The organism is uncultured Bradyrhizobium sp. (assembly GCF_936928535.1).
Classification (GTDB): Bacteria; Pseudomonadota; Alphaproteobacteria; order Rhizobiales; family Xanthobacteraceae; genus Bradyrhizobium.
In genome coordinates, this window is sequence record NZ_CAKZHY010000060.1 from 1 (window position 1) to 55,457 (window position 55,457).

Sequence of the window (55,457 nt, forward strand, 5' to 3'; positions counted from 1 at the left end):
TCTCCGAACAAGTGTAAGCTATGTGTCCGGGCTAAACAGCAGCGAAGCAATCCAGTATCCCTCCGCGGTGACAGTCTGGATTGCTTCGCTGCGCTCGCAATGACGGGATAGAGCTCACCAAACAAAAACGCGGCAGGTTGGCCCGCCGCGTTCGCATTCGATAGCGAATGAGGACGAAGGATTACTCCTCCTCTTCCTCGTGCTTCTTGCCGCCGAGGGTCTTGAGCTTGGCGAAGACGGCGTCGACGTTGAGGTCGTCGCTCGACTTCTCCGACGGCTCGTGCTCGTCCTTCTTGGTGGTCTCGGACGCCGGCAGCAGGGTGGCGCCGCCATAGTTTGCGTCGATCGGCTTTTCCTTGGCCGCACGCGCCACTTCGAAGTCGAGCTCGATCTGCGAGCAGAGGCCGAGGGTCACAGGGTCGATCGGGGTCAGCTGCGAGGTGTTCCAGTGGGTGCGGTCGCGGACGCTGGCGATTGTGCTCTTGGTGGTGCCGACCAGGCGCATGACCTGGGCGTCCTTGAGCTCGGGATGGCTGCGCAGCAGCCAGAGGATGGCGCTGGGGCGCTCGTGGCGGCGCGACACCGGGGTGTAGCGCGGGCCCTTGCGCTTGGGCTGGGGCGGCAGCACGACCTTGCTCTCCTGGAGACGGAGCCGGTAGTCTTGGTTCTTCTCGCCCTTCTCGATCTCCTCGCGGGTCAGCTGGCCGTTGGAAATCGGATCCATGCCCTTGATGCCCTGGGCGGCGTCGCCGTCGGCGATCGCGCGCACCTCGAGGGGATGCATCTTGGTGAAATCGGCGACCTGGTCGAAGGTCAGCGCGGTGTTGTCGAGCAGCCAGACGGCGGTCGCCTTGGGCATCAGAGGTGCGTTGCTCATGGCAAATCTCCTTTGTGCTTCGCCCACCCCCTCAGGAGGCGAAACCGGTGGTCATCAGCGATGACAGGGAATTGGCGCTATATAAGCCCGACAGGGGTAGCCACGCAATGGTTCTGCTATAGATAGTGCCTTGACAGCGCTCGAAAGGGGGCCCAATTCCCTCTCAAGTCGCACTAACGTCCTAGCAGACCGTTTTAGGCCCTTTTCCATCCCATCGACCGTCCCCCGCCAGAAGGCGAAAGGGTGATTCGGTCCCGAGATCGCTCAATGTCAGCCAAACCAGACCTCAAGATCGTGCTTTGTTCTCCCCGCGGCTTCTGTGCCGGGGTGGTCCGGGCGATCGACACCGTGGAACGGGCGCTCGATAAGTACGGCGCGCCCGTCTATGTTCGCCATGAGATTGTGCACAATAAATATGTCGTCGACGGGTTGAAGAAGAAGGGTGCCATCTTCGTCGAGGAGCTGGCGGAGATTCCTGAGAACGCCACCGCCCCGGTGGTGTTTTCGGCCCATGGCGTGCCGAAGTCGGTTCCGGCCGACGCCCAGTCCCGCAATCTGTTTTCGCTGGATGCGACCTGCCCGCTGGTGACCAAGGTGCACCGCGAGGCCGCCATCCACTTCAAGCGCGGCCGCGAGATTTTCCTGATCGGCCATTCGCATCATCCCGAAGTGGTCGGCACGCTCGGCCAGCTTCCGGTCGGCGCCGTCACCCTGATAGAGACCGCCGAGGACGCCAAGACCATCAATCCGAAGGACCCGAACAATCTGGCCTTCGTGACCCAGACCACGCTGTCGATCGACGATACCGCGGAGATCGTGGCGCTGCTCAAGGAACGCTTCCCGAACATCAACGGGCCGCACAAGGAAGACATCTGCTACGCCACCACCAACCGCCAGCTCGCGGTGAAGAAGGTGGCGCCGGTGGTCGATGCCTTGATCGTGGTCGGCGCGCCGAACTCGTCGAACTCGCAGCGTCTGCGCGAGGTCGCCGAGCGCGAGGGCTGCAAGATCGCCGTGCTGGCGCAGCGCGCCGCCGACATCGACTGGACCAAGTTCGGCAACATCACGAGCCTCGGCATCACCGCGGGTGCGTCCGCGCCGGAAGTGATCGTCGAGGAGATCATGGACGCGTTCGCCGAGCGCTACACGCTGCATGTCGAGACGGTCTCGGCCGCGGAAGAGAACGAGTTCTTCCCGCTGCCGCGCCAGGTGCGCCCTGAAGCTGCCGCCGAGTAGATCTTTATGGCGGTCTACACCGACGTTGCCGCCGACGAGCTTGCGGATTTCCTGAGGCAATACGATCTCGGCGAGTTGCTCTCCTACAAGGGCATCGCCGAGGGCGTCGAGAACACCAACTTCCTGCTGCATACGACCAAGGGGTCGTTCATCCTCACGCTCTATGAGAAGCGCGTGGCGAAGAACGATCTGCCGTTCTTCCTCGCGCTGATGACGCATCTGGCCGAACACGGTGTGAACTGCCCGTTGCCGGTGAAGGCAAGGGATGGCGAGGCGTTGCACGATCTGCAGGGACGCCCGGCCGCGATCATCACCTTTCTCGAAGGCGTCTGGCCGCGCAAGCCGAACGCCGTGCATTGCGCCGGCGTCGGCGAGGGGCTGGCGAAGATGCATCTGGCTGGCGCCAATTTTGCGATCAAGCGTGCCAACGCGTTGTCAGTGTCCGGCTGGCGGCCGCTGTTCGAGGCTGCGGCTGCTCGCGCTGACGAGGTGCAACCGGGGCTGCGTGCGTTTCTCGAAGCCGAGCTCGACTACCTCTCGGGCGGGGTCTGGCCGAATGATCTGCCTGATGGCGTGATCCACGCCGATCTCTTCAACGACAACGTCTTCTTCCTCGGCGACAAGCTGTCGGGCATCATCGACTTCACCTTCGCCTGCAACGACATGCTGGCCTATGACGTCGCGATCTGCCTGAACGCCTGGTGCTTCGAGCCAGATCATTCCTTCAACGTCACCAAGGCGCGCGCCTTCCTCAACGCTTACGGGCGGGTGCGAAAGCTTTCCGAGGCCGAAGAGGCCGCGCTGCCGCTGCTCGCGCGCGGCGCCGCGATCCGCTTCCTGCTGACGCGGCTCGTCGACTGGCTCAATGTGCCACCGGGCGCGCTGGTGAAGCCGAAGGATCCCCTCGAATATGTCCGCAAGCTGCGCTTCCACCAGAGCGTTTCCAGCGTGCGGGATTATGGGCTGATGCCGTCAGGACTGGTCGCGTGAGCGAGCTCCCCAATGTCACGATCTTCACCGATGGCGCGTGCTCGGGAAATCCCGGGCCCGGCGGCTGGGGCGCGATCCTGAAGTTCGGTGACAAGGAAAAAGAGCTGAACGGCGGCGAGCGCCACACCACCAACAACCAGATGGAATTGATGGCGGCGATCTCGGCGCTCGAAGCGCTGAAGAAGCCGTGCACCGTCGATCTCTACACCGACAGCCAATATGTCCGGCAGGGCATCACTGGTTGGATTCACGGCTGGAAGCGCAACGGTTGGCGCACCGCCGACAAGAAGCCGGTCAAGAATGTCGAGCTATGGCAGCGCCTCGATGCAGCGCTGAAAGCGCACGAGGTGCGCTGGCACTGGGTCAAGGGCCACGCCGGCCATCCCGAGAACGAGCGCGCGGACCAATTGGCGCGCGATGGAATCGTGAAGGCGCGGTTGCAGCAGCGGGTGGCGGAGTAGGGGAGACGTCGTCTCAGACGTTGCTACACTCTCCGCTGTCATCGCCCGCGAAGGCGGGCGATCCAGTACGCCGCGGCCGTTGTGATGAATCTCACTGTCTCTGGAATACTGGATGCCCCGCCTTCGCGGGGCATGACAGTGTCATTTGTGGCCGGAACGGTGCCGCCTTACAGCGACAGCCTTACAGCTGCCCCAGCAGCGTATCGCCGCCCGAGACCTCGACCTTGCCGGGCATCGCTTCGAGGTTCAGCCTCTTGACCACGCCGTCCTCGACCAGCATCGAGTAGCGCTTGGAGCGGATGCCGAGGCCGTTGCCGGAGGCGTCCAGCTCCATGCCGATCGCCTTGGCGAAGTCGGCATTGCCGTCGGCGAGGAAGATCGCCTCGTCGCGCTGGTCGGTGTCGCGCTTCCAGGCGTTCATGACGAACGCGTCGTTGACCGAGACGATCGCGATGGTGTCGACGCCCTTGTCCTTCATGGCATAGGCGTTGAGGAAGATGCTCGGCAGATGCATCTTGTGGCAGGTGCCGGTGTAGGCGCCGGGCACCGCGAATAGCGCCACCTTCTTGCCCTTGAAGATATCGTCGGTGGTCTTCACCTGCGGGCCCTCCGCCGTCATCACGCGGAATTTCGTCTCGGGCAGCTTGTCGCCTACTTGGATCGCCATCGTCAGTCTCCCTGAAAATCGGTACCGCTTTTTAGACCGTGCGGCCGGACTGCACAATATTGCCGGCGGAAGAAGCCGAGGGGCCGGCGGCCCTTCACCGCGATGTCATCAGCCTGAAAAACCGCCGCCGTCGAGGAACGTCTGTTCGTCAGCCGTGGTCTGGCGGCCAAGAACGCGGTTGCGATGGGGGAAGCGGCCGAACCGGCGGATGATCTCGGCGTGCTCGGCAGCCGATTCCTGGGCCTCCGTGTTGTCGGTCCCGTGAAACAGCGCGATGCAATGCTCCTGGTCGGGAAGATGCTCGGAATGCATCAGCGGCATATAGAGGAATTCGAGCAGGGCAGGATCGACCCTGCCGCCGGCGCCGCGATCGATGGCGCGCCTGGCAACACCGAGCGCCAGCGCGTCGCTGGAAAAGGCCGCTTGCGTGCCGCGAAACATGTTGCGGGGAAACTGGTCGAGCACGATGAGGAGCGCCAGCGCGCCGCCATCGCTGTCTTCCCACGACGCGAACTCGCCGGCGACGGCTTTCTGCCAGAGCGCGAGAAAACGGTGCCGGATCTCCGCGTCGAAAGCGTCGTCGCGCTTGTACCAGCGCTCGCGGCCGGCCTCGCGCCAGAAGGCGAGAATGCCCGATGGCGCGATGTCGTCGATATCAGCCATGGACAGCAGAGGCGGCGTTACGCCGCCTGGGCCTTCTTCTCGTCGCGCAGCTCGCGGCGCAGGATCTTGCCGACATTGGTCTTCGGCAGATCGGTGCGGAATTCGATCTGCTTGGGCACCTTGTAGCCGGTGAGCTGCTCGCGGCAGAACTTGATGACATCCTCGGCCGTGATGTTCGGGTCCTTCTTGACCACGAAGGCCTTCACCGCTTCACCGGAATTGCTGTCGGGCACGCCGATCACGGCGCATTCCAGCACGCCCGGATGGCTCGCGATCACTTCCTCGATCTCGTTCGGGTAGACGTTGAAGCCGGAGACCAGGATCATGTCCTTCTTGCGGTCCACGATCTTGGTAAAGCCCTTCTCGTCCATCACGCCGATGTCGCCGGTGCGGAAATAGCCGTCTGATGTCATCACCTTGGCGGTCTCTTCCGGCCTGTTCCAATAGCCCGACATCACCTGCGGGCCCTTGGCGCAGATCTCGCCGGCCTGGCCGAGCGGCACTTCGTTGCCGTCGTCGTCGCGGATCGAGATCCAGGTCGATGGCACGGGAATGCCGATCGTACCGGTGAACTCCGTCGCCGTCGCGGGATTGCAGGTCAGCGTCGGCGAGGTCTCCGACAGGCCATAGCCTTCGGCGATGAAGCAGCCGGTCACGGCCTTCCACTGATCGGCCACGGGGCGTTGCACCGCCATGCCGCCGCCGTTTGAGATCTTCAGCTTGGAGAAGTCGAGCTTCTTGAAATCGGGATGGTGCATCAGGCCGTTGTAGAGCGTGTTGACGGCCGGGAAACTGTTGACCTGGTATTTCGCCAGCTCCTTGACGAAGCCGGCGATGTCGCGCGGGTTGGGGATCAACAGATTGCAGCCACCGGCGCGCACCGCGAGCAGGTAGCAGGCCGTCAACGCGAAGATGTGATAGAGCGGCAGCGCGCAGACGATCATGAGCTGCTCGACATGAGGCGGCGCGTTGAGCGCCGGCTGCAGCCAGGCGTCGTTCTGCAGCACGTTGGCAACGATGTTGCGGTGGAGCAGCGTCGCGCCCTTGGAGACGCCGGTGGTGCCGCCGGTATATTGCAGGAAGGCGACGTCGCCGGGCGACAGCTTTGGCTTGTTGAAGTTCTGGCCGCGGCCGGCGGCAAGCGCGTCGTTGAACGACACCGAACCGGGCAGCGCGAACGCCGGCACCATCTTCTTGACGCGGCGGACCACCAGATTGACGATCACGCCCTTGAAGCCGAGCAGGTCGCCCATGCTGGCGACGATGACATGCTTGACCGGCGTCTTCGCGATCACCTGCTGGACCGTGTGGGCAAAGTTCTCCAGCACGATGACGGCTTCGGCGCCGGAATCCTTGAGCTGATGCTCGAGCTCGCGCGGCGTGTAGAGCGGATTGACGTTGACCACGGCAAATCCGGCGCGCAGCACGGCCGCGGTGGCCACGGGGTATTGCAGCACGTTCGGCATCATGATCGCGACGCGGGCGCCGCGCTGCAGGCCACGGCCCTGCAAATAGGCAGCGAGCGCCAGCGACATCTGATCGAGATCGCGATAGGTGATCGCCTTGTCCATGCAGATGAACGCCTTGCGGTCGGCGAACTTCGCAAAGCTCTCCTCCAGCAGGTCGACCAGCGATGCGTATTGCGTCGGCTCGATATCAGCGGGCACGCCGGGCGGATATTGCTTGAGCCAGATGCGCTCCATGGAAACTCCCCTCTCTTAACGTCAGAGCCCGTTGTGTCCCGGGCTGCCTCATTGCCGGCAGTATCGAGCCTGCCGGAACGGCTGGCAAGCGGTCGAGGCTTAGGGCAAAGGCCGGGGAGTGGCTACTGGAATCGTCGCAAGTCGCTGCCGCAGATGCGAAGTGCGGCCGGCGGCCTGACGGGCCTCGCGCGTTAACCTAGCTGTTGTTGGGCGCGGGCTTCGCCGCAGGCTTTGTCGCGGCCTTGGGTTTTGCAGGTTTGGCCGCCTGATCGCCGCTCGCCGCCGGCTTGTCGGCTGCAGACTTGGCCGCGGCATGCTTGCTCGCGGCCGGCTTTGCCGTACCCTTCGTATCGCTCTTTGCGTCACCCTTCGCCGTGGCGTCGGGCTTGGCGGCTGTTGGCTTTGCCGCTGCCGTTTTGGCCTCGCTGCCGGCGTCGGGTTTCCTGGCAATTCGCGACTTCTTGCCACGTGCCTTCGGCGTGACCTGCTGGTCGGCGTCGGCCGCGACAGCCGCGACGAGGGCAGCGCCGCTGCGGGTCGGGCCGGTATAGACCACAACGGGTTCTGCGGCTTCCGGGGCCGAGGCCATCAGCTCGGATGCCTTCATCAGCGGCGGCTGCAGGCCGGCGGTGAAGAACGTGACCTTGGCTTCGCCACCGGTCAAGGAGCCTGATCCGCTGCCATTGGTCGCGATCAACGCATCGTCGTCGTCGCTGGCCGGATGCTTGCGATGACCGCCGCACATCTCATCGCGCAGATTCGGCGGCGAGGCGTCGACCGGCACGAGGTTTTCGACCGTGCCGAGCGAGGGGCGCAGCCACGACAGATTGTCCTGGCTGAAACCGCGCTCGAGCAGCTGCGCCGCTTTCACCGCGCGCGCAGTGCCGGAGCTGGCGCCGAGCACCACCGCGATCAGACGGCGGCCGTTGCGCGTTGCCGAAGCCACGAGGTTGTAGCCGGAGGCGCAGATGAAGCCGGTCTTGAAACCGTCGGCGCCGGGATAGCGACCGATCAGCTTGTTGAAGTTCGGCGTGATCCGCTTGCCGAAACGGATCGCGGGGATGTGCACGAAGTACTCATATTCGGGCAGGTCGCGCAGGAACGAACGGGCGAGAATGCCGAGGTCGCGCGCCGAGGTGACGTGTCCATCGGCGGGCAGGCCGTTGGGATTGACGTAGTTCGTCTGCGTCATGCCGAGCTTCTTCGCGGTGTCGTTCATCATCACCGCGAAGCCGTCGATGGAACCGCCGATGCCTTCGGCCAGCACCACGGCCATGTCGTTCGCCGACTTCACCATCATCATCTTCAGCGCATTGTCGACGGTGAGCTGTGTTCCCGGCCGCAGGCCCATCTTCGAGGGCGATTGCGAGGCGGCCGTCGGCGACACCGTCAGCAGCGTGTCGAGCGTGATCTTGCCATCCTTCACCGCCTTCAATGTCACATAGGCGGTCATGATCTTGGTGACGGAGGCCGGATACCAGGGGATGGTGGCGTTATCAGCCTGCAGCACCTTGCCGGTATCGGCTTCGATCAGCAGCAGCGCTTCGCCATTCGCGATGCGCGGTACAATAAGCGCACCGACGGCGAGGGTCGCCGCAAACAGGTTGAACAGGGATTTGCGAAGCAGCGGGCGAAAGGCGTGCACTATCCGATTCCGGTCCTTGGAGAGCCGCAGGTTCCACGCGGTTCTCGTGATCTGATGTTCGGTTTTGAAATCCAGCGCCGCCGCTCGCGGCAGCGCAAACCTATACTGGCTCGTGCGTCGAGAATAGGGGCTTCAATGCGGTAATCCGCAATGAAATAGGCTGAATTTCGACGGCGTTACGGGGACTTGACGGTAGCCGAAGCAGCCTGCGTGGCACTCACGCCGCTTCGCACGCCAGCCTGTGCTTGTTCCTGCACCATGAACTGGGCCTTGGCGAGCTCGGCAAAATGGCCGCCTTTGGCGACGAGTTCATCGAAAGTTCCGCTTTCGATCACCCGCCCGTTCTCGAACACCAGGATCCGAGTGGCATTTCGGATGGTGGAGAGGCGATGGGCAATCACAAAGGTGGTGCGGCCCTTCATCACTTCATCGAGAGCAGCGTTCACCTTGGCCTCGGTGACGGCATCGAGCGCGGAGGTCGCCTCGTCCAGGATCAGGATCGGCGGGTCCTTCAGCAGTGCACGCGCGATCGAGAGCCGCTGTCGCTCGCCGCCCGACAGCATGCGGCCGCGCTCGCCGGCATTGGTCGCAAAGCCGCCGCTGCGCTCGATGAAGTCGATCGCCTGCGCGCGCTCGGCGGCCTTGCGCATCTCGGCCTCGGTGGCATCCGGCTTGCCGACGCGCAAATTCTCCTCGATCGAGCGGTTGAACAGCAGCGCTTCCTGGAACACGACGCCGATGTTCCGCCGCAGCGATGTCAGGGTCACGCCGCGCACGTCCATGCCGTCGATCCTGATGAAGCCGGATTGCGGATCGAAGGCACGGTGCAGCAGCGCGATCGCGGTCGATTTGCCGGCGCCGGTCGGGCCGACCAGCGCGATAGTCTGGCCGGGCAGCGCTGTGAAGGAGACGTCCTCGATCGCTGGCCGCTTGCCGTCATAGGAGAAGGTAACGTCGTTGAACTCGACGAGGCCCGAGAGCCGGCCGGCATCGATCGCATCCGGCCGGTCATGCACCGCGGGCACGGCATCGAGCACATTGAAGAATTCGCGCAGGCGCGGCGCTTCCATGAACACGTTGTTGATGAAGCTCACCACCTGCTCCAGCTTCTGGATCAGCAGCGTGGCGAAGCTCACGAACATCACGATCTCGCCGACTGAAGTCTGGCCCTGGTCATGCAGCGCGATACCGAGCGTGAAGATCGCGAGCACGGTGATGGTGGTGGAGGCGCGCGTGATCACGGTGACGAGCGCCCACCAGGACAGAACAGGCATTTGCGCCGCGAGCAGCTCGTCGGCAACCGAGCGCAAGCCCTTCACCTCGGATTCGACCCGCACGAAGCTCTGCACCAGCGCGACATTGCCGAGTGCGTCGGAGGCGCGCGCGGAGAGCTCGCTGTAATGCTCCTCGACCGCCATCTGCATGCCGAAGGTCCTGCGCACGACGAAGGTCGTCAGCGCGGTGAAGACGATGCAGAGCACGAACAGGAGGATTGCGAGCCGCCAGTTCAGATAGAGCGACAGCGGCAGCAGCACCACGACGGAGAGGATCGCGGCGAAATGCTCGCGGAAGAAGCCGAGCCAGAGCCGCCACAGCGCGTCCGTGCCGTTGAGCATCACCTTCATCAGCCGTCCCGAATGGGTACCGGAGTGGAAGGTGAGCGGCAGCTGCAGGATGTGCTCGAAATAGCTGGTCAGCACCGCCTGGCGCTGACGATGGGAGAGCCGGTCGGCCTGCAAGGCCACGAGCGCGCTGCAGGCAATGGTGAACAGGCCGAACGCGACCCAGGCCATCAGGAATGGCCAGGCCGAGCTCGAGCCTGCGACGGTCTTGCCGGAGAGCACGTCGACGATCCGTCCGAACAGCACCGGCTCGGCGAATTGCGAGCCGGCCAGCAGCAGATTCGCGAAGGCCAGCAACCAGCCCAGCCGCGCCTCCTTGCCGAGCAGCTCGAGAACGCGGGTGTAGAGACGGAAAATGGACATGAAGCAGGCGCTGACCCAGGCAGGCGGGATGACTTTGAGATGACATTCTAAGCAGGGATCGCCAGCGAGATACAGCGGAAGCTTGTGCTATCCGCTCGATCCCTCGTCGCCGGCGTTGAGAAGCAGCGCGCGGGGTTTGGCTGCATCCCCCAACCTGAACGGGAGATGAGCGAAGGATGCGTCACGATCACGCAAGGCCGTTCAGCTTGTGTTGGGGTTGGGGAACCTAACTTAGGTGAAAGGTGTTTGAGAGGCATGAGCCTGTCTCGAGGCACCAGTGCAGGTCCCAAGGAGGGTCCAAATCATGTTTAACCGATTTTCGAGGTTCGCCGGCCGCAAAGCCGTTCTCGCCACTGCCGCGGTGCTGGCGCTGACCAGTGTCGCCCCGACCGCATCGTTCGCCGGCGGCCGCCACTGGCATGGCGGCGGCGGCGCGGCCTTCGCCGGTGCGGCGATTGCCGGCGCCATCGGCACCGGGCTCGCGATCGCGGCGACCCGAGACGCCTACGCCTATGATGCGGGTCCGGGCTACTACTATGACAGCGGCCCGGCCTACTACAGTGGTCCCGGCTATGGTCCCTATTATTACGGCTCGGACTACCAGGAGCGCTACGGCGGCTACAACAAGGTCTGCGCCCACGGCTATTCCGGCTACGGTTGCGAGTAACCATTCGCCATAAGCCAACGATCAACAGGCCGTCGCACTTGTCGCGTCGGCCTGTTTTTCGCTTTTATTGCCGGGCGTTAACGCGCTCTCCATGGGTTTAGAGTAGTTTTGATTACATGAGTGATTCGCTTGAGCGGCTATATTTGGCTGTGCTCGCGGCCAGAGACCTTGATCCGGCAACATCGCGTACCGCGCGGCTGTTTCAGCGCGGCCCCTCCAAAATGGCGAAGAAGTTGGCCGAAGAGGCGATCGAGGTCGTGATCGATGCGGTCAACGGCGATGCCGAGGCCGTGGTCCGGGAAAGCGCCGATCTGCTCTACAATCTCACCGTGCTCTGGGCGTCCGCAGGTGTCCGCCCCGAAGACGTCTGGCGTGAGATGTCGCGGCGTGAGGACATGCTCGGCATCGCCGAAAAGCTGCCGAAGTCGCCGATGAAGCTGCCCAAAGTCGCCTCACCGCGCATGTCCGCCCGGCGTCCGATTGTCGCGCTCGAGGGTCGGGCGACGCGGAAACGGCACTAAATCGTCAAAAACTCGCGATGGACAAATCCGTCCCATGGTGCTTCATCGCGGCGCCATGCTGAAACGTATCTACGACTGGTGCATCGACGCCGCCCACAAGCCTTACGCGCTCTGGATCATGGGTGCCGTGGCTTTTGCCGAAAGCTCCTTCTTTCCCGTTCCGCCGGACGTGATGCTGATCCCGATGTCACTGGCGCGCCCGCAGCGCGCCTGGGTCTATGCGGCGATCTGCACCGCGACTTCGGTTCTGGGCGGACTGCTCGGCTATGCCATCGGCGCGCTGCTGTTCGACTCGGTCGGCCATTGGCTGATCCAGGTCTATGGCCTCGGCGACAAGGTCGACGCCTTCCGCGCCTCCTATGCCGAGTGGGGCGCGGTGATCATCCTGCTCAAGGGCCTGACGCCGATCCCCTACAAGCTCGTCACCATCACGTCGGGCTTTGCCGGCTACAATCTCGTGCTTTTTGTCTTGTGCTCGATCGTCGCACGCGGTGGACGCTTCTTCATCGTCGCGATCCTGCTCAACCGCTATGGTGACTGGATCCGCGAGCGGATCGAGCGGCATCTCGGCCTGTGGGTCGCGCTTGGCGCCGCCGTGCTGGTGCTGGGCTTTGTGGTCGCGATCAAGCTGATCTGAACTTTGCCACCGCGCCGGCTTCGGCTACGGTTGGCCTCATGATGGTTCGATCCGGCAATCCGGCCGTGTGGCTCGGGACGCTGACGTCAGCGGTGCTGCTCCTGCTTGGTGCCGGCGGGACCGGCTGGGCGCAATCGGCGCCGCCCTCGCTCGGCTTGCAGGAGCAGGGACCTCAGGCCGCGCCGGCTCCGGCAACGCCCGCGTCTCCGCCGCCGGCGGGTGAGGAAAACCCCGGGCTGATCAACGAAATGGGCAAGCTGTTCGACAAGCTGCCCAGGGTCCTGCCGCCGATCAAAAGCCCCAGCGAAACCTTGAACGATTTGTCGCGGCTGGCGACGCCGTCGACCATGGTGTCCGGACGCACGACCTGTCCGCTCTCGTCGAACGGTGCGCCCGACTGCAAGCTCGCCGCCATCAAGCTCTGTCAGAGCAAGGGCTACAAGGAAGGCAAGAGCCTCAACACCGACTCCGCCGAGAAGTGTTCGGCCAAGGTTCTCATCCCGGGCAGGCAACGCAAGCCCGACGATTGCCGCACCGATACCGTCGTCACCAGCGCGCTGTGCCAGAACTAGGGACGCCGCGCGAGCAGCAAGGAGCGCCCATGAGCCGCACCGAACAGGACTTCCTCGGACAGCGTGAGATCGCCGACGACATCTACTACGGCGTCCAGACCATCAGGGGGAAGGAGAACTTCCACATCACCGGCATTCCGATGAACCAGGAGCCTTACTTCGTGAAGGCGCTCGGTTATGTGAAGAAGGCCGCGGCGATGGCCAACCGCGATCTCGGCGCGATCGACGCCAAGGTCGCCGATGCCATCATCCTCGGCTGCGATCGCGTCATCGCCGGCGACATGATGGACCAGTTCGTCACCGACTTCATCCAGGGCGGCGCCGGCACCTCGACCAACATGAACGCCAACGAGGTGATCGCCAACCTCGCCCTGGAATCGCTCGGCTTCCACAAGGGCGACTACCAGCACGTCAGCCCGAACGACCACGTCAATTACGGCCAGTCGACCAACGACACCTATCCGACCGCGTTTCGCCTCGCGCTGATCCTGCGCCTCGAAAGCTACATGACGGCGCTGCGCCAGCTGCAGGAGGCGTTCTTCGCCAAGGGCCGCGAGTTCGACCGCGTGCTGAAGATGGGGCGTACGCATCTGCAGGACGCGGTGCCGATGTCGCTCGGGGCCGAATTCCGCGGATGGGGCACCACGATCGGGGAGGAGGTCGATCGCATCTCGGAGGCGCGCGCGCTGCTGCGCGAGATCAATCTCGGCGCCACCGCGATCGGCACGTCGGTCACGGCCGCGGTCGGCTATCCCAAGCTCGCGGTCCGGCATTTGAGCGCGCTGACCGGCGTCGACTTCATCCTCGCCGGCGATCTCGTCGAGGCGACCTCGGACACCGGCGCTTACGTGCAGCTCTCCGGCGTGCTGAAGCGCACCGCGAGCAAGCTGACAAAGATATGCAACGACATCCGCCTGCTCGCCTCGGGCCCACGCGCCGGCTTCAACGAGATCAACCTGCCGCAATTGCAGCCGGGCTCCTCGATCATGCCGGGCAAGGTCAATCCCGTGATCCCCGAGGTCGTCAACCAGACGAGCTTCCTCGTCATCGGCCTCGACACCACGGTGACGCTCGCGGCCTCTGCCGGCCAGCTCCAGCTCAACGTGATGGAGCCGGTGATCTCGTTCGCGCTGTTCTTCTCGATCCGCACCATGGAGCGCGCGGTCAACTCCTTGCGCGAAAACTGCGTCGTCGGCATCACGGCAAATGAGGAGCACACCCGCAACATGGTGCTGAATTCGCTCGGCATCGTCACCGTGCTGAAGCCGTTGCTCGGCTACAAGCAATGCGCCGAGATCGCGCGCGAGGGCTACAAGAGCGGCAAGTCGCTGCACCAGATCGTGGTGAGCGAACGCAAGCTGCTGACGCAGGAGAAATGGGACGAGATGTTCTCGTTCGAGCGGCTGATCAATCCGGATTTGGTGGGGTAGCTCGCCGTCATTCCGGGGCGCGCGAAAGCGCGAACCCGGAATCCATCGGGCCGCAGCGCGAATAGCGAAATGGATTCCGGGCTCGCGCCAAGTGGCGCGCCCCGAATGACAGCAGCCGGAATTCCGCGCGTTGGAATTGCGGTAGCGCCGTCCGCCACGGCGTCACAACGCAATACTTGACAGTGGAAAGATTGCCTTGTTGGTATGGTCCCAACCTCTCATGCGCCTGTCAGCAAAGGATCGTTCCGCAATGTCCATGCCTGCTCTGTTCAAGGGACGCCTGTCGATCCCCGTGATCGGTTCGCCGCTCTTCATCATTTCGGTGCCCGACCTCGTGATCGCACAGTGCAAGGCGGGCGTGGTGGGCTCGTTTCCCGCGCTGAATGCGCGGCCGCCGGAGCTGCTCGACGAATGGCTGGCGCGGATCACCGAAGAGCTCGCAGCCTATGACCGCGCCCACCCCGACAAGCCGTCGGCGCCGTTCGCGGTCAACCAGATCGTGCACAAGTCGAACAACCGGCTCGACCACGACATGCAGCTCTGCGCCAAGTACAAGGTGCCGATGATCATCTCTTCGCTCGGCGCGCGCGAGGAGCTCAACCAGGCGGTTCATGGCTGGGGCGGCATCGTCTTCCACGACGTGATCAACCAGAAGTTCGCCCACAAGGCGATCGAGAAGGGCGCCGACGGCCTGATCCTGGTCGCGGCCGGTGCCGGCGGCCATGCCGGCACGATCTCGCCGCTCGCCTTCGTTGCGGAAACGCGCAAATGGTTCGACGGTCCGATCGCGCTGTCGGGCGCCATCGGCAACGGCAAGGCGATCCGCGCCGCGCGCATTCTCGGCGCCGACTTCGCCTATATCGGCTCGGCCTTCATCGCGACCAAGGAAGCCAACGCGGTCGAGAAGTACAAGGAGATGATCGCGGGTTCGACGGCTGACGACATCGTCTATTCCAATCTCTTCACCGGCGTGCACGGCAATTATCTGAAGCCCTCGATCCTCGCCGCCGGCATGGATCCGGAAAACCTCCCGACATCGGATCCGTCCAAGATGAACTTCGGTACCGACGCCTCCGGCGAGCGCGCTAAGCCGAAGGCCTGGAAGGAGATCTGGGGCTCGGGCCAGGGTATCGGCAGCGTCGAGGGCATCGTGCCCGCCGCCGAGATGATCGCGCGGTTCAAGAAGGAATACGACGAGGCGATCGATCCGCCGTTGTGATGGTGCTCGCAAAATGAGTGCCATCTACCGCGTCGACGGCAACAGTGTCGTCACCAGCCCCAGTGCCGCCGGCCCCTGGGACCGGCGCATGCAGCACGGCTCGGCGCCGTCGGCGCTGGTGACGTGGGCGGCGGAGCGGATTCCGACGCCGGTGCCGATGAACATCGCGCGCGTCACCATCGATCTGATGCGCCCGGTGCCGGTCGCGCCGCTCACCATCGAGACCGAGGTGCTGCGCGAAGGCCGCAAGATCCAGCTTTGCGAGGTCAAGCTCTTCTCCGACGACGTGCAGGTCGTCGGCGCCATCGTGCTCAAGATCAAGCAGCAGGCGCAGCCGCTGCCCGACGACGTGCAGGATCTGCCTGTGACACTGCCGTCGCCCGAGGATTCGCTGGTCGAGGACGGCCACGGCGCCACCAGTCCGTTCGCGGGCATGGTCTCGATGCGCGCTGCGCGTGGCCGCTTCGGCCAGGCCGGCGCCGGCGCGATCTGGTTTCGCCTCGACCATCCGCTGGTCGAGGGCGAAGCGGTCTCGCAGGCGATGCGCGCCGTGGTCGCTGCCGATTTCTCCAACGGCACCGCATCGACGCTCGACTTCCGCGCCTGGACCTACATCAATGCCGACCTCACGGTGAACCTGGCGCGCCAGCCGGTCGGCGACTGGATCCTGCTCGACGGTGAGTCCTGGATCGGCCCCGACGGCGCGGGCCTTGCGATGTCGCGGCTCGCTGACCGGCAGGGCTATTTCGGCCGTGCGATCCAGAGCCTGGTAATCGAGAAGCGATCAGAGTGACGGCAAGCGCAGGGCTTGCTGCGTGGGCCGATTGAACGGCAGCTTCCGCCGCCGCGGAAGGGATGCAAGATCGTGTCGACCAAAGCATCCTGCCAGTTCAGAATCCGTAGAAGATCTTGATCTCCCACAGCACCACGATGATAGCCGTGATCAACGTGACCGCGGCGACTGCACTTTCCAGGGAAGCGACTCTCATGTCCCACTCCGCTTCCCAGCCCCATCAGCGGTCTAGTTGATTCCCGGATTCGCCGGCAATCGCTCGGCCGGCCCGGGCACGCACTCTGCCGGGCATTGTGGTGCCGAGGCCACAACAACACCGTAAAACCCCGGGTGAAAACACGCAAAACTCCCGGTGTTTCGCGCGATGCGTGTAGTCCGAACCATTGCCGCAATCGGGACAATTACCCCACCATCCGGTCCCGCCCGCTCCAGAAGCCTGCGCGCAGCACCTTCTTGTCGACCTTGCCGACGCCGGTCATCGGCAGCTGCTTGACGAACTGGATCTGCTTGGGCGCATGGGCCGAGCCCTTTCGCGTCCGCACCAGGTTGATCAGCTCGTCCGGATCGGGCCTTGTGCCCTCACGCGGCACGACGATGGCGGTGACGGCCTCGCCCCATTTCTCGTCGGGCACGCCGACGACCGCGACCATGGCGACGTCGGCGTGTTGCGACAGCACGTCTTCGATCTCGCGCGGAAAGATGTTGAAGCCGCCGGTGACGATCATGTCCTTCTTGCGGTCGAGGATGAACATGTAGCCGCGCTCGTCCTGGCGCGCGATGTCGCCGGTATGGACCCAGCCGTTCTTCAACGTCTCGGCGGTGATGTCAGGCCGCTTCCAGTATTCCGCCATCACATGCGGTGCGCGCACGCAGATCTCGCCGGCCTCGCCTGATTTCACCTCCTGGTCGTTGTCGTCGAGAATCCTGACCTCGCAGGCCGCGATCGGGAAGCCGCAGGATAGAAACAGCTCCGGCGTCTTGGGATCGTGGTCGCTCTTGCGCAGCACCGAGACCGGATAGCATTCGGTCTGGCCGTAGAGCTGCGAGAACACCGGGCCGATGCGCTCGATGCCCTCGACCAGCCGGCTCGGCGACATCGCCGACGCGCCATAAAGCACGAGCTCGAGCGAGGAGAGGTCGGTCTTGCCGAGCGCGGGATGATCGAGCAGCACATAGATCATGGTCGGCACGAACAGCGTGAAGTTGATGCGCTCGCGCGTGATCGTTGCCAGCACGGCTTCAGGGTCGAACCCCTTCAGCATGTGCACCGTGCCGCCGCGCATCAGCGTCGGCAGCACCTTGGTGCCGGCGACGTGACTGATCGGCGCCACCGTGAGATAGCGCGCGGCGTCGGGGATCTCGAAATCGGCGAGGATCGCGGCGGCGGCGCCGGCGTTTTCGCGGTGGTAGCGCAGCGCGCCCTTCGACTTGCCGGTCGTGCCGCCGGTGTAGTTCAGCGTGGAGAGATCGTCGAGACCAGCGAGGCACCGCGCGCTGGCGTGCCCCGCGCTCTCGATCGCCGCCAGCAGATCGACGCCGTAATCGGCCGGCCCCATCGTGAAGACCGCCTTGAGCCGTGTTGCCTTCGCTGCAAGCTCGCCGCCGCGATCGCGGAACGCAGCGACATCGACCACCAGCACCTCGGCGTCGGAATCCTCGAGCTGAAACAGCTGATCCGTCTCCGATCCCAGGGGATGCAGCCAGGTGACGCAGCACCGCGACAATTGCGCGGCGACGCCGGCGCACCAGGTGTCGGCGCGGTTCGCGGTGAGGAAGGCGACGCGCGCCCCCGGTTGCAAGCCGAGCCGCATGAACACGCCTTGAATGCGTCCGATCAGATCGAGCGTGCCCTGATAGCTCAGTGATCCGCCGGGCCACGCGAAAGCGGTGCGACCAGGATAGCGCGCCAGCGCCCGTAGCGTCTGCGCACAAGTCGGGGACGATGCGTGGAGCGGATCGGACATATGTTTCCTCGTTGCTTTGTCATCGGCTTCTCGCGTGCCAATGTTGCCGACGAGGCTAGCACAGAGCATGCGGGATGGAACGACAAAGCCCGCGCGCGGAGCCAAGAGTGATGGGAGGCATGCGTGACGTCAGATCGACTGCAACAATTTCGCGATCGTCTCAGCCTGCCCCTGATCGCAGCTCCCATGTTCCTGGTGTCGGGCGTCGAGCTCATGGTTGCAGCCTGCCGGAGCGGCGTGATCGGCAGCTTCCCCACCGTGAATTGCCGCGGCCCGGAACAGCTCGATGGATGGCTCACCGAGATCGCAACGCGGCTGCGCGATCATGAAGATCAAACCGGCCGCAAGGCCGCGCCGCTTTGTCCGAACCTGATCGTGCATCACTCCAATGCGCGGCTGGAGCAGGATCTCGCCGTGCTGCTCAGGCACAAGCCGGAGATCGTCATCACCTCGGTCGGCTCGCCGGCACAAGTGCTGAAGCCGCTGCATGATGCCGGCAGCCTGGTTTTGGCGGACGTCGCCTCGATCCGCCACGCCGAGCGCGCGGCAGCAGCAGGCGCCGATGGGCTGGTGCTGCTGACGGCGGGGGCGGGCGGACAAACCGGCTGGCTCAATCCGTTCGCCTTCGTCCGCGCGGTGCGTGCGTTCTACGACGGCATCATTGTGCTCGCCGGCGGCATCAGCGATGGCCGCGCGCTGCATGCGGCCGAAGTGCTCGGCTGCGATCTCGGCTACATGGGCACGAAATTCATCGCGACGCGCGAGAGCATGGCGGACGAGCGCCACAAGCAGATGCTGGTCGAGAGCAGCGCCGACGACATCCTGCTCACCACCGCGTTCACGGGCTTGCAGACCAGCATGCTGAAGCCGTCAATCGTCGCCGCCGGGCTCGACCCCAATGATCTGCCGGCGCGCGGCGCGATCGACATCGGCAAGGACATCGATGTCGGTGCGCGGGAGAACCGCCCCGAACGCTGGCGCGATATCTGGAGCGGCGGGCACTCGACGTCGGGCGTCACCGGCGTGATGGCGGTCGATGACCTCATTGCTCGGACGGTCGCGGAGTACCGCGAGGCGGGTGGCAGTAGCGTTTTGCAGCCCCAGCACGGTTAATCCCGCATGGCTCCTCAAGCCCGCATTTAACGGCAGATTAACCATCGCCCGCCAACAATCCCTCACGGCCGCCAATCAGGACGAGAGGGACAGGCAATGGATTTCGATTATCTCAACAGCAAGACAGCGGCCTCACTGGACGAGATCCGCGTCCGCGTCGCCCATGCGCTGGCTCGTCACCCGCTCTGCCGCAATGTCCGCTTCGACATCGTCAAGGTCCCACGCACCCGTCGGGGCGGAAACTGGACGGTGACGCTGCAATCGGTCGAACCGCGGGCGGTATGGGAAGCCTCCGAGATCGTCGCCGACATTCAGGACGCCTACGATCTGGCCTTAGCGGCCTGATTTCGCAGCGCTTTTTGGCTTCGACGCCGCAAGCATGATGATTGTCGCCTGAAAGGCACACTCAAGCCTTAATTCGTGCCCTTTTGCCCGGCATCTCTAACAACATCGTGAAGCGGTCCTTCCGGAGAGACGTTTGTCCAGAGCCATCACCATCACCGTGCTGACCTGTATCCTCGTCCTCGGTGCCGCCACCACCGCCATTCTCGGCCGCGACAGCGTGCCCAGTGCCAGTGCCGAGATGATCACCCAGGCCCTGCCCAAGCCGCTCGCCGCCAACCGCGCCGCCAAGGCCGACCGGCTGGTTCCGACCCTGGCGCTGGCCTCGGCCGCAATCGATCCGGTTCAGGTTCCCGCCGACAGGCTGTCGCAGGCGCCTGTGCTCACCGAGCCGCTCCGCCAGGCATTTGCCGCCGCCACGCCGTCCGATTTCCCGATGCCGAAGCCGAGCGTGAACGAGGCGCCTGCGCCTGCGGAGACGACCGCCGCGATCGAGCCTCCGCCGAAGCCGAAGCCGGTTGCGAAGCCACAGCCGCAAAAGACCTATTCTCTGCTCTCGGACGTGCAGATCGCCGGCATCCGGGATCGGCTGAAACTGTCGTCGTCGCAGGAATATTACTGGCCCTCGGTCGAGAGCGCGTTGCGCAACGTCGTCAAGAAGATCTCGGCGAACAAGCTCTCCAATCCCAACGGGCCGAACGTGCAGATCGATCCGAATTGCGATGAGGTCCAGCAGCTGAAGTCGGCCGCGATGCCGCTGCTGTTCCAGCTGCGTGACGATCAGAAGGAAGAAGTGCGCAAGCTCGCCCGCATCATCGGGCTCGAGCAGGTCGCGCGACAGATCTGATCGTTCCCTTCAGGGAACAGCTTCCGATCAGGAACATCCGGCAATCCCAATGCGTTGCTCGCTCCAAACAGGGAGTGAGCCAATGCGCGCCGCGACAGCTTATTTCGTTGGTGCCGGATCGATCGTTGCCGCCATTGCTATTGGTCTCGGCGGCGGCATTGTTGCCGGCAACATCATGAATCCAATCGCGCCCAAGCATGGGCCTGACACCAGCAAGGTGGCGCAGCGCGCGGAAAGCAACACTGCGTCGGAGCGCGTGCAATATCTCACGGGCTCGCAGGCGTTCGGAGCGATCGTCGCGTCGCCGGCTCAGGCGCAGGGCGAAGCCAAGCCGGACGCGAAGCCCGATGCGGCGATCGCTGAGGCCAAAGTAGAACCGCCGGCGCCGCCGCCCGCGCAGACCGCTTCCGTCGAACCGCCCAAGCCGGCGCCGTCGCCTCTGCCAGCGACGAAGCCCATCGAGCAGCAGGCTTCGACAGAGCCGGCATCCTCCCCCGAGAATGCCTATGCCAAGGCCAGGGATTCCGACATCAAGCGCGCCACATCCGAGCGTCGTCGGGCGGAACGGCACGAACGCTGGGCCGAGCGTCATCGCTATGAACAACGCGATGCGCGCGGCGCGCGCGACCAGACCAATTGGGATGATGTCGCGCGGAGCGTCCGCGAGGATTCCGACGCGCGCGATTTTGCCGGTCGGCCGCGCGGTGGCGTCCCGCAGATCCGGCTGTTCGGCGACGATGACGATTAGCACTTGATGCCGCGCACGCGAATGTGAGCGGCATGCGATGCGTTCCTTCGGCAGGCCGCCTGCGCCAGGCGGACAGGAAGAAGTGTCAGCCGCCGTGCGACTCCACCACCTTGCGGCAGGTGTCTGAAAGCTTCGTCTTGTTCTCGCGCAGGCAGGCATTCATCTCCGGCGGCTTGCCGATGTGCTCGGCGCAGAACTTGCTGGCATCGCCGCGGCAGGCCATCTGCTCCTGCGGCGTGGGGCCGGATTGCGCCATGGTCGGCAGGACCGTGGCGGCGAGCAGCAGCGCGGCAAGAATTGAAGTCTTCATAAAGCACCTCTTTGCAATTGTAGTAGTCCCGCTGGGGATCTAGCGCGGCGGACCATCTCGCGGAGATCCATGGCCGGTCCATGCCATGTTCATGGCATCGGCTCCGCAGGCTTACCTGCCGCACCCCCATCTTCATGGCATGTCTTGGCGGGCGGTCTTTTGCCATTGAAGCTGCACGTCGGCCGCGAGATCAGGTGATTGCACCAGGGCGCCGAACGGGAAGCAGGAGAGCAAGATGTCGAAAAGAGTGGGAGCGCTGAGCGCCGGGCTGACGATGATGTTGCTGGTGGGTGCGGCGATGATCTCGCTGGGCACGACCCCGGCGCAAGCAGTTGTCTTTTGCAAGACGGTCGGCGTGCCCAAGGGCTGCGTGGTGCGGCCCGATGCGGCCGTGGTGGTTGCACCGGCAGCGCCGGTCGCCGCGGCGGTCGTGGCGACGCCCGGCGTGGGCGCGCCCGGGGTCGGTGTCCGTGCCGGCACCCCGATGAATCGTGGCGGCCCCGTCAATCGCGTTGGCGTACGCTGAGCAACGTCTCTTTCGGGCGACGAAGCTGTGCGGACGAACCCCCCGTGCTCCGCAGGCCATGATCCCGCCCGTTCCCTCTCTCCGAGCGTCCCATGCGCAAGGAGAGAGGGCTTTTCAGCCGCCGGCCGCATCATTGTCGGGAAAGGTCTGCGGCAATTGCAGACGTACAATTGTGCCCGATCCATCCGAGCTCAGGTCGAGCACCGCGCCGCAACGCCTGGCGCGGCTTCTCATGTTGTACACGCCGCGCGCGGTCTGGCTCGCGCCCGCAGCTGCGCCGTCCTCACCAAGCGCAAAGCCGCGACCATCGTCCGCGACGCTGATCACGCCGTATGGCCCATGGCTGTCGTTGCGCGTCTCGACCGTGACGGTGATCTGGCGTGCGGCCGCGTGCTTGACCGCGTTGGTCACGGCCTCGTCCAGGATGCGCACGATCTGGATGACATGCCAGGGCCGCAGTTCGGGGTGCAGCGGCAGGCCCAGCGGCGTTGCCACGCGCCAATGAAGCACGATCTCATGCGGCCGCAATTGCATTGCCGCGCGCTCGCGCCATGAGCCGAGCGCGAGCATGAGATCGCCGCCGATGTCATCCATGGAATCAATGACCAGGCGCAGATCCTTCAGCGCGGCGCGCGCTGCGTCGGTGATGGTCGCGCCCTCGTGCCCGCGCTCGGAGAGCGCGACGATGCTGATGAGCTGGCCGCCGAGACCGTCGTGCAAGTCGCGCATCAGCCGGGTGCGCTCGTTGGCCAGCGCTGCCGCCCGGGCGCGCGCTTCCTCGCGGGCAAAGCTTGCTTTCAGTCGTTCCTCGGCCTCGCGCACGCGCGCGACGAGCTGGCCGGCAAAGCTGTCGACCTGGTTCAGCGCACGGGCGAAGCGCCAGGTCAGCCCGGCGCCGATCGCGATCAGCAGCGCCGAATAGGACAGCCGCGAAACGAAGGTGCGTTCGTTCGGCATGATCTCGAACACCGACAGCATGTCATGAGCCCAGCAGGTCAGCACGATGGTCGCCGCAGAGCCGAGCGCGAAGCTGACGACGTCCTGTCGTCGGAACACGGCGTAGCCTGCAATGCCCGCCATCAGAAGCAGACAGAATCCGACCGTGGGGATGCCCAGAAGCATGAAGAGAATGCGCGGCAGTGGCGGACCCGCGATGAGACCGCCTGCGATCACGATGAGGCCGGGCACGAACAGCAGCACGCCATAGCGCGGCCAGCGCCAGCCGAGGAACAGTACGGCTGACGCGACGATCAGTGCGCTCTCAATCGGCGCGGAGGAAAGCAGCACTCCGGTCAGTCTGGACGAGGCGGCCGGCGGCACCGGCGGCGTGAGGAAGGCCTGCACGACACCGAGCACCATCGCCACGGCGAGCACGCCATAGACAGGTTCGTGTCGCCGCATCAGCCACATGATGGCGAGGATGACGGCGAGGATCGACTGCCAGGCGGAAAATACCACGGGCAGCGTGACGAACAGCAGCGTGCGGGTCTCGTAGGCCGGGCGCAAGGCGGCGTCGGGGCCGACATAGACGGTGTCGAGGAAGCCGCGCAGCGGACCCCACACGAACAGCCGCACGGAAATGTCGTTGCTGCCCTCGCGCAGCAGCGAGGCCGGGATCATCGCGATCTCGGGCGTGTTGCGGTCGGGCCGGTTGGCCGTGGGATCGCGCCGGGAGTCCAGGATCGTGACGCCGTTGATCGCGACCTCCACGCCGTTGCTGAAGCGCGGCAGGAAGACCGACCAGGTCGTGTTGGTGGCATCGGCCTTGAACACGAATTGGCCTGAATAGAGCGGTGGATCGGCGAGCGAATAACGTGAGGCGGTGAATTGAGGCAGCGTCACGGGGCGCGTCGTGCCGGCTTCGCGCAGTGAGAACTCGCTCACGGCAAAATTATCGGGGTCACGCGGCTCCAGCAGATCCAGCCCGAGAATGACAGCGATCACGATCAGGATCTGGAGCAGCAGATACGGCACGATGCGCGCCAGCCGCAGCCTGTGCCTGACAATCACAGCCTTCGCAGCTACCTCGCTCACAGCTTGATCAGGCCCTGCTGCACCGCCTCGAAGACCGCTTCGCTGCGCGTGTGCACTTCGAGCTTGCGATAGATGTTCTTGATGTGGCCGGGCACGGTCTGCCGGGATAGGCCGAGGTGGCTCGCGATCTCGGCATAGCTGAATCCCTTGGCGATGCCCCAGAGGATGTCGATCTCGCGCGGCGTCAGCTTCGCGGTGTTGAGCGCTGGCCCCGGCGGTGGTTCGGCCGAATTCTGTGTTCGCCGCACGATGAAGCGCGCGATCGAGGCCGAGATCGGCGAATGTCCGGCGACCAGATCGCGCACGGTGGTGGCGATGTCGGTCGGGAAGGCGTCCTTGAGCAGATAGCCGGTGGCGCCGACGGTGATCGCGGAGATCACGCTTTCCTCGTCGCCCAGCGCCGAGATCACCATGATCTCGGTGTTGGGAAAGCGCCGCCTGACTTCGCGGATCAGCTCGACGCCATGGCCGTCGGGCAGCCGGAGATCGGTCAGCAGCACGCGCGGCGCGCCACCTTCGAGCGCGCTGCGGGCCTCGCCGAGCGTGCCGGCCGTGCGCACCTCGTAACCAGCCTTCGCCAGCGCATCCTGAAGGCGCCAGCAGGTTGGTGCGTCGTCTTCGACGAGGAGGATGGTGATGGCCTCACCGGTCTCGCCCTGGTCCGTCATGATCATGGTCCCGCACCGCGTGTCCCCCGCGGCGTGAGCGGCCAGTCTAGCCGCGGCAACACGCGCGCGACACCCATAATCATGGGGGCGAGGGCAATGGCGCCGACCTTTTCCGCGCGCGCGGCGTTACTTGCTCGCCAGTGGCGAGGCCGTCTTCGCCGCGGGCAGGGGGGCGGGCATGCGCTGCACCGAGATTTTCGCCGTGCCCGTGTTGTTGTGATAAAATAGATCTGATGGGCCCTGGATCACCATGAGCCACGACGGCACCATCGATTGCGGCAAGAGCTGCGGAAAGATCTGCACCGCATCGTTGACGTAGAAGAACAGCTCGCCGGAGTCAGGGGCGACGAACTCGGCGACGATGTGGTCGGTCAGCTCTTCCTTCCGCCAGACCTGCTCTGCATCCGCGAGCATGTCCTGCGGAATCGGCTCGAAGCTACCGAGCGTTTTCAGCCCGTCCTTGAACCGGTCGATGTCATCGAGGCTAACAGGATATTGACCCTGTCCTTCAACATCGTCTTCCGCAGGGAGCGTGGGCTTGATCCGCCGCGGCAATGCGTCAGCCGGGATCACGTTGATCGCCTGCAAGGGAAGCTCATTCACGCCTTTCGTCCCGATGCGAACCACGGGCTGGAACCAGTTTGCGGCGTACAGACGCAGTTCCGGCAAGCCCATGTAATGACGCAGCCCGTGGGTCCGGAAGCCGTTCGCTCCGCTCAGGGTGGTGCGGTCGAACCAGGGCTCTTTGACATCGATGAAGACGCGATATTTGCGGCCTTTCTCGACGGCGAGCCCGCTCCACCAGCAGAACGTCCTGGTATCGAACAGTGCGGCTGCATCGGTCGGGTCGTCACGCACCGGCGTGCCGATCTCAGGTGATCCGGCGGCATCGTTCCCTGTGGTGCAGACCTCCCCGAGCGCGACGCGTCCGGTGAACAGGCTGTTCGACGCGATCAGCGCGGCCGAGCCGAAGATCGCGAGCAGGAAGATCGCCGGCACGAGGCCCTTGGTGATGACGAGGCCTGCCGGTCCGGCATTGGTCCGCATCCAATGGGCGAACTTCAACAGCGGGCCCGGCTCGTCGATGTGGCTCAGGCTCGCCTTGCGGCGCGGCGTATTCCAGGCGAGGCGCGCGCGTTCCTGGATGGTGTCACGCAGCGTCGAATTCTTGTTCCAGATCCACCAGGTCAGGGCCAGAACGATCGAGGTCAGGAAGGGATAATAGGTCGCAATGTGGAGCCATGGTTCCGCATAGGAAGGCAGCACGTTCCTGATGAGATCGGCAAACGGGGCCACTACGGCGCCCAACACCCAGTCGATGTTGGAGATGATGGAGATCCCTTGTCGGCCCACCGGACCCTTGGACCATTGCACCAGCTCATACGCGATCAAGGGCCAGGCTACGATGATGCCGACCATGAACAGCAGTGCGAAATAGGCGACGCGGCGCCACCATACTGTATCGCGCGCGAGCGAGGCCATCTCGGCGTCGGGCATGCTCATCGCGGTGAACGCCTCGGCTTCCTTCTGCCGTCGCGATCCCCTGGCCTTGGTCAGATAGGCGCCCTTCATCGCCTCGCGCGTCCCCTCGTCGGTGAGGTCGAGCTTGGTGCCATCAGGCATCAGCACCCTTGCGTCGGCGGGCAGCATGATCGGCGCATAGTCGTCGCAGCCGTGCAGCATGCGCTCGACCACGGCGAAATGCACCACAGGCGTGCCGCCATTGGCCTTGCCGGCCAGCACCGGACGCGGGCCGTAGCGATACAGCACCGCCGCGCCACTGCGGGAATCATGCATCGGCCCGATTGCCGATTGATAGTCCTTGAAGTGCTCGACGGTGCCTTTCTGGAAGCGGAGCCTGTTGCCGAGCTGGTCGGCCATCCAGACCAGCGGCACGAAGGATAGTGTGCAGTCCGGATAGCCGCCGCCGATGTCGGAGTGAACGCCGACGAACCATACTTCGTTGACGGTCTGGTCGGCCGCGAGATTGCTCTGGTCGATCCGCAGCGGATGGAAGGTGGTGCGCTCGTCGTCGAGCGCAAGCGCGTGACAGATGTGCTTTGCCTTGTGAGAGGGACGGTGGTTGCGGAACGAAATCGGCCAGATCGCCCAGTCGATCGCAACGCGCAATTCCTCGATCGGGACGCCGAAGGCTTCGACCGTGTCGAACAGTCCGAGGAACTCGATATTGACGTTCTTGCGCCCGTTCATCGCCGCGCGGACGGCGGTGTAGGAGCGGTGTCCGAAGATCCAATGATAGAAGTAGAGCACGATGTCCCGGATCAGGCGTGTGATCCAGATCGTCGGCAGGCTTCGCTTCCACGGCACGGTCTCGCGGCGGTATTCGCGCCACGCGGACATGGTATTGCGCTCCATCTCGGCATGCGAGACCGGCTCATCCCCGATCACGGCGGGCACCAGACCCTGGCTTGCGATCAGCGCCGCCAGCGTGCGCGCGGTGAAGGCACCGCGGCTGAAGCCGAAGATGTAGATCTCGTCGCCCGGACGCCAGTTCCAGCACAGGAAGCGATAGAGTTTGCGAACGTTGGCCGGCACGCCGATGCCGGTGGCGCCATCGAGCGCGGCGAGTGGGGCCCAGCCGGCGGTGCCGACGCCCTTGATATAGTAGGCGATCTGGTCGGGCTGGGTGTGGTCGAGCGCCTCGTAGAGACGCCAGACGCTGGATTCCTGGGTCGTGAAGGCGTTGCCGGTGCCGTCGGCGAACAGCACCAGCTTGCGCGGCACCCGCGCGCCGGGTGCGGTCGCATTCGGATCGGCATGCGGATGGTCCGGTGCTACAGGACTGCCGTGCAGCGTTCCGTCATGGTGGGTCATGGGCCCCTCCGAAATTCTGTCGGGGATGCTTCAAGCCCGGCTGGGGTGGCATCCCCTGAAGGCGATCGATAGATGCACTATGAAAGAATGGATGTATTCTGCCTGCGAGCGCGCTGAGGTAGCAACAAGAATGATGGCGTCTTACTGGGGTCGTCTATGAAATAGGCCACAGTCGGCGAAAGAAATGGCCTGGGGCGTTTCTCCCATTCGCGAAGCGCCCGGCTTAACCACGCGCCGGGCAGGTGAGCGCGCGCTTACAGCGTCTCCACTTTCGGCGGCGGATAGCGCCGTGCCAGCATGGACAGCGGCAGGCGCCGCTCGTCCGCCGGTAACTCCAGCCAGGCCAGCACCTGCGGCCGTTTCCAGTCGCCGATGCCAAAATCCATGTCGACCCATTTCTGCGGCTCCGGCCCTTCAAGCCCGCGGACCCAGACGAAATAGCGTGGCAGGTCGCCGGCATCCGTTTCGGCCGGGGATCTGGCCGTGGGTCTGGTGGTGGGTCTCCTGGCCATCATTTGCTCGCTGCATCGACACCTATCCGCCTCAGGATATAGCTATTGCCACGGCGAAGTCGAACGCGTGGCCTCGATTGGGGCCTGTTGAGCCGAGAATGCATGAGCGAAACTGTGACGGAAGGTTGGGGTGACGCCCGCGCGGTGATGGCGCGGCTCGTCGGCTCATGGTCGCTCGACCGGGTCATCGCGGACCAGGGCAGCATGCGGGGAATTGCGACCTTCACGCCCTTGGACGAGACGGGCCTGGCCTATCGCGAACAGGGCCGCTTGAGGCTCCTTGACGGCACCGCGCTCGAGGCCGAGCGCGAATACGTATTCCGCGAGAGCGACCGCGGATTCGAGGTCTTCTTCAAGGAGACCCCGCTGCGGCTCTTCCACGCGATCTCACTGTCCGCATCCGACGACGGCGCCATGCGCGGTCGCGCCGGCCATCTCTGCAATCTCGACCATTACGGCTCGACCTACACATTCCGCGGCGATGGCAGCTTTGTCATTCGTCACGTCGTGTCAGGTCCGCGCAAGGACTACACGATGGTCACGACCTACACGCGCCCAGCGTGAGTCTGCTTCGCGGTTGTCGCGACATGGCGATCCGCGTCCGACCGGTTCCGAATGCCCTTGCCGTCTTTTCGGATTAGCGCTCGCGCCATCGTTCACGTGGTGCGTAGCTCGGAGAACCCGGTTGGATGCGCCGTTAGCGCACCGCAATTGCTATTCCGGCCAGTATTGCAGGAAGCGACCAGGTCCAATCTCCCATCAGCGAGACGGCTCCTGCAGCAACGACGCATCCCACGACAAAGCTGAGCAGGCGATGCAGGGAGTGATTGAGCGGCGTCGCATCGCGCGGCAGCAGGCGGTTGCGTGCAGCGAGGAGGTCCATCGCGGACAAGACTGCATTGGTCAAATTGCCGGTCATCACTGCAGTCGATATCGCGCCGGGCAGCGCCAGTCGAAGGAGCGCGTATTGGCAAGCCATAGCCGACACAGCCATCATCGCGGCAGCGATGGCGTTCAGTCCCGAGGGATCGGCCGACGGCTTGGTGACGATGCTGAAGATCAACAGCATGAGAAGCAGCAGGAATTGAACCTGAAGCAACAGCCGCGCCAGATGCGAGCCGTGCCGACCGGAAGCCTGGGAGATCAGCCAAACGATCGCCAAGGCAATCATGAAAACGGGGATCGCCGACAACTGCGCCCAGTGAAACGTGCCGCCATCAATGGCAACCACGGTGGCCAGCACGATGTTGCCGGTCACGTGCGCCGTGAAGATGTGACCCAGGGTAAAGAAGCCGGTGAAGTCGACCATTCCGGCGATGATGCCGAGCAATGGCGGTAGCCGCGCCTCCAGGCGCGACAGGTCCACCGCTTCGTTGACCGAAGCGAGCGCCCTCGGAGATACAGGACTGCCTTGAGCAGGCAGAGACATCTCCAGCGGCTCCGGTTGCAAGCTCTGATCGGTCCCGGGCATCAGCCTGACGATAGATCTCGTTCAGGCGCCGGCGCTTTGCCCGCCGTCGACATGCAGGATTTCGCCGGTGACGAAGCCCGCACCCTCGAGGAAGAGCACGGCCTCGACGATCTCGTGGACCTCGGCCATCCGTCCAATCGGGTGCAGCTTGCCGAGATCGTCATACATTTCAGGCTTGTGCATCGACGTCTTGGTCGCTCCTGGCGCTACCGCGTTGACGCGGATTCCCCGGCTTGCGAGTTCGACGGCAAGCGACTTCGTCGCGGCGTTCAGGCCACCCTTGGTCAGAGCTGCCAACGCCGACGGCGCCTGGCTGCTGACGTTCTCGTCAAGGCTGCTCGTGATCTGCACGATGTGCCCGGAGCCGCGCTTCAGCATCTCCGCGGTCGCGCGCCGCGTAATATGGAAAAAGCCGTTGAGATTAATCGCCAGCATCCTGGCATAGTCATCGTCCGTATAGTCGATGAACGGCTTTCCGATGAAGATGCCGGCGTTGTTGACCAGCGTGTCGACGCGACCAAATCGGTCGAGCGCTTGCCGGACAATTTTCTCTGCGGTTCTCGGGTCGCCGATGTCGCCGGCGACGGCAAGAATGTCCGGATCGGATGACGGTTCAATCGAGCGGGCGTTCGCGATCACGCGGTAGTTTCTGCCGCGATACGCTTTCACCAAGGCTTCGCCGATGCCTCGCGAAGCGCCGGTGATGATCGCAACTTTACGTTCTTCGTTCATGTGAACCTCCATTTTCGCTCGTCGAGCGGGTCAGCTGGTTGTTTCCGTTATTGCGCGGTCCATCCGCCGTCGACCGCGATCGCGGTGCCCGTGACCTGGTCTGCCGCAGGCGAACACAGGAAGGTCACGGTGCCTCCAAGCTGCTCCGGAGAGACGAATTGGGAAGACGGCTGCTTCTCACCCAGCAGCGCCTTGGCAGCGTCCTGTTGGCTGATGTTCTTCTGCGCGGCCAAATCGCTGATTTGCTTTTCGACCAGAGGTGTCCGCACCCAGCCGGGACAGATCGCGTTGCAGGTCACGCCGCTGCCGGCTGTCTCCAGGCCGACCACCTTTGTCAGGCCGATCAAGCCGTGCTTGGCCGCGACGTAGGCGGCCTTGTGTGTCGACCCGACGAGGCCGTGGGTCGAAGCAATGTTGACGATCCGGCCCCAGCGCTGCTTCTTCATCTGCGGCACCGCGGCGGCGATGCCGTGGAATGCAGCCGACAGATTGATGTCCAGGATCGCGTGCCACTTCGCGGCTGGAAATTCGTCCACTGGTGCCGTGAACTGGATGCCGGCATTGTTCACGAGGATGTCGAGGCGCCCGAACGTCTCGACCGTGGTCGCGATCAGTCGGCGCACGGAATCGCCCTTCGACATGTCGGCGCCGTCGTACCCGACACGCACGTCGTGCTCGCGTTCGAGCCCGCTGCGGATGGCTTCGATCTCGCCGGGATCGCCGAAGCCGTTCAACACGATGTTGGCGCGGAGCCGGGCTAGTTCCCTGGCGATGCCGAGCCCGATGCCGCTGGTCGAGCCGGTGACGATAGCGACTTTATTCTTCAACATGGGAGTTCCTTTCGTGCTTGGTGGTGATGTCGTTGGATGAGTGAAATCAATGCCCGCCGCCGGCTTCAAGATGCCCGGGCTTCGTGAGCATGAGCGCTGCGAGCAGCGCGACGATCTGCGAAACGCCGAGCAGATAGAAGGTGTCGCTGAAGCCGAGAATGAAGGCCTGCTTCTGGATGATCTTGCCGATCGCGACATAGGCATGGTGGATCGCATCGACACGGTCGATCACGCCATGGCTCATGAAATACTGGGTGAGCCGATCGAGCCGGGTGCGGGTCGCCTGCTCGAACATCGTCACCTGCTGCGAGAGCACGTTGGAATGATACTGCTCGCGTTTGGTCAGCAACGTCTGGAGCGCGGCAATACCGATCGCGCCGCCGAGGTTGCGCATCATGTTGAACAACGCCGACGCGGACCCGGCATTCTCCGCCTCGATGCCGGCCGTCGCGACCGCCGAGAGCGGCGCAAAGACGAGGGCCTGACCGAGCGCGCGGATCACGTTCGGCCAAAAAAGCTGATCGGCCGCATAGTCGTTGGTCATGTAGATGTTGAAGAAATTGGAGCCGCCAAACAGCACGAAGCCGACGCCGATCACGAGGCGTGGATCGAGCCGCTGCATCAGGCGGGGCACCAGCGGGATCAGCACGAGCTGCGGCAGGCCGGTCCACGCCAGCACCATGCCGATCTGCTCGGAATTGTAGCCCTGGATGCGGGACAGGTAGACCGGCAGGACATAGACGGAGCCATACAGCGATACGCCCAGCAGGAAGTTCGCCAGGACGCCGAAGCCGAAATTGCGCCGGAACAGGATGCGCAGGTTCAGCAGTGGCTTCGTCACGGTCAGCTCGATCGCGAGAAACAGCGTCAAGGCGACGGCGGCGATCACGCTCAGGCGGACGATGAAGGGCGAGCCGAACCAGTCGTCCTTGTTACCCTCTTCCAGCACGGTCTGGAGCGCGGCGAGCCCGATTGCCATGGTGGCGATGCCGGCCCAGTCGCCTTCGCGAAGCAGCGAGAGCTTCATGGGTTCCGCCTCCAGCGAAACGTAGAGCATGGTGATCATGATCGAGCCCGGCACGATGTTGACGTAGAAGACGTATTCCCAGCCGAGATTCTCGGTGAGATAGCCTCCGATGGTCGGACCGATCGCCGGCGCGAATGTCGCGGATATCGCAAACATCGCGAGCCCGATCGGTTGCCTGGCCTTCGGCAACAGCGTGATGATCAGCGTGAACGCCATGGGGATCAGCACGCCGCCGGTAAATCCCTGAACCGCGCGCAGGGCGATCATCTGCGGCAGGTTCTGCGCCAGCGCGCAGGCGGCGGAGAACACCAGGAACAGGAAGGCATTGGTGAGCAGATAGAGGCGGACCGAGAATACCCGGGCGAGCCAGCCGCTGAGCGGGATCACGACGATTTCGGCGATCAGATACGAGGTCGAGATCCAGCCGCCATCGTCGATGCCCGCGCCGATGCCGCCCTGAATGTTGGCAAGGGACGCGTTAACGATCTGGATGTTGAGCACCGCCATGAAGGCGCCCAACGTGGCTCCGCTGACGGCGAGCCAGGTCTTTGCCGAGACGGTGGGAGTCGCCGCTGGTGACTGACTTTCGCCGCCGGTCCCGGTGCCATCAGTGGTTTGCAGTGTCGTCATGGCGATCTGCTCAGGTGCGAGGGAGGACGGTTCTGTCAGCCGCGGGGCTTGCCGCCACGCGAGGCGAGCCGCTTCTCGGCGTCACGCTCGGCGACAACAGCCGACTTGGTATTGACAGTGGGCTCGGCCGACATTCCGGGGCGCAGCAGGCCGTTCAGGCTCTGGTCGTCGAGCACGATCTTCACCGGCACGCGCTGCACGATCTTGGTGAAGTTGCCGGTCGCATTGTCGGGCGGCAGCAGGGCGAACTCCAGGCCGCTCGCCGGCGACAGGCTGTCGACATGGCCCTTCAGCGTCGTCGAATGGAAGCTATCGACGCGCAGCTCGACCGGCTGTCCGTTGCGCACGTGAGTGAGCTGCGTCTCCTTGAAATTGGCGACCACATAGACCGCATTGAGCGGGACCACTGCCATGAGCTGGGTGCCCGCCTGGACATATTGGCCGACCCGCAAGGTGCGCGCGCCAACGGTGCCGTCAACAGGCGCGGTGATCCGCGTGTAGGAGAGGTTCAGCGCCGCCTGCTGCTCCAGCGCGCGAGCGTGATCGAGCTGCGCGAGAGCCTGAGCGCGCTGGGTCGAGAGCACCTCGATCCGCTTATTGGCGGCGATCAACCCCGCCTTGCCTTGCTGCAATTGCGCGGTCTGCGAGCGCAACGCCGCATCGGTCTGTTGCGCACGTTGAATCGTGCCCGCACCCGACTTCATGAGATCGTCGTAGCGAGCGCGCTCCTGCTGGGCGAATTTCAGATTGGCCTCGGTGGCGTCGACCTCGGCCGCCTGCTGTTGAATCAGCGGCTCCTGCAGTTCGATCTGCGCGTTCAGATTTTTGACCGCGGCCTCGGATGCTGCGACATCCGCCTGGGCCTGTTTCAACGCGGTCTTGAAGTCGCGGTCGTCGATCCGCGCCAGCACCTGGCCCGACTGCACCGGCTCGTTGTCGGCGACGAGAACCTCGGCGATGTAGCCGGAGACTTTGGGCGCGACGATCGTGGAGTCCGCCTTCACATAGGCATCGTCGGTCGTCTCCAGGTAGCGGCCGGCCGTGACATAGTAGTGGCCGTAAGTCGTAGCCCCTGCGGCGGCGAGCGCAGCGGTGAACGCGAGCGCTGCGCGCCGGATCGCCTGTCGCGATGGCACATGACGGGCTTTGGTCTTCGGTTCGGAGGCGTAAGAAAGGGTCGACATGGCTCTCTCCGGCTGCGGGGGGCGGTGAATCTCAATCACGACGATGGACGTCGTGGGTGACGATGCCGAGCTCGGGAGACGGCGGGTCCAGGCGGCGCGGATCGGCCAGCGTGCGGCGGATGTCGTCGAGCCCGCTCTGCCAATGCGCGCGCATCGCGCTCAGCCCGAACTCGTAATCCCTGGAATGGCCTTCATGGATCTTGGTCTGATAGATCAGGTGAACGATGTTGTAGGCGCGCTCGCGCGCCATCTCGGCGATGTCGCGGATCTCCGGATCGCGCCTTGCGGTTTCCGGCAGCTTCTCGATCGTCCGCTGCAAGGCCCGGCGCATCTTCTGCATGCGCAGCACCTGGTCGGTCACGGTGCGGGTGCGGCTCGAATATTGGATGTCCTTCTGCCGGCTCGAAACCTCCATCATGTCGTAGGGAACGCGGCCCCTGGCCGACCAGAGATCGATCTGGAACGTCAGCGTGTCACGAGGCTCGCCCGACAGGACGCGGGAGAGAGGCGTGTTCGACACGACGCCGCCGTCCCAATAATGCTCGCCTTCGATTTCGACCGCGGGGAAGCCCGGCGGCAGCGCGCCCGACGCCATGAAATGCTTCGGTCCGAGTCGGCGTTCGGCGGTGTCGAAATAGACCAGATTTCCGGTGCGGACGTTGACCGCGCCGACGCTGACACGCACCTCGCCCGAGTTGAGCCGGTCGAAATCGACGAACCGCTCCAGCGTCTGGTGCAGAGGTGCCGTGTCGTAAAAGCTGGTCGCGGCGTTACCCGAGAACGGCGACCAGAGCGGTGAGGGGAAGCGTGGCTTGAAGAAGCCTGGCTGGCCCTGAACCAATGCTCTCGCTGCCGCCAACGCGTTGCGGATCGAGGTGATGTCGAAGGCAAAGGGCATGGCATTGGCCAGTCCTTCGCCTGCGGGCCATTCGATCGAAAACGCACAGATGGTTTCCCAGAACTCGCGAAGCCGCTGCACGCGCTCGCCTTCGGGCGAGCCGGCGATGATGGCGGCGTTGAGAGCCCCGATCGAAATGCCGGCCAACCAGTTTGGCCGGATCCCGGCCTCGTGCAGGCCTTGGTAGACTCCGGCCTGATAGGCGCCGAGAGCTCCACCGCCCTGGAGCACCAGAGCAACCACGTCATAGGGCAGCGGCCTGGATTGTGGCGCCACAGGCATGTTCAGCTCACGCGTGACCTTAAGCATTTCGAATCTCCCGACGTTGCGGCTGATGTGTCAGCCGGCGCTTGCCTCAATGAGGATTTCGGATCTGGACCTGGGTTGCCGTGCCGTCGCTTCGGGCGACAAATAGTCATGGACCACGGTACCGAGACCGAGCGTCAGGTCGGCCACGAGATGTTTGGCCGACAGCACTTGCAGGACCGGAAGCTCGGCGACCGGTGCCAGGGCATGCGAATACAGGTCCAGCGCCGCCGGCCCGGTCCAGGCGCCTTTCACGGTGATGTCCTCGAGATGGTAACGGACCAACTCGCAGATGCGCGCCAAGCCATCGACATGCGGGATGATCTTCAGCAGGAAATTGGGCGCGGTGAGCTTCCTGGCCTCGGTCTCGATGTCGAGCGCGCGGTGTTTGTAACCCATGGTGCCGGTTGCGATACGAATCGAGCCGTAGTTCAAGGTGCCGACCAGCGTATCGATCTCGACCGCGAGCTTCGGCTGCGCCAGCTTCTTTGGAAATCCCCACAGCTCCCGCCCGCCGGCGATGGGCGGGTGATCATTGAGGAACATCTGATGGGTAAAGCTGCCGAGCTGCCCCTGATAGGACACCGGGATGACCTGGCCGCTTTCGGTGTAGTCGCCGAACCCTGTTGAGTCGGGCATGCGGATGAATTCGTAGTTCACCACAGGTTCGGTCAGCTCGAGCGGCGCCGGGACGATCCGGCGCAGCGCCTCGGGATCCGTCCGGTACTGGATGATGAAATATTCGCGGTTGACGAAGCGGTAGGGGCCCGGGGGAAAGGCCGGGTTGGTCAGCGGCATGGCGAACGCCGTCGTGCGCACGGTCTCGTGTTTCATCGGGAGCGGCTCCAGTTTGGTCGTTGACGAGGGCGCCGCGCTTCCGCGTCGGAAGCGCGGCCGTATCTCTTGAGGGCCTCAGACCTCGGTCACGTGCTCCGGATCGGCGGACGCGAGCGCGGCGGCACGCTCGGCCCGCGGCGGGTAGATCCACACGGTGTTGATCTCCTGCTTGGTCTTCTTGGCGACGTCGCCGACCATCTCGACTTTCCGTTCCCAGCCGCGCGTGAAGACCGCGCCGGCCTCGCCAAGGTCGAGGCACGTGACGTAGGTCTTCTGGTGGTATGGCTTGGTCGGGACGCCGAGGAGCTCGGCGGCGGCATTGTTGCCGGCGAAGGCACCCATTCGTGTGGCGTGCTGGCAGGACATCAGCGCAAAGTTTCCGGCATCGTCGCACGCTGCCTTCGCAGCATCGCCGGTTGCAAAGACGCCGGGCACCGATGCCACGCGCAGATCCTGATCCACCAGCAGACGGCCAAGGTTGTCGCGCTCGGCCGGGATCTGCTGGGTCAATGGCGCTGCGCGAATGCCCGCCGCCCAGACTACGGTCTCCGCTTCGATGCGCTCACCACTCGAAAGTGTGACGCCGGTATCGTCGAGCGAGTTGACGCCAGTACCGACCCGGGTCTCGACGCCGAGCTTGCGGAGTGCATCCTCGATGATCGGGCGTGGGCCAACGCCCATGTCGGGAGCAACCGCGGCATTGCGCTCGACGATGATCACGCGTGGCTTCGCATCCTTGCCGAGGATGGTACGAAGCCGCTTGGGCAGCTCGGTGGCGGCTTCGATGCCGGTGAAACCGCCGCCGGCTACGACGATCGTGTCGCGTCCGTTTCTGGCCGGCCTGTCGGCCAGGCTGTGCAGATGCCTGTCGAGGGCAACCGCATCATCGAGCGAGTCGACACTGAAGCCATGCTCGGCAAGGCCCGGAATGTTCGGCCGGGAGAGCCGGCTGCCGGTGGCGACGACCAGTCGGTCATAGGAGAGCGTCTTTCGTGTCCCTCCTGCGGTCGAGACCTGCACCATGCGCGATTTGGTATCGATCGTTTCCGCGCTGCCCTGCACGTAGCTGACGTCGATGGACTCGAGCACCTCAAGCAAAGGCGCGGTCAGCGTTTCCGGCTTCGCTTCGTAGAGCCGCGGGCGAACCACCAGTGTGGGCTCCGGTGCAACCAGCGCGATCTCGAGTTCGTCGGGCGAAGCGCCCTGGATGTCGCGCAGGCGGGCAGCTGAAAGTGCGGCGTACATGCCGGCAAAGCCGGCGCCGATGATGACTAGTCGCATGTGACGTTCTCCTGTGGTTGATCTTCGGGCATAGGCGCGCCGCCGCCGCTCTGCTCGCGGTTTCGTGGGCTGGTCGACGCGTAGACGTGAAATGAAAGTCGTGGAGTCTCAGGGGGAAGGGCAGCTCGACGTCGAGCCGGCCGAGCGCCGGCGAAAGAAGGCCGGCTCGATCGCATTCGGGCCGCCCCATCCGGCGTAGGAAAGGTGCGTGTCATCGTTGCTGATGATGGACATCGCCGGATGCAGCGACTGCGGTGGGATTTCCACTTCCTCGCCGGTTGCAGATGTGAAGCGGACCGCCAGGGAGAGCCCGTACATGATTGTCGTTGCAGCGAGCCTGCGCCGCGGAGGGAATGTGAGGAAGCTGACGAAGGTCTTCGAGGTCATCGTTTGTCTCCGTCTGTTGGGAGCGTTGGGGACCTTGACTGTCTAACGGACCGAAGCTTCAGCTGCGCCAGCGCGATTGCGGTGCCTGTAGAGCAATTGCTGCTACCGCATGCGCCGTCGCCAATCGCTCGGAGTTTCTCCGGTCAGTTTCTTGAACGCCGCGGCGAACGCAGTTTGCGAAGCGTAGCCGAGCTGTGTGGCGATCGCCGCGATCGGGGCGTCGCTATCGCGCAGCATATTCATGGCTTGATCGAGCCGCTGTTGGCGCAGCCAGGCGTGTGGTGAAAGCCCGGTGCTTTCCTTGAACGCACGACAGAAGTGGAAGCGCGAGAGCCCGGCATCCGCCGCAAGCACCGCGAGCGACACGTCGGTGTCGATATCCGAGCGCAAGCGCTCGATCGCGCGGCGCAATGCATGGGGCGACAGTCCTCCCGTGATCAGCTCGAACGTGGATGACGCGCCGGTGTGCTCGGCCAGGATGCGTGTTGCCAGGAGGTCGCTGAGTTGCTGCCTGAACAAATTGTCCAGGGCGGCATTGCCCTCCAGCACATCAGCCGCACTCATCAACAACCCTGAGACGACGGGATCCGGATGTCCTGTCCGTTCCAGGAGATCGCCGGGAGCGGGCATGTTGGCTTCACGGGCGATGCGTTCCAGCGCGATCTGCGGAAGATAGAGTTGGATCACATCGACAAAGCCGGGAATATCCCAGCGGGCGCTCGAACCGGCCGGAATGATCGTCACGACGCCCGAACGCGCCGTCCCGATCGCGACCGATTTCCCGGAGCGCCGCTCCAGGCGTTGAACGCCTGTCGGGTAAGTCATGATGACGTGGTCGGTCATGGGTTCGACCACGTCATGCAGAGCGCCATGCTTCCAGTGTGCGATGGCGCCATTGGAAGGGTCGGACGCCATTTGAAGCGGTGCGGTCTTGAGGACGCGCGCCATCTCCACATCGGCGCGGCGCAGCTCGACGCCCGGAGAGCCATCGTGGCCGGCACCGGGTGCGACGAGCAGAGCCTCCAATGGATCCCGCGGGACTGGTCTGGTCATGGAACTGTCCTCGCCTTCCGAGGCATTTCATCAACGGCAGGAATGTCGTCGCTAATGCACGCGTCGTCGCCAATCGCTGGGGGTCTCTCCGGTGAAGCGCCTGAACGCCGCCGCAAAGGCCGTCTGCGAGGAATAGCCAAGCTCCATCGCGACCGACACGACCGATGCATCGGTGTTCCGGAGCATGTTCATGGCTTGCTCAAGTCGGTGTTGCCGCAACCAGGCAAGGGGAGAAAGCCCGGTGCTCTCCTTGAACGAGCGGCAGAAGTGGAAGCGCGACAGCCCGGCTTCGGAAGCGAGGACATCGAGCGAAATGTCCGCTTCGCTGTCCGAGCGCAAGCGTTCGATGGCACGGAGCAGGACCTTCGGCGAAAGCCCGCCGATCGCCGGCTGGAATGTCGTTGGTGAACTGGTATGCGCGGCGAGGAGTCGCGTCGCCAGCAGGTCGGTCAATTGATGCCTGAACAGTGCATCGAGCGTCCGATTGCCCTCCATCACGCTGGCTGCGCTCAGGAGCAATCGGGATGTAATGGGGTCGGGATGCGCCGTCCGTTCCATGAGGTCGGTTGACGTGCCCGCGGAGGCTTCGTCGGCAACCCGCTTCAGCGTCGTGTGGGGAAGGTAGAGCTGAACGACGTCGACAGGTTTCGGAATGTCCCAGCGGGAGCTCGATCCTTCGGGAATGATGATCAGTACCCCGGGGCGAAACGTCCCGCTCGCAACCGATGTTCCGGTCCGCCGCTCCATGTGCTGCGTCACGCCGTTGTACGCCATGATGACGTGGTGGCTCATGGGTTCGACGACGTCGTGCAACGGTTCGTGCTTCCAGTGGGCGATCCCGGCGCCCGAGGCGTCGAGGGCCATGCGAAACGGCGTGGTGTGGAGCACGCGCGCCATCTCTGCATCGGCGGCGCGGCGGTCGGAGGCGGACAACTCATTGCCTGATGTCGCGGGCGCACCTGGCAGAGCCTCTTGGGGATCGATGGTTGGAATGCTCATGATGTGTGCTCGTGTTGGGGAGGTCCTGCGCTCACCTCTCATCGGCAGGGTGTGGTCCGATAGACAGAGCGGTTACCTCGGCCTTGGTCGTGACGATGATGGAAAGCCGCTTGTGGCGGTATCGTGCTGTGGGTCTGGTCTCGCTGGTTTGGCGGCTAGATTCACCTGTACCTTGGGATAGGGCCGCCGGCGCCTGGGTGATCGTCCGCAACGCAGTCGAAACTCGCCGGACCACGCCATGCCCCGGTTATGGCGCTGCCGGCCCTGGATCGGGGCCGGTCATCCCCGGCACCGGGACCGTGAAGTGGAAATGGGCCCCGCCATTCGGCCGGTTTGTGCCTGCGATGCGGCCGCCATGTGCGGTGATGATCGACTGGCAGATGGTCAGCCCGATGCCGAGCCCTGCGTCCTTGGTGCTGAAGAAGCTGTCGAAGACACGCGCCAGATCCGCGGCGGGAACGCCCGGCCCGTTGTCGATGACGGAGAGGGCAACCGCCCCGTCGCTATCGATCGACGTCTCGATATCGATCCGGCGTGTCGGCCCGCGCGACTGCGCAATCGCCTGGACGCTGTTGACCAGCAGGTTGATGATCACTTGCTGCAACTGAATCCGGTCGCCCAGGACCTTGGGAAGGTCGGCGCCGAAATTCGCGGCCAGGACGATCGACTTTGAATCGATGTCATGGCGGATGAACAAGAGCGCCTCCTCGGCGACCTCGTTCAGGTCGATCAGGCGCTTCTCCGGTTCGTGCTTCGCCGCCATGCCGCGGAGCCGATGGATGATGTCGCTGGCACGACGTGCGTTCGACACGATTCGCGAGGTGAGCTGCGTGACCTTTTCCGTGTTTTGATCGGGGCGTGCCAGCCATCTGAGGCTGGTCTCGCCGTTGGTCACGATCGCCGCAAGCGGCTGGTTGATCTCGTGCGCAATCGACGTCGCGAGCTCTCCGAGCGTTGCAATGCGTCCGGCATGCGAGAAGTCGGCTTGCAGTTTTCGCAGTTGCTGTTCGGCGCTCAAGCGCTCGCTGATGTCCTGCATGGTGATGAAGGTGTTGTCCAGGTGCTCGGGAGGCACCGGATAGGTCACCGTGAACAAGACGTCGATGATCGAGCCGTCGAAGGCACGGATCCTGGTCTCCTCGATCAGGTTACGCCGGCCTTCGAAATGCGCGACCATGACACGTTCCGCAAGGCCGGGCGCGGCGGCAAAGATGTATCTGACAGGCTTGATCAGATCTGCGGGATTGCTGGCACGGAACAACGACACGGCGTCCCGGTTGACGTCGGTCACCCGCACGACGTCCTTGGCATGCTCGACGAGGTCAGGATGGCGCGCGAGATGCCCGGCGATGTCGCGTACACCGCTTGCCTTCAGCCGGTCGAAGGCTTCGCCCGCGCGACGGGAATCGACCTGCCACAGCGCGGTCGGCAGATATTGAATGAGCCTGCGGTATCGATCTTCGCTAGCCTGCAATTCCCATGACGTCCGTTCATCGCTCGTTGCGCCGTTGATCGTCACGAACACGGTGTCGGGAGGACAAGGCTCCGCCGAGTGCCAAGCCTTGACGACGGGATTGCGCAGCGCTCCGCTCAAGACCATCTTGCGTTTCTCAAGGCGCGTGCGATCGCTCGCGACACTTTCCAGCACCGCCGCGAGCAGCGAGCGACTTTCGGCCGGCCAGAATGCCGCGATCGGCTGGCCGATCATCTGCTCGTAGCCGGCATGGGCGCCGAACATGCGAACCGCGCGGTTGTTGACGGCCAGGATGCGCGTTGCAGTCAGCAGTCCGTCGACCCAATCCGGGTGCCGGTCGAAATCAATGGCGTTGCCGCCGCGTCGATGTTCGGCAATCGCATTGAGCAGGGGACGTGCGGGCGAGGTATCGAGCTCCCAGGACGCGGCAAGCGAGGATTGCAGTTCGGCGTCCATGCGCAGATACGCCGCCTGCGAGAGCGAGCCCGCGTTTTGGCCGAACTCGACGACATCGAGGAACGCGCCGGTCGCATCGCGCCTGACGATTTGCCTCACCGCCGCCACAACGTCCGTTCCGGTCAGGCCGCGCCGGCGAACGACTCCCTCCCATCGTCCCTCGCGCAGCAGCGCGTCGAAGTGATCAGTGCCGATATGGGCGAGGGAGCCTATGGTCTGGACGCGGTGTCCCACCATTGCCATGGCAGGCCATCCGTAAAGCACTTCGGAGGCAGCATTCCAGTATCTGACGACGCCGTGTTCGTCGCTTACGATGACGCTCTCGGAGGCAAGATCGGCGAGCTCCATGACATGAGGCGAAGCATGACCGCCTGGCGCCGCGCGTTGGAACAGATTACTCATCTGACGGCGTATCCTGTCGCTCGTCATCGCATGAGGGACTTGCGCGGTTCAGCGCGGATTGCAGATGGCGAAAGAGGACGTCGTCGTTGACCGGTTTCGTCAGGCAGGCAAAAGCGCCCGCGCTCAAGGCGCGCCCGCGCGTGGACGGAGACGTATCCGCGGTGATGATGATAACCGGCATTGGTGAGCCAAGTTCCCGTAGTCGTTCCTGAAGTTCGAGGCCGCTGTGGCCCGGCATACTGACGTCGGTAATCAAGCAGTCGAATTGATCGGGCACGTATTCGGCCATGAAAGCGTCCGCTCGATCGAATGTCTGGCACGCAAGTCCCAGCACGAGGAGCAACTCGGAGAGCGCTTCTCGTACCGCCTCGTCGTCATCGACGACTGCGACGAGCGGCGCTTTAGACGAACGGATCGTTCTTGCTGGCATGGCGCGATGACCATCCGCCCATTGGTCACCGGGTTGTACCTATCCTTTGGTTTAGGCTGGTTGCGTCCCTCGAAGGACCGCAGGCAGGGATTCCCACATCCGGATCAGTTCGCCGGCGGATCCGGCCTGCAGTTTCCGCATCGCATTGCCGCGATGCAGCTTGACGGTAATCTCGCTGATGCCCAGATCGAACGCGATCTGCTTGTTGAGCCGGCCTTTGACCACTTCGCGCACCACCTCGCGCTCGCGCGGGGTCAATCGCGCGTAGCGATCCGCATATTGTTTGACGCGATGAGCAGCCGCTCGTTGGGCGATGTCTTTCTCGATCGCCGCGGTGACCGCATCAAGCAGCGCCTGGTCCCTGACAGGCTTGGTCAGGAAGTCGATGGCGCCCGCTTTCATCGCCTGGACCGTCATTGCGATGTCGCCATGACCCGTCAGGAAAATGATCGGCCTTGTGTTGCCGCTCGCGACGAGATGCTGCTGTAGATCGAGACCGCTCGCGCCGGGCATACGAACGTCGAGGATCAGGCAGCCGGGTCGCTCCGCGAGATCGGCATGCAACAATTCCTGCGTTGATCCAAAGCAGCATGCATCGAGACCTACTGAGAGCAGCAGCTCGCGAAGCGCGAAGCGAACCTCTTCGTCATCGTCCACGATCAGGACGAGCGGACGGCTTGTCATATCGGCATGCACGTTCATGGGACGGCGGGGTAGAGCATGAGCACCTGCGGTTGTTTCAAGCATAACCTGGCCTCTTGATCGCTTCCTGTTCCGCGTTTTTACGGGTGGTATCGATATGCCGTGCGGCCGTCTTTCCTGAAATCGGCATGTTTTGTCTAATTCTGCGCTGTGCCATGCCGACGCACGCTTATGTGACCGAAATGCCGGCTCAAGTGACTGAAATAACTGCGGGTCTTGTCAAAACGCACGATCAAGATCGGCACGGTGCGCGGGCGCTTCCCCGATCAGTCGATCGGCTTATTCACCCTAGACCCGCAGACTAAAAGCCCGAGCCCCTGGTAGGATAGTCCGCCCGGCCTCGTGCGGCCCATCATCGTCGCCACCTCGTCAAAGAGCGGAGACGGCGATGTCGATCACCGAGGAGCAGCCACAAGCGGGCATTGCAAGGTCGCATCGACCTCGGTTGAGGGCACGCTCACCGCGCCGCGCGGTGATCCGGTCAATCGACAATCGGAAGCCGCCGCATGGCCCTTCCAGTGCCATAGGCGATGACAGGCTGGTTTACGCCGTTTGCCGGTCAGGGCCGGCTCCTTCGTGCGCAACGCGCGAACAGAAAATCGATCATCGCTTTGTGCAGGAAGATGTCAGCGACGAGATGCTGCTCAAGAATGTTGCGGGCGGCGACAAGGCCGCCATGCACATCATCTTCGCCCGTCACCGCGAAAGGGTGTCCCGATTCATCCAGCGCCTGGCCCGCAATCCGGCGGTCGTCGACGATCTCGTCAACCAGGTGTTCCTCGACGTGTGGCGTTCCGCAAGCAGGTTCGAAAACCGCGCGCGCGTCGCCACCTGGCTGCTCTCGATCGCCCGATTCAAGGCCATCAGCACGTGGCGAGAGCGAACGCACGAAGATATCGATCAAGCCGATGCGCTTGGAGTCGTCGATACCGGGGATAGGCCTGACATGGCACTGGATCGCGAGGAAACGAAGGGCATCCTGCGCGCGTGCATCGACAGGCTCTCGCCGGCGCATCGGGAGATCATCGAGCTGCTTTACTATCGCGAAAAATCTGTCGCCGAGGTCAGCGGGATGATTGGCATTCCGCAGGCCACCGTGAAAAGCAGGATCTTTTACGCACGCAAGCATCTGGCGAGAATCCTGATGGAAGCGGGTTTCGGTGCCGCGGATGCGCGAACAAGCTTCGGATGCCCGTCCCCCTATGCTGCGGGCAAATGACGTCCGTGCCTTGCTTGCCCAGCGCCGCTGTGGACGTGGAACTATTGGCGCACACCATTGGCTGGGCTGTCCGGCTTTCACAATCGCACGATGGAACCCGAGCCTTGGTCGATCAGCGGCAACGCCGTAAGAAGGCCAGATCGCATTGGAATTGCACTCAAAATCCTGAGGGCGGGATCGGATCAGGGTTCACTCGCGCAATCACTTTTTTAAAGCGGGTCTGGACGATGGCCTGCCGATTTTCGATAGTGAATCCGATTTCTGGTCGACCAACCGGTCCAACTCAAGGAAGAGGGCCGACTGACATGTCACGAGCAAGCGCCTTCGGAGAGAAGGTCAGGCAGCAGTTGCGCCTGAAGGGTGCGCCGTCCTCGCTGGTCACGCGCTCATTGCGCGGCATCGATCTCGCTGTCACCGAAACGCGAGATGACAATCCCGTGCCGGGCCCTTCCGGCTCATTGGCCGACGAGGCCTATCTCGTCAGCCTGAAACTTCACAACTATCCGGACTGCGAACTCTGGGATCACGGCAAGTCTGTCATGAAGGCGGATGTCAGAGCCGGGACGACGTATCTGTACGACCTCAGGAGCGATCCGGGCTATATCATCGACAAGCCGTTCCATTCCGTTCAGTTCTATCTGCCGCGTTCGGCCCTCGACGGCCTTGCGAAGGAATCGCACGCGCCACGTGTCGGCGATCTCGATTGTCAATTCGGCTTCGGCCATGACGACAAGGTCATGCGTCATATCGGGGCATGTCTGCTGGAAGCGCTCGCTCGCCCTGGTGAGGCCAACCAGCTTTTCATCGATCACATGATGCTGGCCTTCGCCGCGCACGTCGCCCAGGCCTATGGCGGGTTACAGAGCCTTGCCGGGCCGGCGCACGGCGGTCTCGCCCCATGGCAGGTGAAGCGAGCCTGCGAAAGGCTCGACGCGAATCTCGGCGGGACGCTGGCGTTGCAGCAGATCGCGGCGGAGTTTGATCTCTCGGTCAGCCATTTTTCGCGCGCGTTTCGCATTTCCACCGGCCTGCCGCCGCATCAATGGCTGCTGCGCCAGCGCGTCAAGGCGGCCCAGCAGTTGATGACCGTCCGCGATCTGCCGCTGTCCGAGATCGCGATCTCGGTCGGGTTCGCCAATCAGAGCCACTTCACGAAGGTGTTTTCAGCGCAAGTCGGCGCCAGTCCGGCGGCATGGCGCCGCGAAGCGCTGGGCGTCTCCGAAGGAGACATATGACGATACGCGCTGCTCTCGTGATTCCGACGATGGTCGCGGCCTTGGTTGATGATAACTCGCTTTCGGCCAACTCCACTCAAAGGGAGCGGTGCAAATGAAGTCGACGGGTTTCTACGGTCAGGCTGTGACCCGGTACTTTCATCTGGCGCAAGAACCGGCCTCGTTGATCACGCGGTCGCTGCGTCACGCCGAAATCGCCGTTACTCAGACCCGGGATGATGCACCCGTCGAAGGCGTCTCCGGCGAGATGGGCCTTCAGGATGCCAATGTCGTCACCCTGATGCTTTACGATGACCCGAATTGCGAAACCTGGGAGCACGGCAAGCAGGCGATCAAGGCCGATATCCGTGCGGGTGCAACATATCTGTACGACATGAAGAAGGATGTGCGCTACGTCATCGACAAGCCGTTCCACGCGCTCCATTTCTACTTACCGCGCTCGGCGCTCGACAGCATCGCTGAGCAGTCCGGCGCATCGCGCGTTGGTGAGCTGTTCGCTCAACTTGGCGTCGGTCATGACGACCCGGTCATGCGTCATATCGGCGGGGTGTTCCTGCAAGCGCTGCGCCGGCCGGCTGAGACCAACCAGCTCTTCGTCGACTCCATGATGCTCGCATTTACCACGCATGCCGCGCAGACCTATGGCGGAATGAGGTCGGGCGTCAAAGTGTCGAGGGGCGGTCTCGCCCCATGGCAGCTGAAGCGGGTCTACGAAAAGCTCGACGCCGATCTCGGCGGAACACTTTCGTTGCAGCAGGTTGCCGCCGAATTCGGTCTCTCGGTCAGCTATTTTTCGCGCGCGTTTCGCGTCTCGACCGGGTTGCCGCCGCACCAGTGGCTGCTGCGCCAGCGCGTCAAGGCGGCGAAGCAGTTGATGACCGTGAACGACCTGCCGCTGTCCGAGATTGCGATCGCCGTCGGATTCGCCAACCAGAGCCACTTTACGAAGGTGTTTTCGGCGCAGGTCGGAGCGAGTCCCGCAACATGGCGTCGCGGATCACTGGGCATCAAGGAAAACGAGGGCTGATCCGGAGCATACCACGCGTATCCCCCCATCAACGACGCTTCGCCAGCGAGAGCGCATAGGCGGCGCTGCGCGCGGCAAAGATCTCGTCGGGCGGATGGGCAATGCCTTCGGCGAGATTTGCCGGATCGAAGCTGGAGGCATCGCACGTTTCGTCCGGCTCGAGGCCAGTGATCACGATCGTTCCCAGCCGAACCTCTTCGCGATTGTCCTCGTCGGGCCATCGGATGGTCACATCGGTGGTGGGATCGCCGGGGCGATCGAGCAGCGCCATCACGCTGAAGCGGACGTCGCCGCTGGTGATCCGATGTTCGAGATCATCGTCCAGGATGTTCGCCGTAACGTCGCTCTTTGCGGGCGCCACGTCCGCGCCGACGGGGGCGAGCTTGAATTTGATGAACCGTGTTTCGCCGGCCAAATTCGTCGCTGGAAATGAATGCACGCCCCAATAGGTCGTGCCGGAAAAATTCCGGGGCAGTGGATGCGCGGCGATGTAACTGGCCTGGTGCAGCGTTTCGGGATTGGCCGCGGAGAATGCCTTGATCCGTTCGCGATCCGGATTGCCGTCCGGTCCCGGACTGCGTGCCTTGAGGAAAGCGAGCATCTGGTCGAGCGTCTTCGCAAAATGCACCGGAGCGCTCTGCGCGAGAATGTCGGAGCGGTGGTGACGATCTCCAAGCCGGAAGCCGAAGCCGCGTAGCGCGAGGTTGTCGGCATCCGCGCCATTGGCATCGCTGCTGTCGACCGAGAAGCGCGCCAGCACGCGTGAGGGCTTTGTGAAGCTGAGGGATCTCGTGATTTCCTCGGCCCGGTCCGATGGGACGTAGGTTCCGCGGACGCATCTGCCCTTGGCGAAGTTCGCGCGACCCTTTGGCGGATCGCCGGCGGCGGCTTTCAGCGCGTCGACGATCGCTGCGATCGTGGCGGCGGCAGATTGGGGTATTGGCAACTCTAGGATCGGCACCGCCATGATCTAGCGGTTCTGTCAGCGCATGACTCCAGAGCAATTGCTGCGATTGCAGCGCGATTGCTGTTAACGCCGACAGGGGAGCGCGCCGCCCCCCGCGGCCCCGCACATTTTTCGCCGACGCCGATGAGTCTATGGGGTGCGGCGGGTCTCTAGGAGTGATGGCGGCGGCCGACCGGCCCTCCGCACCGAACCCGAGATCAAAAGGACCCGTCATGCTTCTCGAAAACAAGACAGCGTTAATCTACGGCGCCGGCGGGGCCATCGGCGGCGCCGTGGCGCGGACCTTCGCCCGCGAAGGGGCCAGGGTCTTCCTCTCCGGCCGCACGCTCGGCAAGGTCGAGCGCGTGGCCAGCGAGATCGTCGCGGCAGGCGGAACAGCAGCGGCCTTTCAGGTTGACGCCCTGGACGAAGAGGCCGTGGAAAGCCACGTGGCCGCAGTCTTCAAGGCCGGCGGACGGTTAGACGTGTCTTTCAACGCCATCACGCCGATCCCACAGCCAGGAACCCAGGGAATTCCGATTGCCCAGCTGTCAGTCGACAGCTTCACCGCACCGATCAATGCCTATATGCGGTCGCATTTCCTGACGGCGCGGGCGGCGGCACGCCGGATGGCCGAGCAAGGCGCCGGTGTGCTGCTGATGCACACCCCTGAACCGGCGCGGCTCGGAGCAGCCCTGGTCGGAGGGATGGGCCCCGCCTGGGCCGCGATGGAAGCCTTCAACCGCAACCTGTCCGCCGAATTCGGCGCGAGGGGCGTCCGCGCGATCTGCCTGCGCTCGACTGGCATGCCGGAGACGGAGACAATTGACGTCGTCTTCGGGTTGCATGCCGACGCGATGGGAATCCCTCGCGAGCAGTTCCTGGGCTTCATCGAAAGCCTGACGCATCGCAAGCGCTCGAGCAAGGTCTCCGAGGTGGCGGAAACGGCTGCCTTCCTGGCCTCCGATCGCGGCAGCGGCATGACCGGAACTGTAGCCAACCTGACCGGTGGGTTGATCGTCGACTGAGGCGCTGTGCTGCCGGCGGCCTCGCCTGGCCGCATCTGACCAGCGAGGCCCGTTCTTTGTGATGACACGAAAGAGAGAAGCCATGAGCTCCGAAAAGATCTTCGAATACGACCTCGACATCATGGGTGTGATTGAATACGGCGCGAACATGCAGGCCGTGTTGGCCGGCCAAGAAAGTGTGCCGCTGCACGGCGCTCAATTCGACGTCACCCTTGCGGGATCGATCAAAGGCCGTTTGACGGGAACGATACGTGGCATCGACTATTTGCGTGTCCGTGCGGACGGGCGCAGAGAGCTCGATCTCCGGGCGACGATCGAGACCGACGATGGAAGTCGGATTGCGTTGTCCGCCGCCGGCGTCGGGACCCCGCGCGACGGTGAGCCGATCGTCGACCTGGCCGTGAAGATCGATCTCACCACGGCTGCCGCGGCCTATGCCTGGGTCAACGCACGACCGGCATGGGGCGCGGGCCACGCGAACCTCGCCACCGGCAAGATCCACATCGACGCCTATCTGCACTGACGCTCTACACCAACAGCAATTTCTGAGGAGGTTTGAGCCATGTTGTCGGAAAACGGACTGCTGCAGGGCAAGCGGGTGATCGTGCTTGGCGCCAGCCGCGGCCTCGGCCGGGCGATCGTGCGGCGGGCTTCGGACGAAGGTGCGCAGGTTCTAGCGGTCGCTCGGCAGGCGCGCGGTCTTTCCGAGCTCGCCAAGGAAATGCGCGGCGTCGACACGCTGGCGCTGGACGCCGCCTCGGAAGCCGCCCCTCGGAAGGTCTTCGGCAAGACAAGGCCGGATCTGCTGGTGATCTGCGGCGGGGCCACTCCGCCGGTCCGTCCGATTCCCGAGCTCACCTGGGCTGAATTCGGCGTGAACTGGGAAGTCGACACAAAGATGGCCTTTCTGTTCTGCCGAGAGGCGCTCAGATCGCCGCTTGCGCCCGGCTCGGTCGTCGTGATCATCTCCAGCGGGGCCGGCCTCGGCGGGTCGCCGATCTCGGGCGGCTACGCTGGCGCCAAGCGCATGCAGATGTTCATCGCCAAATACTGTCAGGCCGAATCCGATCGCCGCGAGCTCGGTATACGTTTCGTCGCGCTCGTCCCCTCCCGCGTCATGCCGGAGACGGACCTCGGGCAGGCCGCTGTGAACGGCTACGCCCGCTACCTCGGCATTCCCCAGGAGAAATTCCTCGAGAACATGGGCGCGCGGCAATCGCCTGAAGATGTTGCCGAGGCGGTCCTGCAAGCCGCGGTCAAGCCGCCGGCCGCGGCAGGCGCGATCTTCACCGTTTCGGCCGATGGCGTTGCCGCGGCAAGCTGAGGCAAGAGCGGGACTGCAATAAATTCGATGGTGTCGCCATGAGAGACAACGCGCCGGTCGGTTCTTCAAACGCAGCGCCGCCGAGCCGGGCGGACTTCACCCGCGTGGCCGAAGCGCATCGCCGCGCGCTCAAGCTGCATTGCTATCGGATGCTGGGATCCCTTCACGAGGCCGAGGACGCGGTCCAGGAGACCATGCTGCGGGCTTGGCGGGGCTTCGACGACTTCGAGGCGCGCGCCTCGATCAAGAACTGGCTCTACCGGATCGCGACAAACGTGGCCCTCAACACGGCGAGCCGTTCGAATCACCGCCGGACCATGCCCGACCAGTTGGATGGCCCGTCGATCCAGAGGCCACAGGGACGGCCGGATTCAGAAGCGCAGTGGATCGAGCCCTATCCGGACGCCGAGCTCGAGAGCCTGCCGGATCCCGCCGCAGGGCCGGACGTCCGCTACGAGCTGCGCGAGTCCGTCCGTTTCGCGTTCATCACAGCGATCCAGCAACTGCCTGCGCGTCAGCGCGCCGTGCTGCTGCTGGCCGACGTCCTGGGCTGGTCAGCGATCGAGGTTGCCGCCGTGCTCGACGCCTCGGTGGCCTCGGTGAACAGCGCCCTGCAACGCGCCCGGGCCAGGCTGGCCACGCTCGATGGGGACGCCCGACAGGCTCCGATCGCCGATGATCAACAGCGAAGCCTGCTGAAGCGCTACGTGCAAGCCTGGGAAAGCGCTGACCTCGAGAGGTTCGTCTCGCTGCTGAAGGAAGACGCGGTCTATTCGATGCCTCCCTGGCGAGAGTGGTATCGGGGCCGCACCTCGATCGCGGATTTCTTCCGGGCCGTCTGGCCTGCTTATCGCGGCTTCAGGCTTGTCTCTGTCGGTGCAAATCTGCAGCCCGCGTTCGCCCTCTACTCCCTTGGCGCAGAAGGGTGCTGGAACGCCCACTCCATCCAGCTGTTGGCGCTGGACGAGAGCGGGATCGGAGCAATGACCATGTTCATGCAGCCGCTCGCCCAGAAGCTCTTCACTGCGTTCCGACTTCCGGCGGTGCTGGAGCCTTGAAAGGCTGACTGCGAGCGCTCTGCTCAAATCCATCGTTCGGAATCGAAGTAGTTCGGCGACCGTGAATCTTTGCGCGTGTCGTCAACGAAACGCGGAAAGTCCGGAATCGAGCCGATGGATTTAAGTGTTGATTTTATTGGTGTGTTTGTCAGTCCGTCTTCGCCACGAGGCTTCGCCGGACACCTCGCCCGTTGGCCACGCATGGCTGCGCCACGCGAAGCCCAACGGGCGAAGCGTGGTGCCCCTGGCCGGAATCGAACCAGCACTCCTTGCGGAACTCGATTTTGAGTCGAGCGCGTCTACCAGTTCCGCCACAGGGGCCCTCGGTCGGCCCCTCCGGAAGGAGGGCGTCGCGAAGCCGGCGGACTATAGCCATGGGAAAGACGGGGTCAACCCGCGCCAAAGTGATCCCCGCCGTTCTCGACAGGGACCTGGGCCGGGGTTAGAGCCTTAAACCGAAGCTCCTGCCGGAGAGACCGCCGTGACGACCCAGAGTGCCGCAATACCTGCGTTTCGCCCCGCTGTCGGTGGCCCCGCGCTGACCGCCTCGCTGGCCGTCACCCTGATCGCGGCAGCGACGATCGCGGGCGCCTGGTTCTTCCAGCTGGTGCTGGAGATCCTGCCCTGTCCGCTCTGCCTCGAGCAGCGCTATGCCTATTATCTCGCGATCCCGCTCGGCCTGCTCACGGTGCTCGCCGCGCGGAGCGGCGCGCCGCGGCCGCTGCTGCTGGCAGGGCTGGCGATCCTCACTTTGGCGGCGCTCGCCAATGCGGGCCTCGGCACCTACCATTCCGGCGTCGAATGGGGGTTCTGGAAGGGGCCGACCGATTGCTCCGGCCCGGTCGTCAACCTCGGCAGTGCCGGCGATCTGTTGTCCCGGCTCGACACCGTCAAGGTGGTGCGCTGCGACGAGGTGCAGTGGCGCTTCCTCGGTCTCTCGCTCGCCGGCTACAACGTTCTGATCTCGCTGCTGATGGCCGCGATCGCCGCCTGGGGCTTTGTGCGGACTGCGCAGCGAGCATGATCCGGAAAAGTGTGCAGCGGTTTTCCGGACAGATCATGCTCAAATAGCAAGCTAGATCGCGCTTTCGCCTTCGTGCTGGAAGCCGAGATAGCTCGCCGCCACCCGCTCGTTCGCCGCAATGTCGCTGGCCTTGCCGCTGAGCACGAACTCGCCGAGCTCCATCACATAGGCGTGGTCCGCGATCTTCAGCGCGGCCTGCGCGTTCTGCTCGACCAGCAGCACCGAGACGCCGCTGGCCTTGAGCTCGGTGACGATGCGGAAGATGTCGGCGACGATGATCGGCGCGAGGCCGAGGCTCGGCTCGTCCAGCATCAGCAATTTCGGCGCGCCCATTAGCGCACGCCCCATCGCCAGCATCTGCTGCTCGCCGCCGGACAAGGTGCCGGCGAGCTGCTTGCGCCGCTCCTTGAGGCGCGGAAACAGCGTGTAAATCCGCTCGATCGAGGCCTTGGCCCGGCTCTTCTCGATCCGGAAGGCGCCGAGCTCGAGATTGTCCTCGACATTCATGGTGACGAACAATTCGCGATGTTCAGGCACGAGACCGAGGCCCATCGCAACGCGGTCCTCGATGTCGAGCCGGGCAAGGTCCCGCCCGGCAAAGGTCACGCGGCCCTTCAGCGGCAGGATGCCCATGATCGCCGACAGCAGCGTGGTCTTCCCCGCGCCGTTGGCGCCGACGATGGTGACGATCTCGTTCTGGCCCACTTCGAGCCCAACCGAGCGCACGGCCTCGACCTTGCCATAGGCGACATGCGCGTCGGTGACTGACAACAGCGCGCTCATGCCGCCACTCCGAGATAGGCCTTGATCACTTCGGGATTGGTCTTGATCGTGGCAGGCGTGCCTTCCGCGATCTTGGTGCCGAAATCGAGCACCACGATGCGGTCGGCGAGGTTCATTACGAAGCCCATGTCGTGCTCGACCAGAAGGACGGACATGCCGCCGTCGCGCAAGTCGCGCAGCAGCTTGGCGAGCTGCTGCTTCTCCATGTGGCGCAGGCCCGCGGCGGGCTCGTCGAGCAGCAGCAGCATCGGGTCGACGCACAGCGCCCGCGCGATCTCGACGATGCGCTGCTGGCCGAGCGAGAGGCTGCCTGCGAGCTGATGCATCTGGTCCGCCAAACCGACGCGTTCGATCTGGCGGGCGGCTTCAGCCAGCAGTTTTGCCTCATCGGCGCGGTCGAGCCGCAGCATCGAAGACAGGGGTCCCGAATGGCCGCGCAGATGCGCGCCGATGGCGACGTTCTCCAGCACGGTCATATCGGGCACCAGCTTGACATGCTGAAACGTCCTGCTGATGCCGAGCTTGACGATCTCCTGCGGCGGCGCGCGATCGACCTTCTTGCCGAGCACCGAGATCGAGCCAGAGGTAGCCGACAGCACGCCGGTGATCAGGTTGAAGGTGGTGCTCTTGCCGGCGCCGTTCGGCCCGATCAGTGCGACGATCTCGCGGGCCTGGACGTCGAAGGAGACGTTGTTGACCGCAACCACGCCGCCGAACTGCTTTCGCGCTTTCTCGACCTGGAGCAGAACGCCGCCCTCACCGGATGCGCGCAGGCGCTGCTCCAGCTTCAGCGAGGCGTCGGGCTTCTTCCCGCCCGTGCGTTCAGGCAGGAACGACATCAGCCAGGGCCAGACGCCGCCGGGCGCAAGCTGGAGCAGCGCCACCAGCATGATGCCGAACACGATGGTCTCGACCTGACCCGAGCCGGGCAGGATCAGCGGCAGATAGCTCTGCAGCACCTCTTTCAGGATCACGACGATCGCCGCGCCCAGCACGCCGCCCCAGACATAGCCGGCGCCGCCAACCACCGCGATGAAGAGATATTCGATGCCGGCCTGCGCTCCGAACGGCGTCGGATTCACCGCGCGCTGGAGATGGGCGTAGAGCCAGCCGGAGAGGCCGGCGAGCACGGCGGCGTGGATGAAGACCAGCATCTTCGCCCGCGGCGTGTGCACGCCGAAAGCTTCGGCTGCGACATGGCCACGGCGCAGCGCGCGGATGGCGCGGCCGGTGCGGGAGTCCAGAAGGTTCATCGTCAGCAGCGCCGAGAGGATCACCGCGACCCAGATCGCAAAATAGATCGAGCCCGGCGAGAGCATCTTGAACGTGCCGATCGACAGTGGCGGGATCGCCGAGATGCCGTCGTTGCGCCCGAGGAATTCGAGCTTGCTGAACAGGTAGAACAGGCCGAGGCCCCAGGCCAGCGTGCCGAGCGGCAGATAATGGCCGGAGAGGCGGACGGTGACGAGGCCGAGCAGCACCGCCAGCAGACCGCTGACCAGCAGTGACAGCGGCAAGGTCAGCCAGGGCGACAGGCCGTACGCCGTCGTCAGTAGCGCCGTGGTGTAGGCGCCGAAGCCGACAAAGGCGGCCTGGCCGAACGAGGTGAGGCCGCCGACGCCGGTGAGCAGCACGAGGCCCATCGCGACCAGTGCCGAAAGGCCGATATTGTCGAGCAGCACGATCCAGAACGGCGGCATGCCCGGAATGAACGGGATCGCCGCCATGACAGTAGCGAAGACGAGGATGGGAAGCCGGCTTTGCATCGTGCTCAGTCCTTCTCTTCCTCGACCGCTGGCGCCGCAAGCGAGCGCAGCAGCAGCACGGGGATCAGGAGCATGAACACGATCACCTCCTTGTAGTTGGAGGCATAGAACGACGAGAACGCCTCGACGATGCCGACGAACAGGGCCGCGACCGCCGTGAGCGGATAGCTGACGAGGCCGCCGATGATCGCGGCGACAAAGCCCTTCAGGCCGATCAGGAAGCCACTGTCGTAATAGAGCGTCGTGATCGGCACGATCATGATGCCCGACAGCGCGCCGATGACGGAGGCCAGCAGGAAAGCGATCTGCCCCGACAGCGTGGTGCGGATGCCGGCGAGCCGGGCGCCCAGGCGATTGACGGCGGTGGCGCGTAGCGCCTTGCCATAGAGCGTCAAGCCGAAGAACAGCCAGAGCCCGACGATGAAGGCGATGGTGATGCCGTAGACCGTGAGGCTCTGGCCAGTGAAGCGCAGGGCGCCCGCGGTGAAAGAGCCAGAGAGCACCGCCGGTCCGCGCTGCCCCTCGGCGCCGAAGAACAACAGGCCGAGGCCTTGGAGTGCGAGGTGCGTGCCGACCGAGGCGATCAGCAGCACCAGCACCGAGGTGTGGGCCAGCGGCTGGAATGCGATGCGGTAGAGATAGAGGCCGATCATCGCGACGATCACCAGCGACAGCGCGATGCAGACTGCGACCGGCGGCTTTTGTGCCGCGAAGCTGATCGTCAGCGCCAGCACGATGGCCGGCAGCACCACATTGGCGAGGACGCTGCGCAGGATCAGCCGGCCGTGCAGCGCCTTGCGGGCCACGAACAGGTCGAAGGCGCAGGCCACGATGCCCATCGCCAGCGCCAACTTGGCCGTGCCCGGCATCTGGCCCGAGGCGAGCGAGGCATAAGTCAGCGCGCCATAGGTGACAAATTCGCCCTGGGGGATGAGGATGACGCGGGTGACGGCGAAGACCAGCACCAGCGCCAGGCCGAGCAG

At 64.1% G+C, this 55,457-nt stretch carries 54 protein-coding genes and 1 tRNA gene (1 of these 55 running past the window's edge); 24 read left to right on the forward strand and 31 right to left on the reverse strand.

Annotated features, from left to right (window positions below; translation table 11 throughout):
• Positions 1-181 precede the first annotated feature (181 nt).
• Positions 182-877, reverse strand: a complete 696-nt coding sequence (locus Q0687_RS09385) for a cell cycle transcriptional regulator TrcR (RefSeq protein ID WP_298874995.1) — start codon at positions 875-877, stop codon at positions 182-184.
• Positions 878-1,144: 267 nt separating this feature from the next.
• On the opposite strand from Q0687_RS09385, the gene ispH reads away from it, so the two are divergent.
• Genes ispH through rnhA form a run of 3 tightly spaced genes read left to right on the forward strand, consistent with a single transcriptional unit; the run spans position 1,145 to position 3,564 of the window.
• On the forward strand, positions 1,145-2,113 hold the full coding sequence (gene ispH, locus Q0687_RS09390; RefSeq protein WP_298874998.1) for a 4-hydroxy-3-methylbut-2-enyl diphosphate reductase: 969 nt from the start codon (positions 1,145-1,147) through the stop codon (positions 2,111-2,113).
• A 6-nt stretch (positions 2,114-2,119) separates the two neighbouring features.
• Positions 2,120-3,103, forward strand: a complete 984-nt coding sequence (locus Q0687_RS09395) for a homoserine kinase (RefSeq protein ID WP_298875001.1) — start codon at positions 2,120-2,122, stop codon at positions 3,101-3,103.
• Positions 3,100-3,564 (forward strand): ribonuclease HI, encoded by a 465-nt coding sequence (gene rnhA, locus Q0687_RS09400; RefSeq protein ID WP_212298479.1) that lies wholly within the window; start codon positions 3,100-3,102, stop codon positions 3,562-3,564. Before Q0687_RS09395 ends, rnhA begins: the two co-directional genes overlap by 4 nt.
• Before the next feature lie 181 nt (positions 3,565-3,745).
• Here the strand turns inward: rnhA and Q0687_RS09405 are convergent, their stop codons facing one another.
• The 5 genes from Q0687_RS09405 to Q0687_RS09425 form a co-directional block, all read right to left on the reverse strand.
• Positions 3,746-4,231: a peroxiredoxin gene (locus Q0687_RS09405; protein ID WP_298875010.1), complete on the reverse strand. Its 486-nt coding sequence runs from the start codon at positions 4,229-4,231 to the stop codon at positions 3,746-3,748.
• Between the two features lie 108 nt (positions 4,232-4,339).
• Positions 4,340-4,894: a DUF924 family protein gene (locus Q0687_RS09410; protein ID WP_298875013.1), complete on the reverse strand. Its 555-nt coding sequence runs from the start codon at positions 4,892-4,894 to the stop codon at positions 4,340-4,342.
• A 17-nt stretch (positions 4,895-4,911) separates the two neighbouring features.
• Complete coding sequence (locus tag Q0687_RS09415; protein ID WP_298875016.1) at positions 4,912-6,597, reverse strand: long-chain fatty acid--CoA ligase; 1,686 nt, start codon at positions 6,595-6,597, stop codon at positions 4,912-4,914.
• 196 nt (positions 6,598-6,793) lie between these two features.
• Positions 6,794-8,242, reverse strand: a complete 1,449-nt coding sequence (locus Q0687_RS09420; RefSeq protein WP_298875019.1) for a D-alanyl-D-alanine carboxypeptidase family protein — start codon at positions 8,240-8,242, stop codon at positions 6,794-6,796.
• Positions 8,243-8,418: 176 nt separating this feature from the next.
• Entirely contained in the window at positions 8,419-10,227 is a 1,809-nt protein-coding gene (locus Q0687_RS09425; protein WP_298875022.1) for a glucan ABC transporter ATP-binding protein/ permease, read from the reverse strand.
• 304 nt (positions 10,228-10,531) lie between these two features.
• On the opposite strand from Q0687_RS09425, the gene Q0687_RS09430 reads away from it, so the two are divergent.
• The 7 genes from Q0687_RS09430 (at position 10,532) to Q0687_RS09460 (ending at position 16,066) form a co-directional block, all read left to right on the forward strand.
• The gene (locus tag Q0687_RS09430) at positions 10,532-10,894 is read left to right on the forward strand and encodes a hypothetical protein (RefSeq protein ID WP_298875025.1); all 363 of its coding nucleotides are present in this window, start codon (positions 10,532-10,534) and stop codon (positions 10,892-10,894) included.
• A 116-nt stretch (positions 10,895-11,010) separates the two neighbouring features.
• Entirely contained in the window at positions 11,011-11,415 is a 405-nt protein-coding gene (hisE, locus tag Q0687_RS09435; RefSeq protein ID WP_298875028.1) for a phosphoribosyl-ATP diphosphatase, read from the forward strand.
• Between the two features lie 34 nt (positions 11,416-11,449).
• On the forward strand, positions 11,450-12,052 hold the full coding sequence (locus Q0687_RS09440; RefSeq protein ID WP_298875030.1) for a YqaA family protein: 603 nt from the start codon (positions 11,450-11,452) through the stop codon (positions 12,050-12,052).
• Between the two features lie 38 nt (positions 12,053-12,090).
• A complete protein-coding gene (locus Q0687_RS09445; RefSeq protein WP_298875032.1) occupies positions 12,091-12,624 on the forward strand; it encodes a hypothetical protein in 534 nt (177 codons plus the stop codon).
• 29 nt (positions 12,625-12,653) lie between these two features.
• Complete coding sequence (locus Q0687_RS09450; RefSeq protein ID WP_298875034.1) at positions 12,654-14,054, forward strand: aspartate ammonia-lyase; 1,401 nt, start codon at positions 12,654-12,656, stop codon at positions 14,052-14,054.
• A 250-nt stretch (positions 14,055-14,304) separates the two neighbouring features.
• Positions 14,305-15,273 (forward strand): nitronate monooxygenase family protein, encoded by a 969-nt coding sequence (locus Q0687_RS09455; RefSeq protein ID WP_212073076.1) that lies wholly within the window; start codon positions 14,305-14,307, stop codon positions 15,271-15,273.
• Positions 15,274-15,286: 13 nt separating this feature from the next.
• Positions 15,287-16,066 carry a thioesterase family protein gene (locus Q0687_RS09460; protein WP_298875043.1) on the forward strand — a complete coding sequence of 260 codons (780 nt, stop codon included), beginning with the start codon at positions 15,287-15,289 and terminating at the stop codon, positions 16,064-16,066.
• A 401-nt stretch (positions 16,067-16,467) separates the two neighbouring features.
• Here Q0687_RS09460 and Q0687_RS09465 read toward each other — a convergent pair whose 3' ends face one another.
• Positions 16,468-18,030 (reverse strand): AMP-binding protein, encoded by a 1,563-nt coding sequence (locus Q0687_RS09465; RefSeq protein WP_298875046.1) that lies wholly within the window; start codon positions 18,028-18,030, stop codon positions 16,468-16,470.
• A gap of 123 nt (positions 18,031-18,153) precedes the next feature.
• Between Q0687_RS09465 and Q0687_RS09470 the strand changes: the two genes are divergently transcribed.
• The 4 genes from Q0687_RS09470 (at position 18,154) to Q0687_RS09485 (ending at position 21,080) form a co-directional block, all read left to right on the forward strand.
• Positions 18,154-19,143: a nitronate monooxygenase gene (locus tag Q0687_RS09470; protein ID WP_298875049.1), complete on the forward strand. Its 990-nt coding sequence runs from the start codon at positions 18,154-18,156 to the stop codon at positions 19,141-19,143.
• A 96-nt stretch (positions 19,144-19,239) separates the two neighbouring features.
• Entirely contained in the window at positions 19,240-19,488 is a 249-nt protein-coding gene (locus tag Q0687_RS09475) for a hypothetical protein (RefSeq protein ID WP_298875052.1), read from the forward strand.
• Between the two features lie 133 nt (positions 19,489-19,621).
• Entirely contained in the window at positions 19,622-20,332 is a 711-nt protein-coding gene (locus tag Q0687_RS09480; RefSeq protein ID WP_298875054.1) for a hypothetical protein, read from the forward strand.
• A gap of 82 nt (positions 20,333-20,414) precedes the next feature.
• Positions 20,415-21,080, forward strand: a complete 666-nt coding sequence (locus Q0687_RS09485; protein WP_298875057.1) for a hypothetical protein — start codon at positions 20,415-20,417, stop codon at positions 21,078-21,080.
• Positions 21,081-21,165: 85 nt separating this feature from the next.
• On the opposite strand, the gene Q0687_RS09490 is transcribed toward Q0687_RS09485, so the two are convergent.
• Positions 21,166-21,390 carry a cysteine rich repeat-containing protein gene (locus Q0687_RS09490; RefSeq protein WP_298875059.1) on the reverse strand — a complete coding sequence of 75 codons (225 nt, stop codon included), beginning with the start codon at positions 21,388-21,390 and terminating at the stop codon, positions 21,166-21,168.
• 235 nt (positions 21,391-21,625) lie between these two features.
• On the opposite strand from Q0687_RS09490, the gene Q0687_RS09495 reads away from it, so the two are divergent.
• The gene (locus Q0687_RS09495; protein ID WP_298875064.1) at positions 21,626-21,916 is read left to right on the forward strand and encodes a hypothetical protein; all 291 of its coding nucleotides are present in this window, start codon (positions 21,626-21,628) and stop codon (positions 21,914-21,916) included.
• Positions 21,917-22,030: 114 nt separating this feature from the next.
• On the opposite strand, the gene Q0687_RS09500 is transcribed toward Q0687_RS09495, so the two are convergent.
• The 4 genes from Q0687_RS09500 to Q0687_RS09515 form a co-directional block, all read right to left on the reverse strand.
• Positions 22,031-23,950, reverse strand: a complete 1,920-nt coding sequence (locus tag Q0687_RS09500; RefSeq protein ID WP_298875067.1) for an ATP-binding protein — start codon at positions 23,948-23,950, stop codon at positions 22,031-22,033.
• Entirely contained in the window at positions 23,947-24,618 is a 672-nt protein-coding gene (locus Q0687_RS09505) for a response regulator transcription factor (protein WP_298875195.1), read from the reverse strand. The genes Q0687_RS09500 and Q0687_RS09505 overlap by 4 nt, the downstream gene beginning before the upstream one ends.
• Positions 24,619-24,744: 126 nt before the next feature.
• A complete protein-coding gene (locus tag Q0687_RS09510; RefSeq protein WP_298875069.1) occupies positions 24,745-27,453 on the reverse strand; it encodes a DUF2235 domain-containing protein in 2,709 nt (902 codons plus the stop codon).
• A gap of 254 nt (positions 27,454-27,707) precedes the next feature.
• Complete coding sequence (locus Q0687_RS09515) at positions 27,708-27,965, reverse strand: hypothetical protein (protein ID WP_298875197.1); 258 nt, start codon at positions 27,963-27,965, stop codon at positions 27,708-27,710.
• A 102-nt stretch (positions 27,966-28,067) separates the two neighbouring features.
• Here Q0687_RS09515 and Q0687_RS09520 point away from each other — a divergent pair, with 102 nt between their 5' ends.
• The gene (locus Q0687_RS09520; protein ID WP_298875072.1) at positions 28,068-28,529 is read left to right on the forward strand and encodes a DUF6314 family protein; all 462 of its coding nucleotides are present in this window, start codon (positions 28,068-28,070) and stop codon (positions 28,527-28,529) included.
• Positions 28,530-28,662: 133 nt separating this feature from the next.
• Here the strand turns inward: Q0687_RS09520 and Q0687_RS09525 are convergent, their stop codons facing one another.
• From Q0687_RS09525 to Q0687_RS09590, 14 genes are all read right to left on the reverse strand, one after another.
• Positions 28,663-29,295 carry a DUF1275 family protein gene (locus Q0687_RS09525; protein ID WP_298875075.1) on the reverse strand — a complete coding sequence of 211 codons (633 nt, stop codon included), beginning with the start codon at positions 29,293-29,295 and terminating at the stop codon, positions 28,663-28,665.
• Between the two features lie 162 nt (positions 29,296-29,457).
• Entirely contained in the window at positions 29,458-30,168 is a 711-nt protein-coding gene (locus tag Q0687_RS09530) for an SDR family oxidoreductase (RefSeq protein ID WP_298875077.1), read from the reverse strand.
• Between the two features lie 47 nt (positions 30,169-30,215).
• A complete protein-coding gene (locus Q0687_RS09535) occupies positions 30,216-30,998 on the reverse strand; it encodes a 3-hydroxybutyrate dehydrogenase (protein ID WP_298875080.1) in 783 nt (260 codons plus the stop codon).
• Positions 30,999-31,044: 46 nt separating this feature from the next.
• Positions 31,045-32,655, reverse strand: a complete 1,611-nt coding sequence (locus tag Q0687_RS09540; protein WP_298875082.1) for an MDR family MFS transporter — start codon at positions 32,653-32,655, stop codon at positions 31,045-31,047.
• A 35-nt stretch (positions 32,656-32,690) separates the two neighbouring features.
• The gene (locus Q0687_RS09545; RefSeq protein WP_298875085.1) at positions 32,691-33,839 is read right to left on the reverse strand and encodes an HlyD family secretion protein; all 1,149 of its coding nucleotides are present in this window, start codon (positions 33,837-33,839) and stop codon (positions 32,691-32,693) included.
• A gap of 31 nt (positions 33,840-33,870) precedes the next feature.
• Complete coding sequence (locus tag Q0687_RS09550) at positions 33,871-35,046, reverse strand: patatin-like phospholipase family protein (RefSeq protein ID WP_298875088.1); 1,176 nt, start codon at positions 35,044-35,046, stop codon at positions 33,871-33,873.
• Positions 35,047-35,076: 30 nt separating this feature from the next.
• Complete coding sequence (locus Q0687_RS09555) at positions 35,077-35,877, reverse strand: acetoacetate decarboxylase (RefSeq protein WP_298875090.1); 801 nt, start codon at positions 35,875-35,877, stop codon at positions 35,077-35,079.
• 78 nt (positions 35,878-35,955) lie between these two features.
• Positions 35,956-37,161 carry an NAD(P)/FAD-dependent oxidoreductase gene (locus tag Q0687_RS09560; protein WP_298875096.1) on the reverse strand — a complete coding sequence of 402 codons (1,206 nt, stop codon included), beginning with the start codon at positions 37,159-37,161 and terminating at the stop codon, positions 35,956-35,958.
• Positions 37,162-37,269: 108 nt separating this feature from the next.
• Positions 37,270-37,548, reverse strand: a complete 279-nt coding sequence (locus Q0687_RS09565; protein ID WP_298875099.1) for a hypothetical protein — start codon at positions 37,546-37,548, stop codon at positions 37,270-37,272.
• A 102-nt stretch (positions 37,549-37,650) separates the two neighbouring features.
• Complete coding sequence (locus tag Q0687_RS09570; protein WP_298875102.1) at positions 37,651-38,601, reverse strand: AraC family transcriptional regulator; 951 nt, start codon at positions 38,599-38,601, stop codon at positions 37,651-37,653.
• A gap of 51 nt (positions 38,602-38,652) precedes the next feature.
• On the reverse strand, positions 38,653-39,600 hold the full coding sequence (locus tag Q0687_RS09575) for an AraC family transcriptional regulator (RefSeq protein WP_298875200.1): 948 nt from the start codon (positions 39,598-39,600) through the stop codon (positions 38,653-38,655).
• Between the two features lie 247 nt (positions 39,601-39,847).
• Positions 39,848-41,932, reverse strand: a complete 2,085-nt coding sequence (locus Q0687_RS09580) for an ATP-binding protein (protein ID WP_298875105.1) — start codon at positions 41,930-41,932, stop codon at positions 39,848-39,850.
• The gene (locus Q0687_RS09585) at positions 41,925-42,362 is read right to left on the reverse strand and encodes a response regulator (protein ID WP_298875108.1); all 438 of its coding nucleotides are present in this window, start codon (positions 42,360-42,362) and stop codon (positions 41,925-41,927) included. Before Q0687_RS09585 ends, Q0687_RS09580 begins: the two co-directional genes overlap by 8 nt.
• A gap of 51 nt (positions 42,363-42,413) precedes the next feature.
• Positions 42,414-43,046, reverse strand: coding sequence for a response regulator transcription factor (locus Q0687_RS09590; RefSeq protein ID WP_298875111.1), 633 nt, complete (start codon positions 43,044-43,046; stop codon positions 42,414-42,416).
• Positions 43,047-43,452: 406 nt separating this feature from the next.
• Between Q0687_RS09590 and Q0687_RS09595 the strand changes: the two genes are divergently transcribed.
• The 3 genes from Q0687_RS09595 (at position 43,453) to Q0687_RS09605 (ending at position 46,545) form a co-directional block, all read left to right on the forward strand.
• The gene (locus Q0687_RS09595; protein WP_298875114.1) at positions 43,453-44,283 is read left to right on the forward strand and encodes a sigma-70 family RNA polymerase sigma factor; all 831 of its coding nucleotides are present in this window, start codon (positions 43,453-43,455) and stop codon (positions 44,281-44,283) included.
• A gap of 305 nt (positions 44,284-44,588) precedes the next feature.
• Positions 44,589-45,518, forward strand: a complete 930-nt coding sequence (locus tag Q0687_RS09600) for an AraC family transcriptional regulator (RefSeq protein WP_298875203.1) — start codon at positions 44,589-44,591, stop codon at positions 45,516-45,518.
• Positions 45,519-45,612: 94 nt separating this feature from the next.
• A complete protein-coding gene (locus tag Q0687_RS09605) occupies positions 45,613-46,545 on the forward strand; it encodes an AraC family transcriptional regulator (protein ID WP_298875116.1) in 933 nt (310 codons plus the stop codon).
• 28 nt (positions 46,546-46,573) lie between these two features.
• Here the strand turns inward: Q0687_RS09605 and Q0687_RS09610 are convergent, their stop codons facing one another.
• Positions 46,574-47,512 (reverse strand): catalase, encoded by a 939-nt coding sequence (locus Q0687_RS09610; RefSeq protein ID WP_298875121.1) that lies wholly within the window; start codon positions 47,510-47,512, stop codon positions 46,574-46,576.
• Positions 47,513-47,724: 212 nt separating this feature from the next.
• Here Q0687_RS09610 and Q0687_RS09615 point away from each other — a divergent pair, with 212 nt between their 5' ends.
• The 4 genes from Q0687_RS09615 (at position 47,725) to Q0687_RS09630 (ending at position 50,901) form a co-directional block, all read left to right on the forward strand.
• Positions 47,725-48,519, forward strand: coding sequence for an SDR family oxidoreductase (locus Q0687_RS09615; RefSeq protein ID WP_298875123.1), 795 nt, complete (start codon positions 47,725-47,727; stop codon positions 48,517-48,519).
• Positions 48,520-48,601: 82 nt separating this feature from the next.
• The gene (locus Q0687_RS09620) at positions 48,602-49,042 is read left to right on the forward strand and encodes a DUF3237 family protein (protein WP_298875126.1); all 441 of its coding nucleotides are present in this window, start codon (positions 48,602-48,604) and stop codon (positions 49,040-49,042) included.
• A 39-nt stretch (positions 49,043-49,081) separates the two neighbouring features.
• Entirely contained in the window at positions 49,082-49,843 is a 762-nt protein-coding gene (locus tag Q0687_RS09625; RefSeq protein WP_298875129.1) for an SDR family oxidoreductase, read from the forward strand.
• A 38-nt stretch (positions 49,844-49,881) separates the two neighbouring features.
• On the forward strand, positions 49,882-50,901 hold the full coding sequence (locus Q0687_RS09630; protein WP_298875132.1) for an RNA polymerase subunit sigma-70: 1,020 nt from the start codon (positions 49,882-49,884) through the stop codon (positions 50,899-50,901).
• A 236-nt stretch (positions 50,902-51,137) separates the two neighbouring features.
• Here Q0687_RS09630 and Q0687_RS09635 read toward each other — a convergent pair.
• Positions 51,138-51,222, reverse strand: a tRNA-Leu gene (locus Q0687_RS09635).
• A 160-nt stretch (positions 51,223-51,382) separates the two neighbouring features.
• On the opposite strand from Q0687_RS09635, the gene Q0687_RS09640 reads away from it, so the two are divergent.
• Complete coding sequence (locus Q0687_RS09640) at positions 51,383-51,925, forward strand: disulfide bond formation protein B (RefSeq protein WP_298875134.1); 543 nt, start codon at positions 51,383-51,385, stop codon at positions 51,923-51,925.
• Positions 51,926-51,976: 51 nt separating this feature from the next.
• Here the strand turns inward: Q0687_RS09640 and Q0687_RS09645 are convergent, their stop codons facing one another.
• The 3 genes in view from Q0687_RS09645 to Q0687_RS09655 are tightly spaced (at most 5 nt apart) and all read right to left on the reverse strand, a layout consistent with a single transcriptional unit that may run on beyond the window.
• On the reverse strand, positions 51,977-52,708 hold the full coding sequence (locus tag Q0687_RS09645) for an ABC transporter ATP-binding protein (RefSeq protein ID WP_298875136.1): 732 nt from the start codon (positions 52,706-52,708) through the stop codon (positions 51,977-51,979).
• Complete coding sequence (locus tag Q0687_RS09650; protein ID WP_298875139.1) at positions 52,705-54,474, reverse strand: branched-chain amino acid ABC transporter ATP-binding protein/permease; 1,770 nt, start codon at positions 54,472-54,474, stop codon at positions 52,705-52,707. Before Q0687_RS09650 ends, Q0687_RS09645 begins: the two co-directional genes overlap by 4 nt.
• Before the next feature lie 5 nt (positions 54,475-54,479).
• Positions 54,480-55,457 carry the 3' portion of a branched-chain amino acid ABC transporter permease gene (locus Q0687_RS09655; RefSeq protein ID WP_298875142.1) on the reverse strand. The gene runs 63 nt beyond the window's last position, so only the last 978 of its 1,041 coding nucleotides appear in the window; its start codon lies beyond the right edge, outside the window; its stop codon occupies positions 54,480-54,482.

What these genes read in the sequence shown, in the direction of transcription:
- Q0687_RS09395 (WP_298875001.1), top strand. Translation starts at nt 2,120, where the DNA reads ATGGCGGTCTACACCGACGTTGCCGCCGACGAGCTTGCGGATTTCCTG.
- Q0687_RS09585 (WP_298875108.1), bottom strand. Translation starts at nt 42,362, where the DNA reads ATGCCAGCAAGAACGATCCGTTCGTCTAAAGCGCCGCTCGTCGCAGTC.
- Q0687_RS09510 (WP_298875069.1), bottom strand. Translation starts at nt 27,453, where the DNA reads ATGACCCACCATGACGGAACGCTGCACGGCAGTCCTGTAGCACCGGAC.
- Q0687_RS09555 (WP_298875090.1), bottom strand. Translation starts at nt 35,877, where the DNA reads ATGAAACACGAGACCGTGCGCACGACGGCGTTCGCCATGCCGCTGACC.
- Q0687_RS09415 (WP_298875016.1), bottom strand. Translation starts at nt 6,597, where the DNA reads ATGGAGCGCATCTGGCTCAAGCAATATCCGCCCGGCGTGCCCGCTGAT.
- Q0687_RS09385 (WP_298874995.1), bottom strand. Translation starts at nt 877, where the DNA reads ATGAGCAACGCACCTCTGATGCCCAAGGCGACCGCCGTCTGGCTGCTC.
- Q0687_RS09445 (WP_298875032.1), top strand. Translation starts at nt 12,091, where the DNA reads ATGATGGTTCGATCCGGCAATCCGGCCGTGTGGCTCGGGACGCTGACG.
- Q0687_RS09465 (WP_298875046.1), bottom strand. Translation starts at nt 18,030, where the DNA reads ATGTCCGATCCGCTCCACGCATCGTCCCCGACTTGTGCGCAGACGCTA.
- Q0687_RS09650 (WP_298875139.1), bottom strand. Translation starts at nt 54,474, where the DNA reads ATGCAAAGCCGGCTTCCCATCCTCGTCTTCGCTACTGTCATGGCGGCG.
- Q0687_RS09610 (WP_298875121.1), bottom strand. Translation starts at nt 47,512, where the DNA reads ATGGCGGTGCCGATCCTAGAGTTGCCAATACCCCAATCTGCCGCCGCC.
- Q0687_RS09570 (WP_298875102.1), bottom strand. Translation starts at nt 38,601, where the DNA reads ATGACCAGACCAGTCCCGCGGGATCCATTGGAGGCTCTGCTCGTCGCA.
- Q0687_RS09595 (WP_298875114.1), top strand. Translation starts at nt 43,453, where the DNA reads ATGTCGATCACCGAGGAGCAGCCACAAGCGGGCATTGCAAGGTCGCAT.
- Q0687_RS09485 (WP_298875057.1), top strand. Translation starts at nt 20,415, where the DNA reads ATGCGCGCCGCGACAGCTTATTTCGTTGGTGCCGGATCGATCGTTGCC.
- Q0687_RS09540 (WP_298875082.1), bottom strand. Translation starts at nt 32,655, where the DNA reads ATGACGACACTGCAAACCACTGATGGCACCGGGACCGGCGGCGAAAGT.
- Q0687_RS09530 (WP_298875077.1), bottom strand. Translation starts at nt 30,168, where the DNA reads ATGAACGAAGAACGTAAAGTTGCGATCATCACCGGCGCTTCGCGAGGC.
- Q0687_RS09425 (WP_298875022.1), bottom strand. Translation starts at nt 10,227, where the DNA reads ATGTCCATTTTCCGTCTCTACACCCGCGTTCTCGAGCTGCTCGGCAAG.
- Q0687_RS09475 (WP_298875052.1), top strand. Translation starts at nt 19,240, where the DNA reads ATGGATTTCGATTATCTCAACAGCAAGACAGCGGCCTCACTGGACGAG.
- Q0687_RS09615 (WP_298875123.1), top strand. Translation starts at nt 47,725, where the DNA reads ATGCTTCTCGAAAACAAGACAGCGTTAATCTACGGCGCCGGCGGGGCC.
- Q0687_RS09630 (WP_298875132.1), top strand. Translation starts at nt 49,882, where the DNA reads ATGAGAGACAACGCGCCGGTCGGTTCTTCAAACGCAGCGCCGCCGAGC.
- Q0687_RS09620 (WP_298875126.1), top strand. Translation starts at nt 48,602, where the DNA reads ATGAGCTCCGAAAAGATCTTCGAATACGACCTCGACATCATGGGTGTG.
- Q0687_RS09450 (WP_298875034.1), top strand. Translation starts at nt 12,654, where the DNA reads ATGAGCCGCACCGAACAGGACTTCCTCGGACAGCGTGAGATCGCCGAC.
- Q0687_RS09580 (WP_298875105.1), bottom strand. Translation starts at nt 41,932, where the DNA reads ATGAGTAATCTGTTCCAACGCGCGGCGCCAGGCGGTCATGCTTCGCCT.
- Q0687_RS09440 (WP_298875030.1), top strand. Translation starts at nt 11,450, where the DNA reads ATGGTGCTTCATCGCGGCGCCATGCTGAAACGTATCTACGACTGGTGC.
- Q0687_RS09625 (WP_298875129.1), top strand. Translation starts at nt 49,082, where the DNA reads ATGTTGTCGGAAAACGGACTGCTGCAGGGCAAGCGGGTGATCGTGCTT.
- Q0687_RS09600 (WP_298875203.1), top strand. Translation starts at nt 44,589, where the DNA reads ATGTCACGAGCAAGCGCCTTCGGAGAGAAGGTCAGGCAGCAGTTGCGC.
- Q0687_RS09495 (WP_298875064.1), top strand. Translation starts at nt 21,626, where the DNA reads ATGTCGAAAAGAGTGGGAGCGCTGAGCGCCGGGCTGACGATGATGTTG.
- hisE (WP_298875028.1), top strand. Translation starts at nt 11,011, where the DNA reads ATGAGTGATTCGCTTGAGCGGCTATATTTGGCTGTGCTCGCGGCCAGA.
- Q0687_RS09520 (WP_298875072.1), top strand. Translation starts at nt 28,068, where the DNA reads ATGAGCGAAACTGTGACGGAAGGTTGGGGTGACGCCCGCGCGGTGATG.
- Q0687_RS09565 (WP_298875099.1), bottom strand. Translation starts at nt 37,548, where the DNA reads ATGACCTCGAAGACCTTCGTCAGCTTCCTCACATTCCCTCCGCGGCGC.
- Q0687_RS09460 (WP_298875043.1), top strand. Translation starts at nt 15,287, where the DNA reads ATGAGTGCCATCTACCGCGTCGACGGCAACAGTGTCGTCACCAGCCCC.
- Q0687_RS09515 (WP_298875197.1), bottom strand. Translation starts at nt 27,965, where the DNA reads ATGGCCAGGAGACCCACCACCAGACCCACGGCCAGATCCCCGGCCGAA.
- Q0687_RS09410 (WP_298875013.1), bottom strand. Translation starts at nt 4,894, where the DNA reads ATGGCTGATATCGACGACATCGCGCCATCGGGCATTCTCGCCTTCTGG.
- Q0687_RS09590 (WP_298875111.1), bottom strand. Translation starts at nt 43,046, where the DNA reads ATGACAAGCCGTCCGCTCGTCCTGATCGTGGACGATGACGAAGAGGTT.
- Q0687_RS09535 (WP_298875080.1), bottom strand. Translation starts at nt 30,998, where the DNA reads ATGTTGAAGAATAAAGTCGCTATCGTCACCGGCTCGACCAGCGGCATC.
- Q0687_RS09645 (WP_298875136.1), bottom strand. Translation starts at nt 52,708, where the DNA reads ATGAGCGCGCTGTTGTCAGTCACCGACGCGCATGTCGCCTATGGCAAG.
- Q0687_RS09605 (WP_298875116.1), top strand. Translation starts at nt 45,613, where the DNA reads ATGAAGTCGACGGGTTTCTACGGTCAGGCTGTGACCCGGTACTTTCAT.
- Q0687_RS09490 (WP_298875059.1), bottom strand. Translation starts at nt 21,390, where the DNA reads ATGAAGACTTCAATTCTTGCCGCGCTGCTGCTCGCCGCCACGGTCCTG.
- Q0687_RS09575 (WP_298875200.1), bottom strand. Translation starts at nt 39,600, where the DNA reads ATGAGCATTCCAACCATCGATCCCCAAGAGGCTCTGCCAGGTGCGCCC.
- Q0687_RS09430 (WP_298875025.1), top strand. Translation starts at nt 10,532, where the DNA reads ATGTTTAACCGATTTTCGAGGTTCGCCGGCCGCAAAGCCGTTCTCGCC.
- Q0687_RS09455 (WP_212073076.1), top strand. Translation starts at nt 14,305, where the DNA reads ATGTCCATGCCTGCTCTGTTCAAGGGACGCCTGTCGATCCCCGTGATC.
- Q0687_RS09545 (WP_298875085.1), bottom strand. Translation starts at nt 33,839, where the DNA reads ATGTCGACCCTTTCTTACGCCTCCGAACCGAAGACCAAAGCCCGTCAT.
- Q0687_RS09560 (WP_298875096.1), bottom strand. Translation starts at nt 37,161, where the DNA reads ATGCGACTAGTCATCATCGGCGCCGGCTTTGCCGGCATGTACGCCGCA.
- Q0687_RS09550 (WP_298875088.1), bottom strand. Translation starts at nt 35,046, where the DNA reads ATGCTTAAGGTCACGCGTGAGCTGAACATGCCTGTGGCGCCACAATCC.
- Q0687_RS09505 (WP_298875195.1), bottom strand. Translation starts at nt 24,618, where the DNA reads ATGACGGACCAGGGCGAGACCGGTGAGGCCATCACCATCCTCCTCGTC.
- Q0687_RS09405 (WP_298875010.1), bottom strand. Translation starts at nt 4,231, where the DNA reads ATGGCGATCCAAGTAGGCGACAAGCTGCCCGAGACGAAATTCCGCGTG.
- ispH (WP_298874998.1), top strand. Translation starts at nt 1,145, where the DNA reads ATGTCAGCCAAACCAGACCTCAAGATCGTGCTTTGTTCTCCCCGCGGC.